The sequence below is a fragment of the Thalassotalea piscium genome (assembly GCF_030295935.1).
Classification (GTDB): Bacteria; Pseudomonadota; Gammaproteobacteria; order Enterobacterales; family Alteromonadaceae; genus Thalassotalea_B; species Thalassotalea_B piscium.
In genome coordinates this window covers 3,344,941-3,402,611 of sequence record NZ_AP027362.1, presented here as the reverse complement: position 1 = coordinate 3,402,611, position 57,671 = coordinate 3,344,941, and the positions used below count along the sequence as shown (strand labels likewise).

At 39.0% G+C, this 57,671-nt stretch carries 50 protein-coding genes, 2 tRNA genes and 3 rRNA genes (2 of these 55 only partly in view); 39 read left to right on the top strand and 16 right to left on the bottom strand.

Going from position 1 to position 57,671, the window contains the following annotated elements; genetic code table 11:
* Positions 1-525, top strand: partial view of a phosphoribosylamine--glycine ligase gene (purD, locus tag QUD79_RS15115; protein WP_184424537.1) — the 3' end only. The gene continues 765 nt to the left of window position 1, outside the view; only the last 525 of its 1,290 coding nucleotides appear in the window; the start codon falls outside the window, past its left edge; it ends in the stop codon at positions 523-525.
* 122 nt (positions 526-647) lie between these two features.
* On the opposite strand, the gene QUD79_RS15110 is transcribed toward purD, so the two are convergent.
* Positions 648-1,322, bottom strand: coding sequence for a hypothetical protein (locus QUD79_RS15110; RefSeq protein WP_184424536.1), 675 nt, complete (start codon positions 1,320-1,322; stop codon positions 648-650).
* An 832-nt stretch (positions 1,323-2,154) separates the two neighbouring features.
* Between QUD79_RS15110 and QUD79_RS15105 the strand changes: the two genes are divergently transcribed.
* From QUD79_RS15105 to rrf, 5 genes are all read left to right on the top strand, one after another.
* Positions 2,155-3,697 (top strand): 16S ribosomal RNA (locus tag QUD79_RS15105).
* Between the two features lie 115 nt (positions 3,698-3,812).
* A tRNA-Ile gene (locus QUD79_RS15100) sits at positions 3,813-3,889 on the top strand.
* Positions 3,890-4,017: 128 nt separating this feature from the next.
* Positions 4,018-4,093, top strand: a tRNA-Ala gene (locus QUD79_RS15095).
* Positions 4,094-4,489: 396 nt separating this feature from the next.
* Positions 4,490-7,485, top strand: a 23S ribosomal RNA gene (locus QUD79_RS15090).
* Between the two features lie 224 nt (positions 7,486-7,709).
* Positions 7,710-7,824: ribosomal RNA gene (rrf, locus tag QUD79_RS15085) — 5S ribosomal RNA — on the top strand.
* Together the 16S, 23S and 5S rRNA genes with 2 tRNA genes alongside form the textbook arrangement of a ribosomal RNA operon.
* A gap of 317 nt (positions 7,825-8,141) precedes the next feature.
* On the opposite strand, the gene panC is transcribed toward rrf, so the two are convergent.
* From panC to sfsA, 7 genes are all read right to left on the bottom strand, one after another.
* The gene (gene panC, locus QUD79_RS15080; protein ID WP_184425955.1) at positions 8,142-8,993 is read right to left on the bottom strand and encodes a pantoate--beta-alanine ligase; all 852 of its coding nucleotides are present in this window, start codon (positions 8,991-8,993) and stop codon (positions 8,142-8,144) included.
* A gap of 9 nt (positions 8,994-9,002) precedes the next feature.
* Positions 9,003-9,797: a 3-methyl-2-oxobutanoate hydroxymethyltransferase gene (gene panB / locus QUD79_RS15075; protein WP_184425953.1), complete on the bottom strand. Its 795-nt coding sequence runs from the start codon at positions 9,795-9,797 to the stop codon at positions 9,003-9,005.
* An 87-nt stretch (positions 9,798-9,884) separates the two neighbouring features.
* Complete coding sequence (gene folK, locus QUD79_RS15070) at positions 9,885-10,379, bottom strand: 2-amino-4-hydroxy-6-hydroxymethyldihydropteridine diphosphokinase (RefSeq protein WP_184425952.1); 495 nt, start codon at positions 10,377-10,379, stop codon at positions 9,885-9,887.
* A 4-nt stretch (positions 10,380-10,383) separates the two neighbouring features.
* Entirely contained in the window at positions 10,384-11,766 is a 1,383-nt protein-coding gene (gene pcnB, locus QUD79_RS15065) for a polynucleotide adenylyltransferase PcnB (protein ID WP_184425950.1), read from the bottom strand.
* 111 nt (positions 11,767-11,877) lie between these two features.
* Entirely contained in the window at positions 11,878-12,783 is a 906-nt protein-coding gene (gluQRS, locus tag QUD79_RS15060; protein WP_184425948.1) for a tRNA glutamyl-Q(34) synthetase GluQRS, read from the bottom strand.
* Positions 12,784-12,801: 18 nt separating this feature from the next.
* Positions 12,802-13,242, bottom strand: a complete 441-nt coding sequence (gene dksA, locus QUD79_RS15055) for an RNA polymerase-binding protein DksA (protein ID WP_184425946.1) — start codon at positions 13,240-13,242, stop codon at positions 12,802-12,804.
* A gap of 266 nt (positions 13,243-13,508) precedes the next feature.
* Positions 13,509-14,240: a DNA/RNA nuclease SfsA gene (gene sfsA / locus QUD79_RS15050; RefSeq protein WP_184425944.1), complete on the bottom strand. Its 732-nt coding sequence runs from the start codon at positions 14,238-14,240 to the stop codon at positions 13,509-13,511.
* Positions 14,241-14,404: 164 nt separating this feature from the next.
* Between sfsA and pepB the strand changes: the two genes are divergently transcribed.
* Positions 14,405-15,694, top strand: coding sequence for an aminopeptidase PepB (gene pepB, locus QUD79_RS15045; protein WP_184425942.1), 1,290 nt, complete (start codon positions 14,405-14,407; stop codon positions 15,692-15,694).
* Positions 15,695-15,728: 34 nt separating this feature from the next.
* Here pepB and QUD79_RS15040 read toward each other — a convergent pair whose 3' ends face one another.
* Complete coding sequence (locus tag QUD79_RS15040; protein WP_184425940.1) at positions 15,729-16,139, bottom strand: hypothetical protein; 411 nt, start codon at positions 16,137-16,139, stop codon at positions 15,729-15,731.
* Positions 16,140-16,355: 216 nt separating this feature from the next.
* Here QUD79_RS15040 and hrpB point away from each other — a divergent pair, with 216 nt between their 5' ends.
* The 3 genes from hrpB (at position 16,356) to QUD79_RS15025 (ending at position 21,805) form a co-directional block, all read left to right on the top strand.
* A complete protein-coding gene (hrpB, locus tag QUD79_RS15035) occupies positions 16,356-18,884 on the top strand; it encodes an ATP-dependent helicase HrpB (protein WP_184425938.1) in 2,529 nt (842 codons plus the stop codon).
* Positions 18,885-18,887: 3 nt separating this feature from the next.
* A complete protein-coding gene (gene mrcB / locus QUD79_RS15030; RefSeq protein WP_184425936.1) occupies positions 18,888-21,242 on the top strand; it encodes a penicillin-binding protein 1B in 2,355 nt (784 codons plus the stop codon).
* A gap of 167 nt (positions 21,243-21,409) precedes the next feature.
* Positions 21,410-21,805: a hypothetical protein gene (locus tag QUD79_RS15025; RefSeq protein WP_184425934.1), complete on the top strand. Its 396-nt coding sequence runs from the start codon at positions 21,410-21,412 to the stop codon at positions 21,803-21,805.
* Between the two features lie 60 nt (positions 21,806-21,865).
* Here QUD79_RS15025 and hemL read toward each other — a convergent pair whose 3' ends face one another.
* The 4 genes from hemL to QUD79_RS15005 all read right to left on the bottom strand — a co-directional run bounded on the left by hemL (position 21,866) and on the right by QUD79_RS15005 (position 26,416).
* On the bottom strand, positions 21,866-23,146 hold the full coding sequence (hemL, locus tag QUD79_RS15020; protein ID WP_184425932.1) for a glutamate-1-semialdehyde 2,1-aminomutase: 1,281 nt from the start codon (positions 23,144-23,146) through the stop codon (positions 21,866-21,868).
* Positions 23,147-23,160: 14 nt separating this feature from the next.
* Positions 23,161-24,171, bottom strand: a complete 1,011-nt coding sequence (locus tag QUD79_RS15015; RefSeq protein WP_184425930.1) for an aspartate carbamoyltransferase — start codon at positions 24,169-24,171, stop codon at positions 23,161-23,163.
* 131 nt (positions 24,172-24,302) lie between these two features.
* Complete coding sequence (locus tag QUD79_RS15010) at positions 24,303-24,731, bottom strand: CopD family protein (protein WP_184425928.1); 429 nt, start codon at positions 24,729-24,731, stop codon at positions 24,303-24,305.
* Positions 24,731-26,416 (bottom strand): chloride channel protein, encoded by a 1,686-nt coding sequence (locus QUD79_RS15005; protein ID WP_184425926.1) that lies wholly within the window; start codon positions 26,414-26,416, stop codon positions 24,731-24,733. The genes QUD79_RS15010 and QUD79_RS15005 overlap by 1 nt, the downstream gene beginning before the upstream one ends.
* 174 nt (positions 26,417-26,590) lie before the next feature.
* Between QUD79_RS15005 and QUD79_RS15000 the strand changes: the two genes are divergently transcribed.
* From QUD79_RS15000 to QUD79_RS14985, 4 genes are all read left to right on the top strand, one after another.
* Complete coding sequence (locus QUD79_RS15000) at positions 26,591-27,202, top strand: DUF6776 family protein (protein ID WP_246455019.1); 612 nt, start codon at positions 26,591-26,593, stop codon at positions 27,200-27,202.
* Between the two features lie 85 nt (positions 27,203-27,287).
* Positions 27,288-27,629 (top strand): iron-sulfur cluster insertion protein ErpA, encoded by a 342-nt coding sequence (gene erpA / locus QUD79_RS14995; protein WP_184425922.1) that lies wholly within the window; start codon positions 27,288-27,290, stop codon positions 27,627-27,629.
* A 148-nt stretch (positions 27,630-27,777) separates the two neighbouring features.
* Positions 27,778-28,869, top strand: coding sequence for an efflux RND transporter periplasmic adaptor subunit (locus QUD79_RS14990; protein WP_184425920.1), 1,092 nt, complete (start codon positions 27,778-27,780; stop codon positions 28,867-28,869).
* A gap of 10 nt (positions 28,870-28,879) precedes the next feature.
* Positions 28,880-31,963, top strand: a complete 3,084-nt coding sequence (locus QUD79_RS14985; RefSeq protein WP_184425918.1) for an efflux RND transporter permease subunit — start codon at positions 28,880-28,882, stop codon at positions 31,961-31,963.
* A 4-nt stretch (positions 31,964-31,967) separates the two neighbouring features.
* Here QUD79_RS14985 and QUD79_RS14980 read toward each other — a convergent pair whose 3' ends face one another.
* Positions 31,968-33,167: a cyclic di-GMP phosphodiesterase gene (locus QUD79_RS14980; protein WP_184425916.1), complete on the bottom strand. Its 1,200-nt coding sequence runs from the start codon at positions 33,165-33,167 to the stop codon at positions 31,968-31,970.
* 54 nt (positions 33,168-33,221) lie between these two features.
* Entirely contained in the window at positions 33,222-34,232 is a 1,011-nt protein-coding gene (locus QUD79_RS14975) for a sensor domain-containing diguanylate cyclase (RefSeq protein WP_184425914.1), read from the bottom strand.
* A gap of 290 nt (positions 34,233-34,522) precedes the next feature.
* Here QUD79_RS14975 and QUD79_RS14970 point away from each other — a divergent pair, with 290 nt between their 5' ends.
* The 9 genes from QUD79_RS14970 (at position 34,523) to QUD79_RS14930 (ending at position 43,264) form a co-directional block, all read left to right on the top strand.
* On the top strand, positions 34,523-35,101 hold the full coding sequence (locus QUD79_RS14970) for a tetratricopeptide repeat protein (protein WP_350226570.1): 579 nt from the start codon (positions 34,523-34,525) through the stop codon (positions 35,099-35,101).
* Positions 35,102-35,266: 165 nt separating this feature from the next.
* A complete protein-coding gene (gene rnr / locus QUD79_RS14965; protein WP_184425961.1) occupies positions 35,267-37,729 on the top strand; it encodes a ribonuclease R in 2,463 nt (820 codons plus the stop codon).
* Positions 37,730-37,770: 41 nt separating this feature from the next.
* A complete protein-coding gene (rlmB, locus tag QUD79_RS14960) occupies positions 37,771-38,529 on the top strand; it encodes a 23S rRNA (guanosine(2251)-2'-O)-methyltransferase RlmB (protein ID WP_184425910.1) in 759 nt (252 codons plus the stop codon).
* Positions 38,530-38,594: 65 nt separating this feature from the next.
* Positions 38,595-39,872: a DUF945 family protein gene (locus QUD79_RS14955; protein WP_184425908.1), complete on the top strand. Its 1,278-nt coding sequence runs from the start codon at positions 38,595-38,597 to the stop codon at positions 39,870-39,872.
* A 176-nt stretch (positions 39,873-40,048) separates the two neighbouring features.
* Positions 40,049-40,468: a 30S ribosomal protein S6 gene (gene rpsF, locus QUD79_RS14950; protein WP_184425906.1), complete on the top strand. Its 420-nt coding sequence runs from the start codon at positions 40,049-40,051 to the stop codon at positions 40,466-40,468.
* A 3-nt stretch (positions 40,469-40,471) separates the two neighbouring features.
* Positions 40,472-40,777 (top strand): primosomal replication protein N, encoded by a 306-nt coding sequence (priB, locus tag QUD79_RS14945; protein WP_184425904.1) that lies wholly within the window; start codon positions 40,472-40,474, stop codon positions 40,775-40,777.
* A gap of 9 nt (positions 40,778-40,786) precedes the next feature.
* On the top strand, positions 40,787-41,014 hold the full coding sequence (gene rpsR / locus QUD79_RS14940; protein WP_184425902.1) for a 30S ribosomal protein S18: 228 nt from the start codon (positions 40,787-40,789) through the stop codon (positions 41,012-41,014).
* A 20-nt stretch (positions 41,015-41,034) separates the two neighbouring features.
* Positions 41,035-41,487 (top strand): 50S ribosomal protein L9, encoded by a 453-nt coding sequence (gene rplI, locus QUD79_RS14935; RefSeq protein WP_184425900.1) that lies wholly within the window; start codon positions 41,035-41,037, stop codon positions 41,485-41,487.
* 142 nt (positions 41,488-41,629) lie between these two features.
* Positions 41,630-43,264: an EAL domain-containing protein gene (locus tag QUD79_RS14930; protein ID WP_184425898.1), complete on the top strand. Its 1,635-nt coding sequence runs from the start codon at positions 41,630-41,632 to the stop codon at positions 43,262-43,264.
* Here the strand turns inward: QUD79_RS14930 and QUD79_RS14925 are convergent.
* Positions 43,224-44,165, bottom strand: coding sequence for a 1-aminocyclopropane-1-carboxylate deaminase/D-cysteine desulfhydrase (locus QUD79_RS14925; RefSeq protein ID WP_184425896.1), 942 nt, complete (start codon positions 44,163-44,165; stop codon positions 43,224-43,226). The two genes, QUD79_RS14930 and QUD79_RS14925, sit on opposite strands and share 41 nt — an antisense overlap.
* A gap of 142 nt (positions 44,166-44,307) precedes the next feature.
* Here QUD79_RS14925 and QUD79_RS14920 point away from each other — a divergent pair, with 142 nt between their 5' ends.
* The 16 genes from QUD79_RS14920 to QUD79_RS14845 all read left to right on the top strand — a co-directional run.
* Positions 44,308-45,198 carry an MSHA biogenesis protein MshI gene (locus QUD79_RS14920; protein ID WP_184425894.1) on the top strand — a complete coding sequence of 297 codons (891 nt, stop codon included), beginning with the start codon at positions 44,308-44,310 and terminating at the stop codon, positions 45,196-45,198.
* Between the two features lie 4 nt (positions 45,199-45,202).
* Positions 45,203-45,811 carry a PilN domain-containing protein gene (locus QUD79_RS14915; protein ID WP_184425892.1) on the top strand — a complete coding sequence of 203 codons (609 nt, stop codon included), beginning with the start codon at positions 45,203-45,205 and terminating at the stop codon, positions 45,809-45,811.
* Positions 45,811-46,530 carry a hypothetical protein gene (locus tag QUD79_RS14910; protein WP_184425890.1) on the top strand — a complete coding sequence of 240 codons (720 nt, stop codon included), beginning with the start codon at positions 45,811-45,813 and terminating at the stop codon, positions 46,528-46,530. Before QUD79_RS14915 ends, QUD79_RS14910 begins: the two co-directional genes overlap by 1 nt.
* Positions 46,523-46,846 carry a hypothetical protein gene (locus QUD79_RS14905; RefSeq protein ID WP_184425888.1) on the top strand — a complete coding sequence of 108 codons (324 nt, stop codon included), beginning with the start codon at positions 46,523-46,525 and terminating at the stop codon, positions 46,844-46,846. The genes QUD79_RS14910 and QUD79_RS14905 overlap by 8 nt, the downstream gene beginning before the upstream one ends.
* Positions 46,843-48,531, top strand: coding sequence for a pilus (MSHA type) biogenesis protein MshL (gene mshL, locus QUD79_RS14900; protein WP_246455018.1), 1,689 nt, complete (start codon positions 46,843-46,845; stop codon positions 48,529-48,531). The genes QUD79_RS14905 and mshL overlap by 4 nt, the downstream gene beginning before the upstream one ends.
* A gap of 32 nt (positions 48,532-48,563) precedes the next feature.
* Positions 48,564-49,469, top strand: a complete 906-nt coding sequence (locus tag QUD79_RS14895; protein ID WP_184425886.1) for an ExeA family protein — start codon at positions 48,564-48,566, stop codon at positions 49,467-49,469.
* A complete protein-coding gene (locus QUD79_RS14890; protein ID WP_184425884.1) occupies positions 49,466-50,578 on the top strand; it encodes a tetratricopeptide repeat protein in 1,113 nt (370 codons plus the stop codon). The genes QUD79_RS14895 and QUD79_RS14890 overlap by 4 nt, the downstream gene beginning before the upstream one ends.
* A 2-nt stretch (positions 50,579-50,580) precedes the next feature.
* Entirely contained in the window at positions 50,581-52,299 is a 1,719-nt protein-coding gene (locus QUD79_RS14885; RefSeq protein ID WP_184425882.1) for a GspE/PulE family protein, read from the top strand.
* A 7-nt stretch (positions 52,300-52,306) separates the two neighbouring features.
* A complete protein-coding gene (locus QUD79_RS14880; protein WP_184425880.1) occupies positions 52,307-53,548 on the top strand; it encodes a type II secretion system F family protein in 1,242 nt (413 codons plus the stop codon).
* An 81-nt stretch (positions 53,549-53,629) separates the two neighbouring features.
* On the top strand, positions 53,630-54,136 hold the full coding sequence (locus QUD79_RS14875) for a hypothetical protein (RefSeq protein WP_184425878.1): 507 nt from the start codon (positions 53,630-53,632) through the stop codon (positions 54,134-54,136).
* A 107-nt stretch (positions 54,137-54,243) separates the two neighbouring features.
* Positions 54,244-54,861 carry a type II secretion system protein gene (locus tag QUD79_RS14870; RefSeq protein WP_184425876.1) on the top strand — a complete coding sequence of 206 codons (618 nt, stop codon included), beginning with the start codon at positions 54,244-54,246 and terminating at the stop codon, positions 54,859-54,861.
* 63 nt (positions 54,862-54,924) lie between these two features.
* Positions 54,925-55,431, top strand: coding sequence for a prepilin-type N-terminal cleavage/methylation domain-containing protein (locus QUD79_RS14865; RefSeq protein ID WP_184425874.1), 507 nt, complete (start codon positions 54,925-54,927; stop codon positions 55,429-55,431).
* A gap of 75 nt (positions 55,432-55,506) precedes the next feature.
* Entirely contained in the window at positions 55,507-56,013 is a 507-nt protein-coding gene (locus QUD79_RS14860) for a type II secretion system protein (protein WP_221435257.1), read from the top strand.
* A gap of 22 nt (positions 56,014-56,035) precedes the next feature.
* On the top strand, positions 56,036-56,581 hold the full coding sequence (locus QUD79_RS14855) for a prepilin-type N-terminal cleavage/methylation domain-containing protein (protein WP_184425873.1): 546 nt from the start codon (positions 56,036-56,038) through the stop codon (positions 56,579-56,581).
* Positions 56,571-57,176, top strand: a complete 606-nt coding sequence (locus tag QUD79_RS14850; RefSeq protein ID WP_184425871.1) for a type IV pilus modification PilV family protein — start codon at positions 56,571-56,573, stop codon at positions 57,174-57,176. Before QUD79_RS14855 ends, QUD79_RS14850 begins: the two co-directional genes overlap by 11 nt.
* Positions 57,176-57,671, top strand: the 5' portion of a protein-coding gene (locus tag QUD79_RS14845; protein WP_184425869.1) for a PilW family protein. It continues 293 nt past the right edge of the window; the window shows 496 of its 789 coding nt (coding positions 1-496); it begins with the start codon at positions 57,176-57,178; its stop codon lies beyond the right edge, outside the window. The genes QUD79_RS14850 and QUD79_RS14845 overlap by 1 nt, the downstream gene beginning before the upstream one ends.

The following is a 57,671-nucleotide window of genomic DNA, read 5'->3' as shown; positions in this document are numbered from 1 at the left end:
GTTAATGGCATGGCGAAAGAAAATGCGCCATATACAGGTTTCTTGTATGCCGGCCTAATGATAGACGCAGATGGAACACCTAAAGTTATTGAGTATAACTGTCGTTTTGGTGATCCAGAAACACAACCTATTATGATGCGCTTACAATCAGATATTGTTGAGCTGTGTCAGCTTGCATGTAATGGCAACTTGGACCAAGCAACAATTGAATTTGACGAACGTGCTGCAGTAGGTGTTGTTTTAGCTGCGGGTGGTTACCCTGCTGAGTATAGTAAAGGAGATATCATCAGTGGTTTATCAACAAATGACCTTGCTGATCGAAAAATTTTCCATGCAGGCACAGCGATAAAAGATGAGCAAGTGGTTACTGCCGGTGGGCGTGTTTTATGCGCTACAGCTTTAGGAACTAGTGTGACCGAAGCACAAAAAGCTGCTTATCAATTATTAAACCAAATCAGTTGGAAAGGGCTAGAATTTCGTACAGATATAGCTTATCGAGCGATTGAGCGTGAACAGCAAAGGTAAAAGATAAACACACCGAACTTATTGAAGATAAGTATTTGTTTAAAAAAGAGCCTTAATAATAATATTGTTAAGGCTCTTTTTAGTAATCGCTCTAAAGTAGCTGTAGTATGTCTGAAAGTTTATTAATGCTCTTTAGCCAACAGTTCTTTAGTGGTACCGCCTGCTATCGCGGCTTCAATAGCTGAACCTTCGTGTAAACCGGCTTCAATTGCAGAAGCAACAATTTTTCTGGCCTCTGTATCAGTACTATTATTTACAGCCATTTCTACAACTTCTTCACCTCTAGTCGGGAATAAATTAATTGCATCGTTAACAAATAACGAGACTTGCTCCGGCAGAGCTTTTATAGCACCAGAAAGAATTTCCAATACTTTATTTGGAAAAGAGCTTAAAGAGTTTTGTACTACAGAATCAGATAATAGAGGTTCAGTATTAATAGCAACATGAACGATCGCTTCAGTATTATCAGGGCTGTAGAGCATAGCAATATTAACAATCTCTTGGGCATAAGCGGGCTCAGCTTCAACAGCTAAAGCAACTAATTCAAGTGGATCTGCGATATTTTCTTTAAGTAATATTTCAAGAACTTCACAAGCTAATACAGGCTCAGCTCTCATAGCACCAGCGAGTATCTCCTTATAACGTTCAGGATACAGAGCTAATGAAGCATGTATAACAGAATCTACCTGTTCGGGATATCGGGCAAGAATAGCACTGACACTTTTCTCTAAAGAAATTTGTTGATTTACCTGTTGGCTTAATAACTGTGTAATTAACTTATCCTGTCTTTTATCCACGCTACCTTGCGCATAACAACATATATTTACTCCAACAAGTAGCAACAAAACAATTAATTTATTCATTATTATTGTTCTCACATCTTATATTGATGTTGCTTATTGTTGTGAATAGGAAACCTATCTGAGAATTAATATAAAGTATATTCACTCGTAAATCTCCTGTCTTTATATACAGAGGATCAATAAAGGATCCTAACTGTTAGGCTAATAAACTCGCGTTTAGTTCAATAACTGTCCAAACAAACAAAAAAGTGAAAAAAGATCTTGATCCTTTTGATGAAGTCGCTAGAATGCGCTCCACTTCTTCAGGGGAACTTGAGAAGGACGAAGTAATGGAAAATACGACGTTCACTTAAATAGGATGACCAAGTGAGAGTTTTAACAGGTTTACTAAGCGCTTTAGCTTCTTAAACGGTTAACTAAGGTTTAAAAATGTTTTGATAAATTTAAAAACTTTTTAAAAAACCTGTTGACATTAAAATTCAAATGCGTAGAATGCGCATCTCGCTTAAGGCAAGGCCTACAGCGATAAAGTTAAACGAATGAGCTTTAACTTTCCTTCCACTTCTTGTAAGTCGAAGAATTTCTTTAACAATTAGTTATCATGCAATTTGTGTGGGCACTCACATTGATGTTGATTTTACCAGCTACTTAGGTAGCAAAAACAGCGCAATGAAGAAGTCACACAAATAAGTATTAATTTTCTCTCCTTTTATTAGGAAAGAATAATTAGTACGTTTTATGTAGTTATTCACTTCGGTGAATAACACGACAGAATTCATTGAGCAGCGAGCCTTTACTTAGGTAGAGGAGCGCACAAACGATTTTTTAATTGAAGAGTTTGATCATGGCTCAGATTGAACGCTGGCGGCAGGCTTAACACATGCAAGTCGAGCGGTAACAGAGATAGCTTGCTATCTGCTGACGAGCGGCGGACGGGTGAGTAATGCTTGGGAATATGCCTTTAGGTGGGGGACAACAGTTGGAAACGACTGCTAATACCGCATAATGTCTACGGACCAAAGGAGGGGATGCTTCGGCACCTTTCGCCTTTAGATTAGCCCAAGTGAGATTAGCTAGATGGTAAGGTAAAGGCTTACCATGGCGACGATCTCTAGCTGGTTTGAGAGGATGATCAGCCACACTGGGACTGAGACACGGCCCAGACTCCTACGGGAGGCAGCAGTGGGGAATATTGCACAATGGGGGAAACCCTGATGCAGCCATGCCGCGTGTGTGAAGAAGGCCTTCGGGTTGTAAAGCACTTTCAGTTGTGAGGAAAGGTGTAAGGTTAATACCCTTGCACTGTGACGTTAGCAACAGAAGAAGCACCGGCTAACTCCGTGCCAGCAGCCGCGGTAATACGGAGGGTGCGAGCGTTAATCGGAATTACTGGGCGTAAAGCGTGCGTAGGCGGTTAATTAAGTCAGATGTGAAATCCCGGGGCTCAACCTCGGAACTGCATTTGAAACTGGTTAGCTAGAGTACTGTAGAGGGTGGTGGAATTTCCAGTGTAGCGGTGAAATGCGTAGAGATTGGAAGGAACATCAGTGGCGAAGGCGGCCACCTGGACAGATACTGACGCTGAGGCACGAAAGCGTGGGGAGCAAACAGGATTAGATACCCTGGTAGTCCACGCCGTAAACGATGTCAACTAGCTGTCTGTGGACTTGATCTGTGGGTAGCGTAGCTAACGCGCTAAGTTGACCGCCTGGGGAGTACGGCCGCAAGGTTAAAACTCAAATGAATTGACGGGGGCCCGCACAAGCGGTGGAGCATGTGGTTTAATTCGATGCAACGCGAAGAACCTTACCATCCCTTGACATCCACAGAAATTTCTAGAGATAGATTTGTGCCTTCGGGAACTGTGAGACAGGTGCTGCATGGCTGTCGTCAGCTCGTGTTGTGAAATGTTGGGTTAAGTCCCGCAACGAGCGCAACCCCTATCCTTATTTGCCAGCGAGTTAAGTCGGGAACTTTAAGGAGACTGCCGGTGATAAACCGGAGGAAGGTGGGGACGACGTCAAGTCATCATGGCCCTTACGGGATGGGCTACACACGTGCTACAATGGCGTATACAGAGTGCTGCAATACCGCGAGGTGGAGCGAATCACACAAAGTACGTCGTAGTCCGGATCGGAGTCTGCAACTCGACTCCGTGAAGTCGGAATCGCTAGTAATCGTAGATCAGAATGCTACGGTGAATACGTTCCCGGGCCTTGTACACACCGCCCGTCACACCATGGGAGTGGGTTGCAAAAGAAGTGGCTAGTTTAACCTTCGGGAGGACGGTCACCACTTTGTGATTCATGACTGGGGTGAAGTCGTAACAAGGTAACCCTAGGGGAACCTGGGGTTGGATCACCTCCTTATCTTGAAGTAAAACGGCTCAATGGAAATGCTTGCATTTCAGAGTGTCTACACAAATTGCAATGATAACTAAAGTAAAGAAGAAGTCCTAACATGTAAGCTTCGGGCAATTTATATAGGTCTGTAGCTCAGCTGGTTAGAGCGCACCCCTGATAAGGGTGAGGTCGGCAGTTCAAGTCTGCCCAGACCTACCAAATTACGCGAGATACTGCGTTGAATAAACACTCATGTGCGCGTTGCACACGTCGTATTTATTCGCCTTGTCTATCACGTAATTGAAGTTGCTTTAATAACATGTTACCCACTCTCTTTGAGTAAAAGAGGGGCTATAGCTCAGCTGGGAGAGCGCCTGCCTTGCACGCAGGAGGTCAGCAGTTCGATCCTGCTTAGCTCCACCACTTCTTCTAAAGGAAATAGAAACCAAACTTAAGGTATTCAGATGAATAGATTACGTTTGGTTTTTTAAACCACGGGTTAGGCGAATGCGTCCTAAAACGAACTCTTTAACAATTTGGAAAGCTGATATAAATACCGGTATTTATCAGGCAAATGGCGTGTCGCGCGCTCAAATGCATAATGATAACTACCCACAGCGAGTCAGATGATTTTATCGGTCATCGAACGAGCTGGTTAAGAGATAACTTGTTATCTGTTAACGAAAAATCTAATTCAAGTAACTCCATTATGACTACTTAGCAATAAGTACCATAACGAGTACGTGAAAATGTCAGACATACATTCAGTCTTGGTCTTGTCATCAAGACACCACAATAGGAAACTATTTGGGGTTGTATGGTTAAGTGACTAAGCGTATATGGTGGATGCCTTGGCAGTTAGAGGCGATGAAGGACGTGTTAATCTGCGAAAAGCTCAGTTAAGGTGATAAAAACCGTTACAGACTGAGATATCCGAATGGGGAAACCCACTTGCATAAGCAAGTATCTTTGCGTGAATACATAGCGTAAAGAGGCGAACCGGGAGAACTGAAACATCTAAGTACCCCGAGGAAAAGAAATCAACCGAGATTTCCTTAGTAGCGGCGAGCGAACGGGAATTAGCCCTTAAGTGGTTTGTAAATTAGTGGAATGCTCTGGAAAGGGCAGCGATACAGGGTGATAGCCCCGTACACGAAAATAAACTTATCATGAAATCGAGTAGGTCGGCACACGTGAAACGTTGACTGAACATGGGGGGACCATCCTCCAAGGCTAAATACTCCTAACTGACCGATAGTGAACCAGTACCGTGAGGGAAAGGCGAAAAGAACCCCTGTGAGGGGAGTGAAATAGAACCTGAAACCGTATACGTACAAGCAGTGGAAGCCCTTCGGGGTGACTGCGTACCTTTTGTATAATGGGTCAGCGACTTATATTTTGTAGCAAGGTTAACCGAATAGGGGAGCCGTAGCGAAAGCGAGTGTTAACTGCGCGTTTAGTTGCAAGGTATAGACCCGAAACCCGGCGATCTACCCATGGGCAGGTTGAAGGTTGAGTAACATCAACTGGAGGACCGAACACACGTATGTTGAAAAATGCGGTGATGACTTGTGGGTCGGAGTGAAAGGCTAATCAAGCCGGGAGATAGCTGGTTCTCCCCGAAATCTATTTAGGTAGAGCCTCGCACGAACACCATTGGGGGTAGAGCACTGTTAAGGCTAGGGGGTCATCCCGACTTACCAACCCTTTGCAAACTCCGAATACCAATGAGTGATATGCGGGAGACACACTGCGGGTGCTAACGTCCGTTGTGAAGAGGGAAACAACCCAGACCGCCAGCTAAGGTCCCAAAGTCATAGTTAAGTGGGAAACGATGTGGAAAGGCATAGACAGCTAGGAGGTTGGCTTAGAAGCAGCCATCCTTTAAAGAAAGCGTAATAGCTCACTAGTCGAGTCGGTCTGCGCGGAAGATGTAACGGGGCTAAACTATGCACCGAAGCTGCGGATTAGGACGTATCACTTAAGCTATTTAAGACTAACGTTTTTCTCATTGTTTTAGAGAAGAAAAACGGTCAAGCTCACCCGAACGTTGAGTTGGGAAGCGAAGTCAACAGATACCTTAAGGATACGTCCTAGTGGTAGGGGAGCGTTCTGTAAGCCGTTGAAGGTGAGTTGTAAAGCTTGCTGGAGGTATCAGAAGTGCGAATGCTGACATGAGTAACGATAAGGGGAGTGAAAAACTCCCCCGCCGAAAGACCAAGGTTTCCTGTCCCATGTTAATCAGGGCAGGGTAAGTCGGCCCCTAAGGCGAGACCGAAAGGTGTAGTCGATGGGAAACAGATTAATATTTCTGTACTTCTATATATTGCGAAGGAGGGACGGAGTAGGCTAGGTGAGCACGGCGTTGGTAGTCCGTGTGAAAGTATGTAGGCTGGAAACTTAGGTAAATCCGGGTATCCTTAAGGCTGAGATACGAGACGAGTGTCCAAGGACACGAAGTCATTGATGCCATGCTTCCAGGAAAAGCTTCTAAGCGTCAGATATATAGGAACCGTACCCCAAACCGACACAGGTGGTTAGGTAGAGAATACTAAGGCGCTTGAGAGAACTCGGGTGAAGGAACTAGGCAAAATAGTACCGTAACTTCGGGAGAAGGTACGCTCTCTAATGTGAAGCACTTGCTGCGTAAGCATCGGAGAGTCGAAGTAACCAGGTGGCTGGAACTGTTTATTAAAAACACAGCACTGTGCAAAATCGAAAGATGACGTATACGGTGTGACGCCTGCCCGGTGCCGGAAGGTTAATTGATTGGGTTAGCTTCGGCGAAGCTCATGATCGAAGCCCCGGTAAACGGCGGCCGTAACTATAACGGTCCTAAGGTAGCGAAATTCCTTGTCGGGTAAGTTCCGACCTGCACGAATGGCGTAATCATGGCCACACTGTCTCCACCCGAGACTCAGTGAAATTGAATTTGCGGTTAAGATGCCGTATACCCGCGGCTAGACGGAAAGACCCCGTGAACCTTTACTATAGCTTGACAGTGAACATTGCTCCTACATGTGTAGGATAGGTGGGAGGCTTTGAAACCGCGTCGCTAGATGCGGTGGAGCCAACCTTGAAATACCACCCTTGTATGCGTGATGTTCTAACCTAGGGCCCTTATCGGGCTTGGGGACACTGTCTGGTGGGTAGTTTGACTGGGGCGGTCTCCTCCTAAAGAGTAACGGAGGAGCACGAAGGTTGGCTAAGTATGGTCGGACATCATACGGTTAGTGCAATGGCATAAGCCAGCTTAACTGCGAGACAGACACGTCGAGCAGGTACGAAAGTAGGTCATAGTGATCCGGTGGTTCTGTATGGAAGGGCCATCGCTCAACGGATAAAAGGTACTCCGGGGATAACAGGCTGATACCGCCCAAGAGTTCATATCGACGGCGGTGTTTGGCACCTCGATGTCGGCTCATCACATCCTGGGGCTGAAGTCGGTCCCAAGGGTATGGCTGTTCGCCATTTAAAGTGGTACGCGAGCTGGGTTTAGAACGTCGTGAGACAGTTCGGTCCCTATCTGCCGTGGGCGTTTGAGAATTGAAGAGGGCTGCTCCTAGTACGAGAGGACCGGAGTGGACGAACCACTGGTGTTCGGGTTGTCATGCCAATGGCATTGCCCGGTAGCTACGTTCGGAACTGATAACCGCTGAAAGCATCTAAGCGGGAAGCAGGCTTTGAGATGAGTTCTCACTGGAGCTTTAAGCTCCCTAAAGGGTCGTTGGAGACTACAACGTTGATAGGTTGGGTGTGGAAGTGCTGCGAGGCATTGAGCTAACCAATACTAATTACCCGTGAGGCTTAACCATACAACACCCAAATAGTTTTGCGTGCTCGATAGAGACGTAAACGGGTTGTTTGTTTGACGAGTGCGATAAGCACAAATCACGTACTCAGTAGTGAGTTAGAGTGAATTAGATTGAATAACACGTATTTATAAAGCTTTCCGAATTAATTTGTAGATGGAGATACGTCGCTCCTAGCCATCCATGGCTTCGCGACATAAGTACATCCATGTACAAAACGTTTTTTGTCTAGCGACAATAGCACTGTGGTACCACCTGATCCCTTTCCGAACTCAGAAGTGAAACGCAGTAGCGCCGATGGTAGTGTGGGAGTTCCCATGTGAGAGTAGGACATTGCTAGACTTCTCTTTAAAAAAGCCCGATTCGAAAGAGTCGGGCTTTTTGCTTTGTGTGAAACGCAGTAGCGGCGGATGGTATAGCGTGTGGGTGTTCTTCTTTTTATGTGAGAGTAGGACTTGCTAGATTTCTCTTTAGGTCGCTCCTTGCCATCCATGCACGTCAAAAGCCCGATCCGAAAGAATCGGGCTTTTTGCTTTGTGGGAGGTGGACACTACCAAACTGCCATTTATACTAATTTGGATTAACCTTCTTTAAAGTTAGTAGTTATGTAATGACATTGCAAAGTGAGCCAGTTAAAAGACCTGTAAGACATTTTATGGCTACTTTTCTAGGCTAATTAGCAAGTTGTCAATTAAGCGAGCTTTACCGCAGTGTGCGGCTGCTAGTATCACCAATTCGGTGTCTTTCTTTTGTGCTGGCTGTAGAGTTTTTGCTTGGCAGATATGGATATAATCAGTTTTTAATCCTGCTTTATTCATTTGCTCTTCAGCTTGCTTAGCTAAATTAATATAATCAGAGCTTGTTTTTATTTGTTCAGCTAACCAGCGTATGTTTATGCTTAAAGCTGGTGCTATTTCTTTATCAATGTCACTTAAGTAACTGTTACGAGAACTTAGCGCAAGACCATTTTGTTCTCTTACTGTTTCAACAGGAATTATCGATATCGGCATGGAGAGGTCTTCAACCATAGTTTTAATAACTTGCAATTGTTGATAATCTTTTAAACCAAAGCATGCAACGTCTGGTTGAACGATGTTGAAAAGTTTACAAACTACTGTAGCTACCCCTCGAAAGTGTCCTGGTCTACTCTGACTACAATACCCTTGTGAAACGCTAGGTACTTCAATATAACTTTGTTGACTAAGCCCTTTTGGGTAAATGGTTGATGGCGATGGAGTAAAAAGTAAATTTGTACCAGCTTGTTTGAGTTTTTCTTGGTCGTTTGCCATGGTTCTTGGATAGTTATCAATATCTTCGCTTTCACCAAACTGCATTGGGTTTACGAAAATACTGGCAACTATTCTATCTGCATTTTTTTGAGCCGCGTTGATCAATGCTATATGGCCTGCGTGTAAGTTACCCATAGTAGGAACAAAAGCAACGGTTAAGCCTTGCTTGCGCCAATTACTAATTTGCTGACGTACTTCAGCTATTTCGCTCGTTGTTTTCATTTTTTATCACTAATTAAAAATGTGTTCATTACCAGGAAAGTTACCATTACTTACCTCACTTATATAAAGCTCTACGGCTTTTTTAATATCACCCGTATCGATTAGAAAGTTACGTGAAAACTTAGGCATGTAGCTACAAGATATTCCTAATGCGTCGTGCATTACTAAAATTTGCCCATCTGTTTCTTTACCAGCTCCAATACCAATAGTTGGTATTGATACCGCTTCAGAGATAGCCTTACCTAATTTAGAGGGAATACATTCTAATACTAACAGCTGGGCACCAGCTTCTTCTAGTAGTCTAGCATGAGCGATCATTTCATCCGCCTGGCTTTTTTCACGCCCCTGCACTTTAAAGCCACCGAATACATTAACAGACTGAGGTGTTAAACCGAGGTGAGCGCAGACAGGTATTCCACGCTCCACTAGTCCTTTTATAGTATCTACTAACCATTCACCGCCTTCTAGCTTTACCATGCTAGCACCAGCTTGCATTAGCTTAGCTGCATTGCTGTATGCCTGCTCTTTAGTTGCGTAACTCATAAAGGGCATGTCGCTGATAATTAATGTTTTAGTAACACCTCGATTGACACACTGCGTGTGATAAACCATGTGCTCAATATTTACTGGCAAAGTGTCTTCTTGGCCTTGCAAGACCATGCCAAGTGAGTCACCGATAAGTATTGCATGTATGCCTGCTTGATCAAATATTTTTGCGAAACTTGCATCATATGCGGTAATGGTTGAAATTTTATCACCATCTTGTTTCATTTTTCGTAATGTTGCAGTTGTTATCTTTTTCATCACACTTCCACTAGTTTCAGATCAAGTATTGAGTTCATAGGGGCTAAATTATAGGGCATGTTAACCTGTTATTGTAACTGAGTGAAATCAATCGCGCAGCTTGCTATGTACGTTAAGACCATTAATATCGATTATGCTCGCAAGTAATGAGATTGATGTGCCATCAGGTAATTTAAGATCAGGAGCTATCTCAACTAAAGGAATTAAAACAAATTCTCTTAAATGTAAACCATAATGCGGAACAGTAAGCCTCTCATTATTAATGGTTTGTTCGCCAAATAAAAGGATATCGAGATCAATAATTCGTGCACCCCAGTGTTCACCTTTACGTTCTCGACCTGCATTTTTTTCTATAGTTTGAAGATGTTCAAGTAATTGCAATGGCGTTAATTGAGTTTCAAGAGCTACCACTGCATTCATATAATCAGGTTGGTCTTGCGGCCCCATGGGGCGACTAAAATAAAGTGAAGAAACTGCATTAAGTTTACTTTGTTTGATGTTTTCAAGCGCAGTTATCGCATTACTAATTTGTAGCTTCGGGTTCGATAAGTTACTACCTAGACCAATATAAACCAGTGCCATAATGTTACTCTGATGTACCTGTTGCGGGATTACTTTGTTTAGGCTTACGCTTTTTGCGAAGTGAGCGCTTAGCACCAGTAGGTTTAGGTAAAGACTTAACCATGAGTTGCTGTGTGTCATAGTTGCTATCTTGAAAGTCAGTCCACCATTGTGCAAGCTTTGTTAGTTCTGGTTTGTCTTGTTCAATAACAGAACGGAGTAACAAGAAGTCGTAACCTGCTCTAAACTTTATGTGTTCGAGTGTTTTAAACGCTTTTTTACCTTCACGGCGTTCTAGCTTCTCTTGAAGTATCCAAATGTCTTTCATCACAGCTTGAAAACGTTTAGGGATTGCTATGCTTCGTTGTTGTTCAGACATCACTTCATGGTAAGCGGCAAAGAATGCATCTTGTGCTGAAAGGGGCGCTGTTGACTTTAATTGTAGTATTTGTTTTTGTAATGGGTACCAAAGCAACGCAGCAAATATAAATGCAGGAGTTACGCGTTTGTCGCTATTTATTCGCGTGTCTGTATTTGCTAACGAAGTAGTAATAAATGTAGACAAGTAGGGAAACTCATTAACCTCAAGAGCTTGGTCTACAGTTGGGAAAAAATAAGCAAAAAGCTGATACTCACGTAACTGTTTAAAATTGACTAAGGCTTTACCTGATAAAAATAGTTTATTGAACTCTTCAAACATTCGCGCAGGAGGGATATTTGCAAGAAGTGGCGCTAAAGTTTTAATTGGCTTTTCGGTTTCAGCGCTAATTTTCATATCAAGTTTGGTTGCAAACCGTATTGCTCTTAGCATTCTTACAGGGTCTTCTCGGTAACGAGTTTCAGGATCACCAATTAAACGAATCTTACGATCGTTGATATCTGAAATACCGTTGGCAAAGTCATGAACAGTGAAATCTTTAGCACTGTAATAGAGGGCGTTTATGGTGAAGTCTCTACGTTCTGCGTCATCTTCGATTGAACCATAAATATTATCACGTAATAGCATGCCATCTTCATTTTGTTTTGATGTTTTTTGACATTGCTGCTGCTTTTCTGTCGCGCTGTCATGATGGCCTCTGAATGTGGCAACTTCAATAACATCTCGACCAAACACAATATGTGCTAAACGAAAGCGGCGGCCGATGAGTCGGCAGTTTCGAAATAAATGTTTAATCTGTTCGGGAGTAGCATTGGTTGCTATATCAAAATCTTTTGGTGTAATGCCAAGTAAAATATCACGAACACCACCACCCACTAAATAAGCATCAAAGCCGGCACTATTTAGGCGATGCAATACTTTAAGGGCATTAGTACTGATAAATTTACGAGAAACTGGATGCTGATCGCGGGTTAACACATTAAGAGTATTACTACCCTTGGAGCTTTTTGTATTGCTATTTGCGAACATTTTTTTACACAGATTGATGACTTTTTTAATAATGTTACCCTTGACAGACACTGTTTTATTGCCGCGCAATAATATACTAGTCGGATAAAAAAGAGAATGGAAAAACGGCAATTAATATGCTGACAGTACTATTTTATCTGATTTAGGCACTCTGTTTATTTCCCAATGATAAATGGCCCATTCAATGATTTGTAATACACTTGCATTTATCAAGTTACTTTCTGGTTTTTGACCAAGAAAGTTAAGTGCAGCAATTAACGAAGCTTGTGGTGACGAAGTATCTATAGCGGGTGCATTATTTTGTTTACTTAATTTGTATCCTGCATTAGTAACCGCCAAAGGAACATGTCCATAAAATGGAGGTTTTTTAGCTAATGTTTGAAACAATGTAAGTTGTCTCATCGTCGGCTCAAGTAAATCACAACCCCTTATTACATGAGTGATTTTTTGGTATATGTCATCACTAACTACAGCTAATTGGTAGGCAAATAGTCCATCTTTACGATGAATAACAAAGTCTTCTTCAGCTAGTGCTTTATTACCTTTAACTTTACCTTGAATAATATCAGTAAAGTAATAATTAGGGTGGGAATTTAGTAATCTTATTGCTGAATTTTTTTCAGCACAATTTAGTTGCCGACAATGTCCTTGATATATTCCCCCTTGGGCTTTTATTTTTGCACGAGTGCACTGGCAATAATAGCAACAATGGCTTTTGTGGAGGTTGTTGAGTAAGGCGAGGTAGCGTTCACTTTGCTTACTTTGATAAAGCACAGACTCATCCCAATATAAGCCATAGGCTTCAAGTGTTTTGAGAATTTTTCCACTTGCACCTGCTAATTCCCTTGGTGGATCAATATCCTCAATACGAACTAACCAAGTACCGTTATTTTTGCGTGCGTCTAAAAAGCTTGCTAGCGCAGTTACCAAAGAGCCGAAATGAAGTAATCCTGATGGGGAAGGAGCAAAGCGACCTCGATATAAATTACCGGGTCGCTCAGTTAGAGGGGTATACATTTAAGTTGATGACTTAACTTAACCAGCCATTTGGCGTTCTTTTATTTCAGCTAATGTTTTACATTCTATACAAAGATCAGCTGTTGGACGCGCTTCTAAACGGCGAATACCAATTTCAATTCCACAAGAGTTACAGAAACCAAAATCATCATCTTCAATAAGTTGTAATGTTTTTTCGATCTTTTTAATGAGTTTACGTTCACGATCTCTGGTACGTAATTCTAAACTGAATTCTTCTTCTTGCGCTGCACGATCTACAGGATCAGGAAAGTTTGCTGCCTCATCTTGCATATGCGATACAGTGCGATCGACTTCTTCACGTAATTGTATACGCCAAGCGTCAAGAATCTTTTTAAAATGCTCTAACTGTGCAGAGCCCATGTATTCTTCGTCAGGTTTTTCAACGTAAGGTTCAACGCCGGCTAATGCCAAAATACCCAAAGCTTTTTTGTTTGGCATGCTAATTCTCCTAATACTCACTAAATCAAAGGGCTGGTTATATAAATACCCATTGACTGCATGTGCCAATTATCCAATAGACCAAATTTATCAAGTCTATATTGTGCTACAGTAAATAGAAATCAAGTAAACATTGAAAATATAATTTCTTTTTAAATCAAATCAATACCTTAGCGAGAAAGATGGAGAGAAGACTTAAATGCGTTTATCTGTAAGCCTGCTCTTTTACAAGCTTTTACAGGTAAGGTCAATCTTTATCTTTAAAATCAGTAATTAGTTTCAGTGATAATTACAGGTAGTATTTGCTTCAACACTACTTCAAAATCTCCACCTAAATGTGTGAAGCTTGCCTTAATCGCTAGTAATTCAACACCCTTATACTTTGCTTGTGCTAATAGTTTAGCATATTCAGGATCAATATAGTCTGCAGCTTTAACTGAGTCAATTCCAGAGTGCAGTACAGCAAATATCAATACTGCTCTATGGCCTTGCTCAACTACCTCTATTAATTCTCTTAGGTGCTTTTGTCCTCTGCCAGTAACAGCGTCTGGAAAATAGCCCATATCTCCTTCTAATAAGGTTACAGACTTAACTTCTATGTAAGTGTCAGGTTGATTGTTAAACTTTAATAGTATGTCGATACGACTATTTTCAGTACCGTATTTAACTTCACGTTGTAATGAATTAAAACCTGTTAGTTCTGTAATAGTATTATTATGTAGTGCTTCTTCAACTAATTGATTCGCACGTATTGTGTTCACGCAAATGTAATGATTATTTTTAGTATGAGTAAGTTCCCAACTGAAAGGGTATTTACGTTTAGGATTATCTGAGGTGCTATACCAAACTGTATCATCAGGTTCAGCACACCCTGTCATAGCGCCAGTATTAGCACAGTGAATTGTGGTAGCAGTGCCGTCTTCGAGTATTACATCTGCTAGAAAACGTTTGTAACGCTTAATTAATGTTGCTTTTTTTAATTTAGGTGTATATTTCAAGGGGATTATTCTATTAATAAATATGGCTTCATAATAAATTAACTCTAGAACAAAAGTCATGCTAGTTGAGAATATATATTGTCTATTGTTAATATGGTAAAATTTTTGCAAAAATAGTGCTTAATTAACGCTATTACACATTTAATATGAAGGAATCTTTATCTATGTCTTCAGTGACTAATATCTTTTTAACGGCCAACAAGTCAGTATCGCAGTGGCAAAGTGATAATCTTTTACAAATTATTGATGACGACATCTATATTTACCTTGATGACAACGACTTATTTCCATTGCAAAGCATTCAAAAAGCGGGTCGCAGCATTGAGAAGATGGGAGTTAAAAATGCACATTTGCAAGGTGATTCATGGAAAGCAGACTCTCAATGGGCATTTGCTCTAGGTTTTACTTGTGTTGATAAGCTAACTAATATTGAGTTTAACGGCGATGAAGACGTTGTAAGCAAGTTAAATGATAAGTTGGCTGTATATGCTTGGTCGCGCGATCTAACGAATCAAACGCCTAGCCAGCTAACACCATTGCTACTTGCTGAAAAAGCACAAAAATATATTACTACTCAAGCGCCAGAATATGTGAAAACACATGTTATTAGTGGTGAGGCTCTGTCTGAACAAGGTTGGACAGGCGTATATAATGTTGGTAAAGGTAGTGTTAATCCTCCGTGTATTATTGAAATTGACTATAACCCAACAGGTGACGACCAAGCAGCAGTTACAGCGTGCTTAGTCGGTAAAGGTATTACCTTCGATAGTGGCGGATACAGCTTAAAGTCTAATGAGGGCATGTTTCATATGAAATGTGATATGGGCGGGGCTGCAGTTGTTGCGGGTGCATTAGCGCTTGCAATACGTCAAGGGCTAAAGAGCCGCGTGAAACTTATTCTATGTTGTGCAGAAAACATGGTAAGTAATAATGCCTATAAATTAGGAGATATCTTAACTTATAAGAATGGTGTTACCTGTGAAGTAGCAAATACAGATGCCGAAGGACGAATTGTACTTGCTGATGGTTTGCTAATGGCAAGTGAAAACTCTCCTACACTCATTATTGACGCGGCTACATTAACAGGGGCTGCTGTAGCAGCAACTGGTGGTGACTATACTGCACTATTTTCACTTGATCAGCAGGCTGCTGATCAAGCTAAAAAGGCTGCTACTAGTGAAAATGAACCTTTATGGCAACTGCCTTTAGCTAAATGGCATCAAGATAAGTGTCCATCAGCATTTGCAAATACTGCGAATAGCCGCCCTATTCCTGGCGGTGGACCTGGTGGCGCAAGTAATGCTGCGGGCTTTCTGTCTCGGTTTGTGGATGGTAAGGGCTGGTTGCATTTCGACTTAGCTGCAGCTTATAACGGCAGTGCTAATGCACAGTGGGGAGCGGGGGCAACTGGCCTTAGTATTGCCACTATTGCCAATCTTTTACTTTCACAGTAAAACAACTTTATAAAGTTTAGAAGCGGTAACGTGATTACCGCTTTTTTTTATCGCTAATAAAGCTATCTAGCCATTTACGGGCATTTTCAATATCACTGAACATGTGAAACGTTAATTTGTGGCTTTGATAAATTCGGCGTAATTGCAGTTGCTGAATATCACCAGTATTGCTGTCTAAGATAACGCTGGCATTTGCTATCATTCCTCGTTTGATGCGATATTTTGTTAATTCCATCAAAGCGATTTCAGCATCAGGTGTAAATACACGATTACCATAAAAAGTGGCTAAAAGCCCCCAAGGGTTATTATTAAATAACTCACATGCATTATACATATCTTGAACATATTGCTGTGTAACTTTAATATCAAAGTTACCTTTAGCATCCACAATCAACATGTTTTCACTGTGCTCTATTGTATATTGGTCGTACTCCGCTAATTTCATTTTTCAATCCGTTGCTAGGCAAGAGATTAGTGGTATCAGCTTTTTTGCACTTTGCCAAGTAAGCAGGTTTTTATTAATTTGCAAGTCAAAAAAGCCAGATGACGTATTTATTCGTATAAAGTTACACTTTATTTGCAGTTATCTCCTTGTAGAAAGTCATTTTTGCTATGATAGCTACTACATTAATTGGCGTTATAAATTAGTACATCTTTATTTATGATCACAAAATTACCTATTGATTCGATAAAAGTAGAGTTTATCTCCTCACTTGCTAAAACTAATACTTTGCTTTTATCTGCACAGCCGGGGGCAGGCAAGTCTACCCGTGTTCCCTTGTGGTTATTAACACAAAATTTCAAAGGTAAAATATATTTAGTGCAGCCACGTCGCCTAGCGGCTAAAAGTATTGCTTATTATTTGGCAAAAGAGTGTGGTGAAGAGGTTGGTCAAAGGGTCGGTTATCGCTTAAAAGATGAAGTATGTGTGAGTAAAAACACTTTACTCGAAGTGATAACAGAGGGCATTTTAATTCAGATTATTCAACATGATCCAGAGCTGCTCACTACAGCGATGGTTGTTATGGATGAATTTCATGAACGCTCATTACAAATGGATATTGCTTTTGCGTTGTTACGTGATGTTCAATCAGGATTGAATGACGAGCTAAAGTTGCTGTTAATGTCGGCAACTTTAGCAAGTAATCAACTAATGACTCACTTACCTGATGCTGCCTACTTAAGTTGTGAAGGACGAAGTTACCCTATAACCGTTGATTATCAGCCAGTTAAAAACATTAAGTTGTGGCGTCAGCACGCATTAGGTTGCATTGAAAATGCAGTAAAAAACTTTCAAGGCTCTATTTTAGTGTTTCTTCCTGGTAGCAGTGATATTCGCTATATTTATAACCAACTTCAAACTCGCTTATCGGCAGATGTTGAGCTATGCCCTTTATATGGTTCATTATCGTTAGCAGCTCAGAAAAAAGCGATTAGGCCCTCCGCGCAAGGTTTGCGAAAAATAGTGCTAGCCACAAACATTGCAGAAACTAGCTTAACCATTGAAGGAATTACACTGGTTATAGACACTGGTTTAGAAAAAGTAGCATGTTTTGATGATAATACCTTAACTAATCATTTACAGCTGAGAACTATTGCCAAAGCTTCGGCAATACAACGAGCAGGTAGAGCAGGTCGTTTATCTAAAGGGCACTGTATTCGCTTATATAGTGAGGAAGATTTTTCTCGTCGACCACAAGAGGCCCCTCTTGCTATTAAACAAGCAGATATTCTTGTGCTATTAATTGAAGCTGCACGTTGGGGAGTGAAGTCACTTAATCAGCTACCTTTACTTGACTTTCCAAGTGAGCATGCAGCAGATAAAGGTTGGCAGCATCTAGTTAATTTAAAAATTGTAGATCGAGAACATCGTTTAACTGAGCATGGAGATAAAGTTAGTCAGCTCAGTTGTCACCCACGTTATGGGCATATGATTTTAATAGCCTCACAGCTAGAACAACAACATAATTGCTTTGGTTTAGCCCAGTTAGCGTGCTTATTAGCAGCTCTATTAGAGCAGCATGACACTTTGTCTTCATCACAGCCTCTACAAAGTGGTAATATTGTTAATCGAGTGGAATACTTTATTCAAGAGCAGGCACGTAAGGATGTTAATACACCTCAACTTAAGCGTTTACAGGCGCAAGTTAACCGTTTGATTAAAGCTGCAAAAGTGAATAAGGCAAACGAGTTGCCGTTAAAGTTTTGTGGAGAATTATTAGCAATAGCATATCCAGAACGTATAGCAAAGAAGCGAGAGCAAGACGGTGAGTTTCTTGCGGCATACGGGAAAGGCTTAATAGTTGAACCGCATGACTCATTAGCACAAGCACCATTTATTGTCGCGGCTGAAATTGTAAAAAACAACCGAGGCTTGTCAGTTAAAACAGCTGCACAAGCTGATATAAATACATTGCTTACATGGAAGGTTGTTACTCATAATAAGCAGATATATGTTCATTATAGTAATAAAAAACAAGCGATTGAAGCATTAGCGCAAAAACGAATAGGCGCAATAGTACTTGAAGAAAAAAAATTAAATGAACGGTTAAGCTCAGCTGAAATAATAGCCGTATGGCAACAGCAGTTAATAAAAAATGGCATTGAATGGCTAAATTGGCAAGTGAAAGATTTACAACTTTTAATGCGTTGGCGTTGGCTTAATCGTTGTAATAAACAACTTAACTTGCCTGATGTCTCAGTGAAAGGGCTTTTAGATCAACTCTCATTGTGGTTTTTGCCATTTCTTGACGGAGTCCTTTCTAAAACCCAGCTTGATAAGTTGAATTTATCAGAGCAATTGTTAACGTTATTAGACTACCAGCAGCAGCAAATCTTGAATAAATTGGCCCCTACACATTTTATCAGTGCTACAGGTCGTCGTTGTGTTATTCGTTATTCAATTGATAAAAACCCAACAGTATCATTGCCGATGCAAGATCTTTATGGGATGAACGAAGGTCCTAGAATTGGCGGGACCAATGCAAACACCTCGGTAGCGCTTGTTTTAGAAATGTTGTCTCCAGCACAGCGGCCCATACAAGTAACACAAGATTTAAGTGGTTTTTGGCAGTCAAGCTACAAAGAGGTGCAAAAAGACATGAAAGCTAATTATCCCAAGCATTATTGGCCAGATGATCCTGCAAATGCAGTTGCTACAACTAAAACTAAAAAACATATATTGAAGTAATAAATGAGCAAGAAATCAGAAGCAAAAACAGTGAAGAAAACTGAAGATAAATCGAGTGTTGAAGGCAAGCAAAAAGCAGGTGTTTCATGGCGTAAAGTCATTATTTTTTTAGTTAAGCTAGCCATTGTATTTTTGACGCTGTTAGCGGCTTATACTTTATACCTCGATAGTAAAGTAGTTGCCAAGTTTGAGGGGCAACGCTGGCAAGTGCCAGTACAAGTATTTGGTAAAGTTGAGCGCTTTAAACAAGGGGACTCAATTGATTTATCTCATATTAGTGAGTCGCTATTGATCAATGGTTATCAGCGGGTCAACTCGCCTAAAAAGTCAGGTGAATTTTCACTTAGCCAAAGTCGTATCATTATATTTCGGCGCCCGTTTGATTTTGGTAGCGGTGTTACTACAGCCGATTTAATTACTATTGATGTTATAAATCAAGAGGTTAAGTCGGTTTATGTTGACAACAAAGAAGTGAGTGATATCGCGTTAGAGCCCATTTTACTCGATAGAATTATTCCTGAGAATAAAGAAGATCGGGTATTGGTGCCGCTTCAGTCTGTGCCAGAGTTATTACTTGATACCTTATTGTTAGTAGAGGATCGTGACTTTTATTTTCACTCTGGGATTTCGCCAATGGGTATATTACGTGCAGCAGTTAGTAACTTTAAAGCAGGTCGCACGGTTCAGGGCGGAAGTACCTTAACGCAGCAGTTAGTAAAAAACATGTACTTAACCCGAGATAAAACGATAACACGCAAAATTAATGAAGCTATTATGGCGTTGTTACTAGAGTACAGATACAGTAAAGATCAATTATTAGAAGCTTATATCAACGAAGTATACTTAGGGCAGCATTATGCAAATGGAATTTATGGTTTTGGTTTAGCGGCAGAATTTTATTTTGGTAAAAATATTGCTCAGCTCAGTTATGGTCAAATGGCAACGCTAATTGGTGTTATCAAAGGGCCAAGCTATTACGACCCATGGCGACATGAAAAACGCACACGGCAACGCCGAGACCTTGTGCTTAGATTAATGTTTGAACATCAACTGCTAACTAAAGCGGAGTTTCTTGAAGCTGTTAACGGACCTTTAGCGATAAGAAAACAACGACGCTTAACTAAAAATACGCTTAAATATCCTGCTTATTTACAACTAGTTAAACGAGAATTGTCTGAGATTTTATTTGCAAATGAACAGCAATCTGGTATCCGTGTTTTTACCAGTTTTTCCCACTACACTCAACAGTTATTAGAAAATACAGTTAAAGAAGAATTAGATAAGTTCGATACAAAAAACAACCAAGCACTGCAAGCTGCAATGATAGTAACCGATATCGAAAATGGTGAAATTAAAGCATTACTAGGCGCTAAAGAACCTGGTTTTGCTGGCTTCAACCGAGCGTTGAATGCAACTCGACCTATAGGCTCGCTCATCAAACCTGCTATTTATTTATCGGCATTAGAGCGTTATCAACAATATAATTTAGCCACAATATTAGAAGATAAACCGTTAACAGTTGCGATTGATGGCGAAGAAACATGGCAACCTAAAAACTATGACGGTAAATATAACGATAAAGTGTCTTTACTCAGTAGTTTGGTGCGCTCATTAAATGTACCTTCGGTTAATTTAGGTATGGAATTAGGCTTAAATAATGTTGCTAAAGCTATTCATTTACTTGGCTACCCTGATGACATTGTTATGCGTCCATCAATGCTTTTAGGCTCACTGAATATGTCCCCGTATCAAGTGAATCAATTCTATTTGCCTATTGCTCGTAATGGATTTTTTATTAAAGGACACGCTATTGAAAAAATCGTGTCTGCTCAAGGTGAAACAATCTGGCAATTTGAAGCTCAAGAAGCCCAATATATTTCATCACAAGCAAGTTATTTGTTGAACTACGCGCTACAGCAAGTAACTAAAGAGGGGACAGCAAAATCATTATCTTGGCGGTTAAATGGCCAAGTAACGGCAGGTAAAACAGGCACGACTAATGATCAACGAGACTCTTGGTATGTCGGCTTTGATCAAAAAACGTTGGTGACCACATGGATAGGAAACGATGACAATAAAGCGACTAAACTCACAGGAAGCAGCGGCGCTTTAGTTCTGTATGCTAACTTTATTAAAAAGTATGGTGTTAATTCAATAGAGCATCAACTGCCAGCTGGTGTTAGCTTAACTGAATTTGAAGATGCAACTGGCTATGCTGTAGCACAGTCGTGCCCTAATACTTCAAAGTTGCCAGCCATTACTGCGGGTATTGCACTTCAATATAACTGCACTGAGATAAAATTAGACAATACACCAATTAAAAAGAAATCATGGTTTGAAAAACTATTCGGAAATTAAGTAATATAATCTTATATTTAGCGGTAATAAGGTAAATAAACTGTTTTTTCTTCAGGCATTTGTTTGTATTACAATCATTTGTTAGCTATATTAACCTTACATTTGCAAGGGACTTTGCTCGTGTTACTTTCAACTAAAGGACAAAATAAGTTCGGGTTGGTGAACAAATGAAACAAAGATTAAGCTTTGCGTACTTTACGTTACTCAGTGACAACATTGTTGAAGTCGTTGTAGATGAGGGTGTTGAAATGTCACTTGAAATGGTGGAAGAGTGCCATCAGTTTATTGAAAAATACTGCCCTGACGATTTTGCTTTACTGGTAAATCGCGTTAATCAATACGATTATAGTTATGAAGCAAAGTTAACCTTAGCTTCATATGCTAATTTAAAGGCCATCGCTTTTGTTTATTATACGCCTGATGGTAAAGAAACTATCAATAAGCTTTCAAAAGCACGTTCACACGATGATTGGAATATGAAGACTTTTGCGGGATTGAATATGGGATGGCCAGATGCGTTTGATTGGTTGCAACAAGAGTTATTAGTGGTTTGTGAAAAATAAAAAGCACCTATAAAGCACCTATAAAGTACAGGTGCTTTAACTGAGGTTGTTTATTTTAAATTATAACTTTGCAAAGCAACGGTCTGCAGCAGCAAGGGTCGTGTCAATAATATCATCAGTATGGGCTGTTGATAAAAAGCCTGCTTCAAATGCCGAAGGCGCTAAATTTACACCCTCTTCTAACATGTAATGGAAAAACTTTTTGAACATTTCGCTATCGCATTGTGTAGCTTGTTCGTAAGTTGTAACACTCTCTTCATCAGTAAAAAAGAAACCAAACATAGCACCAACATAGTTAATCGATAGTGCAATGCCATTGCGATCTGCTGCGGCTTTAAGCCCCATAGCTAATTTTTCTGTGGCATCAGCTAATTGTTGATGTTTATCACCTATGCTTAATTCTGATAACGCGGCTAACCCAGCAGCCATCGCTATTGGATTACCTGAAAGGGTACCTGCCTGATATACAGGACCAACAGGAGCAATAAAATCCATAATTTCTTTTTTACCACCAAAAGCGCCTACTGGCATGCCGCCACCAATTACTTTACCTAAAGTCGTTAAGTCAGGTTTTACATTATAATGAGCTTGAGCACCACCTAAGGCTACTCGAAAGCCTGTCATAACTTCATCAAAAATAAGGACACTATTATACTGATCACAGATCTTACGTAACCCTTGTAAAAAGCCGTCAACCGGCGGTATACAATTCATGTTGCCCGCAACTGGTTCTACAATAATACAGGCTATTTCATCACCGAGCTGCGCAAAAATTTCTTCTACTTCTGCTAGGTTGTTAAAACTTACTGTGAGAGTATGTTTAGCAAAATCTGCAGGAATGCCGGGAGAGTTAGGCACGCCCAGAGTTAATGCGCCAGAACCGGCTTTTACCAGTAACGAGTCTGCATGACCATGATAACAACCCTCAAACTTTAAAATTTTGTCACGACCAGTAAAGCCTCTTGCTAATCGAATAGCGCTCATCGTTGCTTCAGTACCTGAGCTAACCATTCGTAGCTTTTCCATAGAAGGAACTAACTGCTTTACCTTTTCAGCCATCGTTATTTCAAGTTCTGTAGGGGCGCCAAAACTAAGACCATTTTGAGCTGTTTTAATGACAGCCTCTAAAATAGCAGGGTGATTATGACCTAAGATCATAGGACCCCATGAACCAACATAATCAATATAAGCTTTATCATCAGCATCATAAATATACGCACCTTCAGCGCGTTTAATAAAGCATGGCGTTCCACCTACACCATTGAATGCGCGAACAGGAGAGTTTACGCCTCCAGGAATAATATCTTGAGCGTGATTAAATAACTGTTGTGAATTTTGCATTATTAACACCTGTTTTAACTTTTATTGGTAAACCATGTTACTGGCTTTTCGTATTGAGTTAGCTTGTCTTCAACGCCTAGGGTTAGTGCAAATAAGGCCATTCGCACGAGTACACCATTTTGGGCTTGTCTAAAGATAGCTAAATTATCTAATTCGTTTAAGTCTACGTCTAATTCGTTTGCTTCGGGACGAGAGTCGCGAGGAAGAGGGTGCATTATTACTGTATGTTGCTGGCAATATTGCTGGTAAAGCTCTCTGTTAAGGCTAAAGTGACCACGGTAAAGGTCTGCCTCATCTTGGCTTGGGAAGCGCTCTTGTTGAATGCGGGTTTGATAAATAACATCGCACGTTAGGTTGCCTTCAAGCTTATCGGTAATAGTCACTTTATGGCCAGCATTGGTTAATGTTGAAATAACATTATCTGGCATTTGTAATGCATTTGGCGAGATCATAGTGACTTCAAGATTGTTATATAAACTTAGTAGTTTTGATAGTGAATGTACGGTTCTACCGTGCTTTAAATCACCCATTAATACAATATGAAGTCCGTCTAATGACTTGCCAAAGGGCAGCATTTCAGACTGAATAGTAAAGAGGTCAAGTAACGCTTGTGTTGGATGTTCGTTAGCACCGTCCCCTCCGTTAATCACAGGAACACTGCTGCCTTGAGCGAATTCTGACACTGAATGCATTTTTGGATGTCTCATCGCAATAACATCTGAGTAACCACTTATTACACGCGCTGTATCAAATAATGATTCACCTTTGCTTAATGATGAGTTTTCTTCACCAACGATTTCTCTTACAAAACCACCCAGTAAATTAAAGGCAGCACCAAAGCTAACACGTGTACGTGTGCTAGGTTCAAAAAAGAGATTGTTTAAAATGGCGCCATTAAGTACATGACAAGTTTTTTGGCGCATGGCGTAAGGTGCCATGTGTGAAGAAACGGTCAAAATCTTTGAAATTGATTCACGATCAAACTGTGAAACAGAAAGAATATGGCTTCCCTCGAAGGTCATCATAAAATTGCCCGCCTAAATTTGCTATGGTAATTATTTCGGCGTGAATATAGCATAAATTTAGTTGCTTTAGCATTAATTATCTAGGACTAAGTATCTCGAAGCCATTATTTAGGTTCAGCGAATAACACCCCTCAAAAAGGCTTGAGATAAACTAGAATAACAACAGCAAATAGTAGTATTACCGGTATTTCATTGAATAGTCTGTAGAAGCGTCCTGAGCGAGTGTTTTTATCGTCTTGAAAGTCTTTTAGTAGCTTAAAGCAATAGCCGTGATATATCACTAATAATGTTACTAGGGTGATTTTCAAATGAAGCCAATGTGCTTGTGCAAACCAATCATAACCATATTGTGCAATTAACCAAATACCAAAAGTAATGGTTAATAAAGCAAAGGGCGTTACAAAGTACAACAAGCGCTTTTCCATGCCTTTAAAATGCTCTTTAATGACTTGGTTATCTGTTTCTGCATGATTAACAAATAAACGTGGTAAATAAAAAATACCTGCAAACCATGCCACCATAAAACATACATGTAATGCTTTTAGCCAAAGAATAGCCATTAATTTGTTTTTCCTTCTATTAAATAATAACGAATTTGCTCAAACATCAATACGCCAACGATATTGTCTTTATTTGTGTCATACAAATAAACCCCACCTTCACGTGTATCTTTTAATAAAGCGTAAGCTTGTGCAAGTGAAACTTGATAGGATAATGGTTTTAATTGATGTTGTTTAACTATTGGCGGACTGTCACTCAATGCTGCATGTTGTGGCAGCAATAAAGTGAAAGTTGCATCAGGCGGGTTACTTTTTACGATAACGAAATTATCAGCAGGTGCATTGTTGATAGTCTCAATATAACTTGAATCATTACTTGGCGAAATAATAGTAAGTGACTCATGCATTACCCCCATGGCACCAATACGTTGTAAAGACTTTTCAATAGGAGGATGACGATATATTAACCCTTGTACTTCAAGTTGCATAACGAGAACAGAGCGGTTGCCAAAGAGTTGACCAGAAGTAAGCGAAGCTGTAGTTATTACTACCATAGCTGGGACAATAATCTCCAGTTGGTTAGACAATTCAACTACCGCAATTAATGCAGCCAATGGAGCGTTGAGTGTAGCGGCCATAAATCCTGCCATCCCCATTAGTGCATAATCCGTTAATAGCGCATCCTGCATAAATAGTTGGTTTGACATAGCGGCCACACAAACTCCTGAAATTGCACCAATACTAACGATTGGGCCAATAATGCCACCTGGAATGCCTAAACCAAGTGCAACAATCGACATCACAAACTTAGCAACTACCAAGCCAAGTAATAATTGATACTGAACATTACTATCTATGGCAAAAGCAATTGCTGTGATATCTGTACCCATGGCATGAGGAATTATTGCGCCTAAAGCACCCGTAATAATTGCAGCAGTAAGAAAACGCGACACTATATGGTATTGAGATGAGTGCTTTATAATCAAAGTTAAATAACGGTTAAAAGTAAATGCAATAACACCTAATAATAAACCAAGCACTATCACCAATGGGTAGTCAGCAACATTAATCGCAATTTTACTAAAGTACTCAAATTTGTGTGAAGGACCAAAAACATGGCTGGTGATCACCGAGCCTATTATTGAAGCAATCATTACAGGAATAAACACATGCACTTTATATTCGCGCATAATAACTTCCATAACAAAAATTACTGCGGCTAACGGGGTATTGAAGGTCGCAGAAATACCCGCAGCAATTCCGCAGGCGCATAACGTACGAATTGCGTTATGAGGTAACTTTAAGTAACTACCAATAAAGCTACTGCAAGCAGCACCTAAATGCACAGCAGGTCCTTCGCGACCAACTGAAAAGCCTGAAGCTAAGGACAGTACAGAGCCAACAAATTGATTCAACGTATTACGCACTGGAATGACACCATGAGCGACTTTTAGGCGGTGTAATACAAACGGGATCCCTGTTCTTAGATATTCAAAACCAGTGACTTTCGCGAACAGTAAAATAAGTAATGCACCAATTATTGGTAAATGAAAACGACTTAGCACATCTAAACTGGTATAATCTTCTTTTTGCGGTAAATACCATTGCTGTATGAAATCAATACTGGCGGTGAAAAGTATAATTAAACCGGCGGACGCGATACCACCAATTGCCGCTAGCAAACATAATTGCCAAGACGTTTTTGGCAATGCTAAATGTTTTTTAAGCGAGTAAAGTGGCATCATTGTGGATAGGTTAGCTAGTTAGCCTGTTATTATTTATTAATTTATCATAATACTTTTCAAATGAGTTGGTTAGCAAAAATAAATTTTAATGTTGTTATTAATAAGTTAGGCACTTTTCGCTCAGCGATTTTGCTATTGTTGTTGATCATAACTTGCCTTTTCTGTGGTTACCGTATGGGTAATTTTTTTCATGGCTATCAAATTCAAACCATTAACCAACAAAATATTCGCCTTGATAATTTATACGAACAGCAAGTACAGCAAGTAAAACAAATACATACCCTAGAAGTTGAATTAGAAGTTGAACGCATGGCGAGTATGCGTTCACAACAATTGCTCAAAGAAATTGAAAAGGAACATTTCAAGGTAAAAAAAGAATTAGCCTTTTATGAAAAGGTAATGGCACCTGAAAAACAAGTAGATGGTGTAGTGGTTGATAGCATTACTGTTATGGCAACTGAAAGTTCAAATCACTTTCGTTTTCAGGTGGTTTTAGTGCAGCAACAAGTACGCAGACGTTACGCTAAAGGCTATATTGATCTCGTATTTGAGGGAAGTTTAGATAATAATCCAGATAAAATTTCATTAGATACAGTGTCTAACATAACGAAAAAAATGTTGTCGTTTAGTTTTCAATATTTTCAGATAATAGAAGGTGAGTTTACTTTACCTGAGGGTTTTACACCTGAAAAAGTAAACTTAGTGACCAGTTTAAACAAAACATCATGGCAAGATTTCCGTCGAGTTGAGCAAAGTTATGTTTGGCTAGACATTATTAAAAAATAACTTTCGCTCTTAATGACTAATACTTGATTAAATTGGTCAAGTTTAAGATAATCAACATCTCGATTTGTCTAGTAAGTAGAGTTTTATGTCAACCCCTGAATTACCAATTAAATTTTCTGATGCCGCCGCAAGTAAAGTACATGCATTAATCACGGAAGAAGAGAATCCAAACCTTAAGTTACGCGTTTACGTAACAGGTGGCGGCTGCTCGGGATTTCAATACGGATTCACCTTTGATGAAAAAGTTAACGAAGGTGATATGACTATCGAAAAGAAAGGCGTTACTATGGTGGTCGATCCTATGAGCATACAATACCTTGTTGATGGCGAGGTTGATTATGTCGAAGGGCTCGAAGGCAGCCGTTTTCTTGTTAGCAACCCTAATGCATCAAGTACCTGTGGATGTGGTTCTTCTTTTACCATCTAATTAATTTTTAAAAACCGGCATCAGCCGGTTTTTTTTACATAATATTTTAATAACTTTAAAGGATGGATTGTGCTAATAACCTGCAATAATTGCACTTGTTAGCTTGAATAGATCCAGCGCGATAACAATTTTTATTTTAGGAAAGTTGATGACAAAATTCGGAAAAGGGCAAAAGTGGTTAGCTCAGCGCCCCTATATTATAGCGATTGCGATTACAGTACTATTAATTCTCTGGATGCTATCGGGAACAATGCAACCACAAGAAAACCCAACCGATGATAAAACGAATGAAGTGATTGTCCCTAAAGTACAAGTTGAAACGTTATATGCTGAACCGATAAGCGATAGCGTTGAGCTTTATGGAAGAACTGAGCCTAATAGAATTACCACAATCAAAGCTGAAATTTCAGGAAAAGTTGATCAAGTATTAGCACCGCGAGGTGCCTTTGTTAAACAAGGCGATATTCTTGTTAAACTCGACCTTTCTGATTTAATAGCTCAGCGAGACAAGAATATTGCGCTGCTCAAACAACGAGAAATTGAATATCAAGGAGCAGAAAAATTGGCCGCCAATGGCTTTCAAGGTCAAGCTCAGTTGAGCAGTGCGCAAGCCAATTTAATGTCGGTGAAAGCAGAAATTAAGAATATTGAATTAAACATTGATCGCACCGTGATCAGAGCGCCATATTCAGGTGTGCTTAATCAGCGTTATGTTGAACAAGGTGATTATGTAAAAAGTGGTGATCAAATTGCCATGATTGCCGATTTAAACCCATTAATCATTCGTGCTTATGTTACTGAAAATCAGGTGGCCAAAATTGCTGTTGGTCAAAAAGCTGATGTGCGAATTTTAAATCAAACTAAGGTGTCGGGTGTAGTGCGTTATATCGCTAGTGTTGCTGAAGCTCAAACGAATACCTTTAAAATAGAAATTAGTATTAACAATACTGAAGATAATTTACTAGCAGGCTTAAGTAGCGAGGTTAATATCTCGTTAGCACAGGTACCCGCAATTAAACTATCACCAGCGCTACTTGCTTTAGATGAGAAAGGTAATATTGGTGTGAAAACGGTAGAAAATAATTCGGTAATATTTACTGAAATTAATATAGTTAAAAGCGAAAATGATGGTATTTGGTTAAGCGGATTAGGTGAACAAGCCACTATAATTACACTGGGTCAAGGCTTTGTTAGAGCAGGTGATAAAGTAGAATCTGTAATCGCAACAAGTAGTAAGTAACGGAGTAGTTATGTTAGCCATGATCGATGCCGCTATAGCGAGAACGCGTTCTGTATTAATGATTTTTGCTCTCTTACTTATTGCAGGCGCAGTAACCTACGCTAATATTGCGAAGGAGTCTAATCCAGATATCACCATTCCTATTATTTATGTCTCTATGGTTCATGATGGCATATCCCCAGAAGATGCTGAACGAATGCTTGTTCGGCCGATGGAAAAAGAGCTCAAATCTTTAGCTGGTATAAAAGAAATGAAGTCTAGTGCCAGTGAAGGTCATGCATCAGTGACCATTGAGTTCTTGGCGGGCTTAGATCCTAAAGAAGCACTAGCCGATGTGCGCGACAAGGTGACTTTGGCAAAAGCAAAGCTACCATCAGAATCAGAAGAGCCGGTAGTTAACGAAGTGACTATGGCCAATCAGGTGCCAGCAGTAACCGTAATTTTATCAGGCCCAGTAACAGAGCGAGGCTTACTTACTTTAGCACGAGATCTAAAAGATAAAATTGAAAGCATGCAAGAAGTGCTTGAAGTAGATATTGGCGGTGACCGCGAAGATATGGTTGAAATTCTTGTTGATCCACTTTTAATGGAAAGCTACGGATTAGATCAAGGGGATATTTTTAACTTAGTCTCGCGTAATAATCGTTTAGTACCGGCTGGTACTATGGACACAGGTAAAGGGCGCTTTGCAGTAAAAGTTCCATCCGTCTTTGAAACAGTACAAGACTTATTGGAGTTACCGATAAAAGTAGAAGGTGATCGAGTTATTACCTTCCAAGATGTCTCTAAAGTTCGTCGCGCATACAAAGATCCAACAAGCTTTGCGCGTTTAAATGGTGAACGTTCTATTTCATTAGAAGTAAAAAAACGTTCGGGTGAAAATATCATTCATACCGTTGACAACGTTAAAGCGCTAATCGCTCAAGAGCAGAATCGCTGGCCCAACCAGGTTATGGTTGATTACGTTGGTGATCAGTCAGTTGATGTTAAAGATACCCTATCAGATCTTCAAAACAATGTTTTTTCAGCCGTTTTATTGGTCGTTATTGTCGTGATTGCTGCCTTAGGCACACGAACGGCTATGTTAGTTGGCTTTGCTATTCCTGGTGCTTTTCTAACTGGAATTTTAGTATTAGCCATTGCCGGTTTAACCGTTAATATTGTTGTATTATTTGGTTTGATAATGGCTGTAGGAATGTTAGTTGATGGCGCAATCGTAGTTACTGAGTTTGCTGATCGCGAAATGAGTGAAGGTAAAACAAAAAAGGTAGCATATAGTCATGCAGCTAAACGAATGGCATGGCCGATTATTGCCTCAACAGCAACTACACTTGCTGCATTTGCTCCCTTAATGTTTTGGCCAGGAATGATGGGGGAGTTTATGAAGTACTTACCCATCACGTTAATTGCAGTGTTAACTGCTTCCTTAGCTATGGCTTTAATTTTTGTTCCAGCATTAGGAACTGTGTTTGGCAAGTCACGCGAAATTAGCAAGGCTGAAAAAGCGCAAGTATTACAGGCAGAAGAAGGCGATGTTACTCATTTATCCGGTATTACTGGAAAATATGTCGCATTATTACAAAAAGCGATCACACATCCTTGGAAAATAATTGGTAACACAGTCGTTATTGCAATTACCGTCATGTGGCTTTATGGGGCCTCAGGTCTTGGCGTTGTATTTTTCCCAGAAATAGAGCCCAATAGTGCAACTATGGTAGTGCGTTCACATGGTGATTTATCAGTTAAAGAGAAAGACGCGATAATGCATGATATTGAACGGCGTATACTCGATATGGACGAAATTGAAACCCTCTATACGAGAACTGGTGGCAATGACATTATTGGGACATTTCAAGTTAACTTTATTAACTGGAAATATAGACGCACTGCGAATGATATAATCGCTGATATTCATCACAAAACAGATGACTTAGCGGGCGTAGAAATCGAGGTACGTAAAAACGAAGATGGACCACAAAGTGGTAAAGATTTAGTCATAGAACTAAGCTCACGCTTTCCCGATAAACTTGATCATGCGGTAAAGACGATTCGAGAAACTTTGATATTAAGTGGAAAATTTACTGACTTAGAAGATACTTCGCCGAAACCAGGTATAGAGTGGCAGCTTAAAGTAGACAGAACCTTAGCTGCAACGTATGGTGCTGATGCAGCTCTTGTTGGCTCAAGCGTACAAATGGTTACTAATGGCCTGAAACTTGGCGAATATCGTCCTGATGATGTTGACGATGAGCTTGATATCAGGGTGCGCTTTCCTGAAGAAAAACGCAACATTGGTCGTTTAGACAGCTTACGATTAAAAACACCAGAAGGGTTAGTTCCGTTAAGTAGCTTTGTTGAACGTAAAGCTGCGCATAAAGTTGACACTATACGCCGAGTTGATGGTAAGCGTGTCGTTACGATTCAAGCGAACTTAATTAGTGGTGCTCAACTGGTTAAAGAGCTACCACTCTTACAAGCTAAATTCCCAGAACTTGGTATTGATCCGACTGTTGAAATATCACTAAAAGGGCAAAATGAAGATCAGCAAGAATCACAGGCGTTTCTTGTGAATGCATTTGGTGTTGCACTATTTGTAATGGCCATTATTTTGGTGACACAATTTAATAGCTTTTACCAAGCGTTTTTAATTTTAAGCGCGGTAGTCTTCTCAACTGTCGGTGTATTCTTGGCATTATTATTATTACAAAAACCGTTTGGTATAGTAATGGGGGGAATTGGTGTCATTTCGCTTGCAGGTATTGTTGTAAACAATAATATTGTGTTAATTGATACGTATAATATGCTCAAAAAAGAGGGATGTAATACGGTTGATGCCATATTAAGAACAGGCGCACAACGTTTAAGGCCTGTAATGCTAACGACTATTACTACCATTTTAGGCTTGTTGCCTATGGTGCTACAAGTCAACTTAGACTTTTTTAACCGCTCGATTGTTTGGGGAGCACCCTCAACACAGTGGTGGACACAACTTGCAACAGCTGTTGCGGGTGGATTAGCCTTCGCAACTGTATTAACCTTAGTGCTAACGCCTTGCTTACTAATGGTTAGAGATAGGGCAAGTAAGGCTGGGTAACAGCCTAACCTTCAGTAAGTAAAAATTCGATGATTTTGTTCATGTCTAGATCAAAGTCATCGGCTCTAACACCTTTAATAATAAAGTCTTTTTCTTTTGATAAATCTATATTTTTAGCAGCAACATAATGATTATGCTTAGCGCTGTAAAAAGCTTTAACCTTTGGTTTAGTTGGATCGTCTAAATTTCTTTTTTCAACAATGGCGAGTTTGTTAGAGCCAAGTTCAACCAAAGAACCAACGGGAAATACACCCATACAGTTAATAAACAAATTTACGAGTCGTTTATCTAAATGTCCACTTTCCCCCAAGCTTCTTAAAATACTAAAAGCTTTCATGTGGCTATAACCTTCTTTGTAACAACGGTGAGCTGTTAAAGCGTCGAAAATATCACAAATTGAAATCATACGGCCATAAGTTGATATGTCACTCCCTTTAACATTAAAGGGATAGCCATTACCATCTAACTTCTCATGATGTAGTGCGGCAACTTCCAAACTAATAGGAGAAATACCAGGAGTATTTTTTATGATGTCTATTGAATGATTAACGTGAGTTTTCATTATGGTAAACTCTTGTTCAGAGAGTTTTCCTGGCTTATCGAGCACCTCTTCAGGGATCATTATTTTACCAACATCATGTAAAAACGCTCCTACTGCTAGCTGCTGAATTATTTCTTTTTTTATTCTTAAAAATCGAGCGAAAATAGTGATTAATACCGAAACTGATACCGAGTGCTCAAGTAAATACTCATCTTTTTTACGAATATTAATTACACAAGCAAGCGCATCTGGGTTTTTGAATATTGCATCGATAGTATTATCGGTAACATTATGAATAGGTTCGATATCGAGAGGCTTTCCTGCAAAAGCATCATCGAATACTTGGCGTTGAATTCGTTTTGATTCATTGAATAGCTTTTTGGCTTTATCTATTTCAAATACATCGGGTGATTCTGGCAATACGGGTGTAAAATCTTCATCAAGACTAAACACCTCAGAGTTACTTTGTGCTGTTGGGGATTTTTTAAGGGTTTTATCAGTATCTATAATGATACTCTCAACGCCTTTTGCGATAAGGTTTTTAATAACCAAGTCATTTTTTATGTGCCCAGCTTGATTGAGCTTATAGTTGCCTTGCTGCTTAACTATAGCTACAACATAATGCCCTGCGCGTAATTCTGAGATGTTAATTTCTGACTGCATTCGTTGTGAAGGCCTTTTTACATGTTAGTTATACGTAATATTGACTGCTAACTACTAACTTCGAGAAGTTACCTTTTTGTGTAAGTATAGCTGTTCATCAGCTTTTTTGAGTAATTGATCCATGGTTAAGACTCCATCACTTGCTGCAGCTCCACAACTTATTGTTATTTCTAGTTTTTCATTCTTATATGGCATCGGGTTATTGATAAAAAACTCGCATAATCTTTTACTTGCTAACTTGGCTTCTTGATATGTTTGGCTGGCTAATACCACAACAAATTCATCACCGGCATAGCGAAAACATTTATCATTTTCACGGATAAGCTCTTGCAGCTGTGTTGCTACATAGGAAAGCACTTTATCTCCGCAGTCATGTCCATAAGTATCATTAATTATTTTAAATTTATTACAATCAATAAAGAGCACTGAAAACGGTACTTGATAGCGGCGTTGTCTTATTAATTCTTCTTCGATGCACTTTTCCATTAAACGGCGGTTAGCAATACCTGTCAATCTGTCATAATGAGCCATGTATTCAAGTTGTTCTCGAATTAATACATTCGATAAACATAAACTTATTTTTACGCCTAGTTGTTCTAAATGAAATGTACCTAGATCATCAGTAAAACGATCTGCTCTAGTGTCGGTAAATAATAAACTGGCGAAGAACTGTCCTTCAAGGGTTACTGGTACTAAAGCAATAGAGCCTGCTTTATCACGTAAGTGTTGAGGTACAATACCACTAACTAAATAGGTGTCATTGGTTAAAAAGGGTAAGTTATTATGATGAAAGCTTTGTAATTTTTTTACACTAATATGTTTAGTATTTTGCTGGTGCCACTTGGATTGTGTTTTACTATTCAACAAGTAACTAATAGGCGTAGGGTCTGCTAATAAAAGAAAAATATCGGTTAATTGGAAAGATGTTTTTACTAAATCAAGTAACTTTTTTAATAACTCTTGACTAGACTGGCAGCTGAGTATTTCAGTTTCAATCGTAAACAACTTACGCGATATATCTTCATTTGCTTTAGAGTTAGCAATTAGTTGCTCTAGTTGAGACATTTTTTCTCGCTGTATTTGAGTTACTAAATTTCATTTTGAGTGTTTGGCTAATTAAGTCAAGTGGTATTTTATATCTGAAAATGGTCACTTATTTCAAGCCACACAATGAAGAGATGTAATGTGATACTGTTGGTATTAAATTTGCTTCTCAAAATAAAGTATCAAAGAAAAGCTTTATGTTGCCGATATCATATCTAGGCAGACTTATTAATTTAAATTAATCACTAATAATTGAAGGTATTATGTTGAGTTTACGAACAATAGCATGTGTGCTGTTTATAGCAGGCGGATTGAGCACCAATGTTAGTGCTCAACAACTAGAGGCGGTACAAATTTATTCAGATAACCAATTGCTTGATTTAATTAAAGAAAATAAGCATTTAAGCCAAGTGGTTATTGATGAGTGTCAGCTAGTTGATGATATTAAAGCACGAGCGATTAAATCAGAAATGCCCTCTTATCAATTTCTGTGGGGTGATATGCTTGCCTATGGCGTTTGTGTAAAAAAAGATGTTGAATTAGGTCTTTATTATATGCAGTTATCGGCAGATCAAGGTTTGCCCGAAGGGCTTGAGCAAATGGGGCGCTATTATCATATTGGTAAATTTATGCAGCCAGATTTACGTAAGGCAATTATTTACCTGAAAGAAGCGGCAATTCTAAACAACCTTAAGGCACAAATTCGCCTAGCTGAAATTTATAATCGCGGTGAAGGTAGCCCTTTAGATTATCCAGAATTATATTCGCTTCTTCATCATTCACTCACCGATGATAAAAAAACGCATCAAAAGATTACTATGCTACTTAGTCAACTAGCTGAAAAGTTACCAGAACGGGTAGTAGACGCAGCTAAAAAAGGGAAATATTAAATACTTCTACAGAACAATAAAATTAAGATGGTTTTAACGGTCTGGTCATGTGCAAGAGCGATTGTATGCATGGCCTAAAGCCGCTGGAACAACTGCATGTAAACTCGCATTTTAAGGTGGTTTGGGTATATACTTAGCCCATTCATTAACTAATGTAAGTAAATCATCATTAAAGACCCACATTTAAAACGCGAAGCGGCGAAATATGACCAACCTGTAGCAAGTAGAGAGTTATTACTTTCTATTATTGAGCAGGCGCATACCCCTATAACCTTCAAAGCAATTGCACAGATACTAAAGTATAGCGAAGACTACCAGCTTGTTGGTATAAAGCGTCGATTGCGTGCAATGGAAAATGCGGGGCAGATCATTTTCAATAAATTCAAGCAATATGCTATTGCGCCAAAAAACCATTTGCTTACTGGTAAGGTTATTGGTCATCGAGATGGCTTTGGTTTCTTTGAACCAGATGTAGCGTCAGGTGAGAAAAAAGGCAAAGACTTTTATATTTCATCGCATGAAATGCAACGGGTGATACATGGCGATATAGTTGAAGCCATATTGGTTGATCGTAGTGATCGAAAGGGTCGCCAAGAGATAAAGATTATTGATGTAATACAGCCTCGTAAGGCTGGTATTGTGGGCCGTTTTTATGTGGAGCATAATATTGCTTATGTCGTACCTGATGATGTGCGTATTAAGCAAGATATTTTAATTAACCCAGATGAAAAACTTGGTGCCCGCCATGGACAAATGGTAGTAGTAGAAATTATTCAACGCCCCGCTAAAAGAGCTAACGCTGTTGGTAAAGTAATTGAAGTACTTGGTGAGCACATGGCGCCAGGAATGGAGATTCAAATTGCACTACGTGAACATGACTTGCCCTACCAATGGTCAACAGAAGTTGAAGCCGAAGTTGCTAAAATACCCGATGAAGTAGAAGAGCAAGTTAAAGCACATCGAACAGACTTAAGAGACTTGCCATTAGTTACTATTGATGGCGAAGATGCTAGAGATTTTGACGATGCGGTATATTGCAAACCCACTGATGCCGGTGGTTGGCGATTATGGGTTGCCATTGCTGATGTCAGTTATTATGTAAGAGTAGGAACCGCGCTTGATGACGAAGCAATAGCGCGTGGAAACTCTGTATATTTTCCAAGCCAAGTTATTCCAATGCTGCCAGAAAAATTGTCAAACGGTTTATGTTCGTTAAACCCTGATGTTGACCGTTTGTGTATGGTGTGTGAAATGGAGATTAATGCGAGCGGAAAACTTATTAGCAGTGAGTTCTACTCTGCAGTTATGCGTTCAAAAGCTCGATTTACTTACACGAAGGTTGCTGCAATACTTGAAGGTGACGAGGCACTATCTGCACAGTATCAACCTTTGGTTGGCGATCTAAAGAACCTTTATCAAATGTACTTAGTATTAATGACAGCGCGAATTGAGCGAGGTGCCATAGCATTTGAAACCGAAGAGTCTAAATTTATATTTAATGCAGATCGTAAAATAGCGTCTATTGAGCCACTTATTCGAAACGATGCTCACAAGATTATTGAAGAATGTATGATCTTAGCAAATGTAGCAACGGCAGAATTTGTAGAACAAAATAAAGTACCTGGTCTATATAGGGTTCATGATAAACCAAGCGAAGAAAAGTTTAATACCTTTGCTACCTATCTTGCCGAGCTTGGTTTACAAATGCCGCGAAGTAACAGTGAGGATGGATCACCTGAACCACAAGATTACTGTAATATTTTAGCAAAAATTCAAGGTCGTCCGGATCAAGAGCTTATCCAAACAATGTTATTACGCTCTATGAGACAAGCCGTTTATCAAAGTGATAATATTGGCCACTTTGGACTTGCTTTAACCTCGTATAGCCACTTTACGTCACCTATACGACGTTATCCAGACTTAGTTATTCATCGAGTTATTAAAGCCATTTTAGAGCAAAAGCAAGCGAGTAAGGCTAACCAAGGTTTTCATCAATACTCTCAAGAGACTGTTGATGAACTGGGTGATCACTGTTCAATGACTGAACGACGTGCTGATGATGCGTCTCGAGATGTTTCAGATTGGTTAAAGTGCGAATTCATGCTTGATCATGTTGGAGATACATTTAGCGGTGTTATTTCAACAGTTACAAATTTTGGTTTATTTGTGCGTTTAGCAAACTTGCATATCGAGGGGTTAATTCATATTACTTCGCTAGGACATGACTATTATCATTTTGATGATGTAAGAATGTGTTTAAGTGGTGAAAAAACCGGGGTTAAATATCATGTAGGTGATGTTATTGAAGTTAATGTGGCTGCGGTAAATCTTGACGAGAAAAAAATAGATTTGATCTTATCAGGGGGTAAGACGGTTAGTAGTCGTGCCAAGTCATCTTCGCGTAACGAAAATGGTGACAGTAAAAAAGGTTTAAGGAAAAATTCAGACCGGCAAGGCCGTCATGATAAATCAGGGAAAAAGGTATCGAAAGCTAAAAAGGCAAAGACAGTTAAATCGTCAGGTACGAAATCGACGCCTAAAAAGGTTAGCGCTAAGAAGAGTAAAGTGAAAAGCTCAAGTGTGAGTAAAAAGCGTCCTGGCAAAAATGCACGAAAAAATAAAGCGTAATCGTGTTACTTTTAATCATCTAAATTAGTAAATAAAACATTATGGCAAAGCAAGACGAAGTAGTATTTGGTATTCATGCAATTAATGAGCTAATTAAACGTTCCCCAGAGCGCTTTATCGAGCTTTTCTTATTAAAAGGGCGTGAAGATGAGCGGTTAATGCCAATTATTAATCTTTCGAAAAAATACGGTATTCCGGCTCAAATGGTAAATCGAAAGGTGTTAGACGATAAAACTAAAGGTGAACAGCATCAAGGTGTTGTTGCTCGTATTACCCAAGGAAAAAACTATACGGAAGCTGACTTAGATGTAATTTTAAGTGCGGCAGAAAAAAAAGGCCAAGCGCCATTTCTGCTTATTTTAGATGGTGTAACTGATCCTCATAACTTAGGCGCGTGTTTGCGTAACGCTGATGCTGCTGGCGTACAAGCGATTATTGTACCTAAAGACAATGCCGCTCGCTTAACTGCAACGGTGAGAAAAGTTGCCGTAGGTGCCGCTGAAACTGTACCATTAGTGCAGGTAACTAATTTAGCCCGTACAATGAAACAACTACAACAAATGGGCGTATGGATTATTGGTACGGCGGGCGAAACAGATACTTGCTTATATGATATTACCCTTAATGGCCCTATGGCATTAGTAATGGGAGCCGAAGGTAAAGGAATGCGCAGACTAACCCGTGAACATTGTGACCAACTTGTTAAGTTACCAATGGCTGGAAGCATTTCAAGCTTAAACGTTTCAGTAGCAACAGGTATTTGTTTGTTTGAAATTGTAAGACAACGATTAACCCTATAGAATACTCGCCTTCAAAAAACTGTTAATAAAAAAACGCTAACGGCGTTATTCCAAGGACGATATCTATGAAAAATCTATTTATCGCAATGATATTACTTATTATTGCGAGCCTAATTGCACCTAAATTTATCGGTGATACTGTACAAGCAGAATATAAATTACGTATTGATAAACTGAACGAAAGCCATGCTATTTCGGTTAATTCATCTACTTTTAGCCGAAATTGGTTTAATGGCATGTCAACTGTCGAACTTACCGTTGTATTAGATAATGATGAAATAGACAATATCACGGTGATTATTGAAGAAAGCTTGTCATTTGGCCCTGTTATTTTCACTGATGAAGGTGTGAAGTTCGGATTAAGCCACTCTCAAGCGAATGTTAATATCAAAGGCCTTGATAGTGAAGTAAGTAACTTTATCCATAATAAAATTCATTTGAGCACTTTACTCACTTATACCAAGGGTCTTGTTTCTACTATAATCGTAGATGAATTTACCACCGAAGTAGACGGCAATACCCTCACCTCAGCAAAGGCGGTTGGACTCTTTACTTTTGAAAATGAAAATAGACTATATGGTGACTTTACTTGGCCTGGTTTAAAGACAACCACGAGAGATGCAAAGGTTGTTGTTTCAAATGTTACACTTTCATTAGACCAAACATTAATCGCTGGTGATTATTACCAAGGAAACGCTATAACTACAGGCGGCTTTGATTTTACTATCGCTGCCATTAACGTTAATGACTTGGCAGGAAATAAAGCATTAGCGTTAGAAGGGCTTCTCTTTAGTGCACTGTCTACTGTGGCTAACGATTTAATGGAAATTAAAATGAATTACCGTGCAGACAAAATAATTGCTGCGGGCCAGTCACTAGAAAAAGCCAACCTAAGTATTGTGTTTAACGACTTGAATATTAAGGTTATGCAAGAGTTAAATGAGTTAATGACAGAGTTGTCAGCAGATGCCTTAGATATGTTCAACGCCGAAAATATGGATAAAATATCAGTACTTAGCGCAAAGCTGTTGGCCGATCAGCCCACTATCAAGGTTACCGATTTAAGTGTGCAAACTCCCGAAGGAAAAATAGAATCTTCCATGGAGGTGACTGTTGACAAAAATACTTATGATCCAAGTAATATAACGTCGATAATGCAAGCTTTAAAGGTAAAGGCTAATGGAAAAGCACCGACTCCTTTTGTTGTTAAGCTGGGCTTGATGCCGATGGTACAAATGTACATCGACCAAGGGTTGGTCATACAACAAGATCAAGAAGTAAGTTTTATACTTGATTTTTCTCAGGGACAGCTCTCTGTAAATAATAAGGTTATTCCGTTGTAAGCACTTTTTTCGCCGTGCTGATGCAATCAACCTAAATGCTTTCTTTTTGTTGCTTGCTTTCTCTGCTTACTTTCCCTACAATACGCGACCTTAATTCAGCCATAATTTTTGTTCCTTGTCTCAATACTGGTGATTGGCTGAGCCGGATAAGAGACTACAACCGTAAGGAGCTCGTAATGCGTCATTACGAAATCGTATTTATGGTTCACCCTGATCAGAGTGAACAAGTACCAGGCATGATCCAACGCTATAGCGACTTGGTGAGTGCTGCTGAAGGCAAGATCCACCGTCTAGAAGACTGGGGTCGTCGTCAATTAGCATACCCAATCAATAAACTACACAAAGCACACTATGTTCTTATGAACATTGAAGCGCCTCAATCAGTTATTGATGAACTAGAAACTTCTTTCCGTTATAACGATGTTGTTATTCGTAACATGATCATGCGCACGAAAAACGCGGTAACTGAAGCATCACCTATGGCTGTTGCTAGAGAAGACCGTCGTGAAGTTAAGAAAGAGGTTACTGAACAAGCGCCTGCTAAACCTGTTGAAGCTACTGAAACTGTAGAAGAAGCGGCAAGCGAAGAAAAGTAATCTGTGATAACTAATTCCTTAGTATTAGTTGGAGAAGTGCTGAAAGCACCAAAATTTTCAACAAGTCCTGCAGGTATAGAACATTGCCAATTTACAATTGACCATAAGTCAGTTCAACAAGAGGCAGGTATGAGCAGACAAGCGTTCGTACGTATACAAGTAGTGGCTACTAGTGAATTATCACTTTTAACACGTGAGTTAATGTCGGGCAGTAATATAAAAGTGACGGGGTTTATCAATCGTCATGAATCTAGAAACGGTAATCCGCTTTTAGTATTACATGCTCAGCAAATTGAAATGATTAATTAGGAGAAATCCATGTCTCGTTTTTTTAGACGTCGTAAGTTCTGCCGCTTCACTGCGGAAGGCGCTAGCGAAATCGATTATAAAGATACCGCTACGCTAAAAAACTATATCACTGAAAGTGGTAAAATTGTTCCTAGCCGTATTACTGGTACAAGTGCTAAATATCAACGTCAACTTGGTCGTGCGATCAAGCGTGCTCGTTACTTAGCGTTGTTACCATATACTGATTTACATAAGTAATCTAATAAGGGGTTTTGAAAATGGAAGTTGTTCTTCTTGATAAAATCGCCAAGTTAGGCGGCCTTGGTGACAAGGTAACTGTTAAGTCTGGTTATGCACGTAACTTTTTATTACCTAAAGGTAAAGCTGTTTTTGCTTCTAAAGAAAACGTTGAGCACTTTGAGTCTCGTCGTGCAGAATTAGAAAAAGAATTAGCGGCTGCATTAACTGCTGCTGAAGCTAAAGCGGCTAAAATCGTTGAGTTAGCTGAAGTAACTATTGCTTCTACAGCTGGTGAAGAAGGTAAATTATTTGGCTCTATCGGTACTAAAGATATCGCTGATGCAATTACTGAAGCTGGTGTTGAAGTTGTAAAAGCTCAAGTACGTATGCCTCTTGGTACTATTCGTGAAACAGGTGAATTTGATATTGCTATTCACTTACATAACGATGTAGATACAAGCATTAAAGTAATTGTTATCGCTCAAGCATAATTAATACTTTATTGTTTCTGAAAAACGCTGCCTTGTGCAGCGTTTTTTTATGGTAATACCAATCCTTGCAAAATTGCTCTACAAATACTGAATAAGGGTTTACACTTTAATTTTACCGGCATTTTCTGGAAAAGTTAGGGTTATGGTAAGTAATAGCAAAGCACTGATAAAAATAATTAATACTGGCTTTACTACTGTTCAGCTATTAATTGTTACGTTATTGCTATTCTTGTTAATGGCCAACCTACTGCATGCTATAAGTATCACTATCCTTCTGGTTATTTTGGTTCCGGCAATAATATTATTCGTTTATATCGCCAGATTAAAGGCAAAAATAATAACACTAATTAATAATAGTTTTGCGCCTATGCAGGCATTAGAGCAATGGGCAGATAATAACTATGATGAAAGCGCCATCTCTCCAATTAAAATTAACACACCTGTTGGAAATACAATAGCTAAGCTTCAACATCAACTGCTTACTCAATCAAATGGTAACAGCTCGTTTGATATGTTGCTCAGGGAAAAGGCACTATTAGATAATGATACTGGTATTGGAAATAGAGAGTTTTTCAATAGTCGTTTAGAGGCATTATTGAAAGAAGAAGACTCGCATGGTGCGGTACTTTTCTTTCACTTTACTGAGTGTGAAACGATACAAAGCTTATATGGTTCGTCTAGCGCGTTGACTCTGTTTAATACTTTAATAACTACGATAAAACATAGGCTAAATCATCTACCCGTCTATTTTATTGCTAGGCGTAATGAGTTTGAATTAGCGTTATTAATCCCTGATATCTATGTAAAAGAAACCGAGAAACTAGCTACTCGGTTAGTTAACAACTTAATGGCAGTACCTTTACCTGTAGGAATTAGTAAAGAAGAGTTTGTACATATTGGTATTAGCTTTTTTAAATATGCGACCAAACCATATCAAGTAATGGCTGAAGCGGATATGGCATTACGTTCAGCGCAATTACAAGGCCCATCGCAATGGTTTATGTATGATAAAGGTGAAGTTGAACACGCTAAGGGATCATTAAAGTGGCGAACTTTACTGTCAAAGGTAATCGCGAAAAATACTTTAGCTATTTTTTTTCAACCAGTAATAGAGCAAGGTACAGGACAGGTATTACATCAAGAGGTGTTAACTAAAATTCGCGATAATGAAAGGCAATTGATAAGTGCAAGAGTGTTTATGCCAATGGTACGCAAATGCGGACTCACTGAGCAAGTAGACTTACTTGTTTTTGAAAATGTTTGCCAGCTAGTAGTTGATGCTAATATGCCGTCACAATATAGCTTAAACTTATCAGTAGAGTCGTTGTTGTCACCTGATTTTTTGGAGAAATTTAAAGTTGTTTTAGCTCAGCACGCAGGTATTGCGGGTAAAGTTATTGTGGAGATCAGTGAGTACCATTTAGTTAATAATCTCACAGCATTAATTCCCGTTTTATCAGAATTAACCGCTAAAGGAATAACAGTAATTGCGGATAAAGTAGGGCAATTTGTTGTAAGCTCTCAGTACTTAAAGCTATGCCCTATTTCTGCCATTAAACTTCATCGTAGTATCGTTCTAAATATACAAGAAAAACCAGAAAACCAGACTGTAATTCAAAGCTTAAAAGCGATATGTGCACCATTACGTATTAGTATCTTAGCACTAGGTGTTGAATGTGAAGAGGAGTGGGAAATATTGTTAAAGCTAGGTGTAAATGGCGGGCAAGGCCATTTTTTCACCAAACCAATGGAGCAGGTGGTAGGGCCCACTCATTAGCACTTAACTTACCTTGTTCAATTAAGCCTGCAAGTCCTTGTAATCCGCCAGTGTGCAGTAACACTATGTGCTGATTCGTTGTAAAATAACCTTTAGTAAGTAAGTCTAAAAAGGCGAGTAACATTTTACCTGAATAAATAGGTTCAAATGGTATTCCCGTCTCTTTTGAAAATGCCAATATTTTATTAGCATCTTTAGCGGTAAATTTGGCATAACCTCCACCATGATAGCTATTTTCTATACGCCAACGTGGGTAAGCTTTTTCATTAGTTAGTAAAGTGTTAACTTCGTTAAGTAAGTAGTCACTTTGTTTTAATACCGCAATTCCAAGTATATCGTGACGGTTGTTATCTTGTTTAATTAAACCTGCAAGTGTACCACCACTACCTACTGGCACGAGTAAACTATTGTAAGTGCATTGTTGTTCAAGCTCTTCCACCACCCTGCCAACACCTTGTAATGCCAACTGATTACTACCTCCTTCAGGCACAATTAGATGGTCTGGATATTGACGTTGAAGCGCATCCAAATAATTAAGATTTTGGCGTAGTTTATAGGTTTTTCTATCGACAAAATTAAGCTTCATACCCCAATGTTTAGCCCAAGTAAGGGTATAGTTATTCTGGCTGGTATGTTCACCCCTTACTATTGCTATAGCTTCGAGCTGTTGCTGTTGACAAGCGTAGGCAAGTGCGTGAAGATGATTTGAGTAACAACCACCAAAACTAACAATACCTTTTAATTGCTTTGTTTTAGCATGTGCTAAATTGTAATAAAGCTTACGCCACTTATTACCGGAAATTATTGGGTGGATTTGGTCATCTCTTTTTATTGAAACCTTTACCTGATAATGCGCGAATAAAGGGTGAGTAATAGGCTGTAGTGGCGAAAGTTTCTGCATAAAAGTTAACGATATTATTTGCTTATTGGTTTTTTATTACTGATATAGTACTGAAAAAACTTGCGCAAGGCACTTAATCAGGGATAATGAAATTAAGGTAAATTTTTTTAAACTAACAATAATACTTAAAATGTAACTAAATATGCGAATACGTTCATTGTTTTCTAAACCAGGTCGCCAGAGTCAAGTTGGGCTTTGCTTTCGCCAAGAGTCTATTGCTTTTTGTAGCGTGGATCCTCAAGGCAGTGTAGACCTAAAAGAATTCGAGGTGGTAGACAAAAACTACTTAGCTTCACTCAAAAGTATGGCAAAAGAGTTACCACATAATGGTTTATGTCATTTAGTGCTTTCGCCTCAGCAAAGTCAAATTGTTCAAATTGATAAACCTAACATTCCTAATAATGAGCTTAAAGAAGCGCTTAAATGGCAAATTAAAGATTTAGTTTCAATCGACCCTAATGATATGGTACTCGATTATTTTGATGCACCCATTACTTCAGGCGGTATAGAGAAACTTCATGTGGTGTGTGCAGCAAAAAGTGAATTATCACCTTTTGTAGAGCAGTTAATGGATAGTGGCGTTACAGTGCAGACAATCACTATTGAAGAGTTTGCATTTACAAGTTTAGTGCCTGAAAGTGACGACGCTTGCTTATTAGTATGTCAGCAACCTAATGAAGAGATTATATTATTAATTGTAAAGCAGGGTAAACTATACTTTTATCGCAGATTAAGAGGGATGGCTGGCATTGCTACTAAATCTGAAGATGAGTTATCAATGAGCGTTATCGATGCGTTAAGTTTAGAGATACAACGCTCAACCGACTATTATGAGCGACAATTAAAGCAAGCACCAATACGCTCTATTGAAGTGTTGGTACCAATTGAAAATGAAGCCTTTTTAGCGCGTAAATTAGCAGAAAACACCCATGTGCCCGTTAATATCTTTACTTTGCCAGAGGCTATTGCCAACTCGCGCAGCGCAAGTACATGCTTTGGTGCTTGTGCTCTGACAAATATGGAGGAAGTATAACCTTATGGCAAAATTAGCGATAAATTTACTTCAACCTGAATTACTGCCTAAGCGTCAGCTAATTACATTATCTCGTGTTGTCGCTTTATGGTGTCTGTTACTTGTGTTAATGCTGCTTTTGATAGTTTATAGCCAAGTGACTGTAGATAATCTTTCAAGAGATTATCGTCAAGCAAGTGAAAAGCAGGTAGAGCAGCAACAGTTACTTGATAGCCTTCAACAGCAAGTGAGCCAAAACCGAGCAAATCCCGAGTTAATAGAGCGCTTAGATACGTTAAAGGTTGTATTGGCTAATAAAAAAGCATTACACCAACAGTTGACAGACCAATCACAGACACAAGCAGCAGGCTACTCTGCTGCAATGACTGAGCTTGCTTCGTTACATCATAAACACGTTAGTCTTGAGCAAGTAATAATGAATAAAGGGCAATTAACGTTTTCAGGTTTAGCTAAAAGACCCGATGCGGTACCGCAGTGGTTGGCTGGTTTTGAGTCTTCAACATTTTTATCAGGTAAACACTTTACTCACTTTAGCTTATCTGAGAATAAGCAGGGGTTAACCAACTTTGTAGTGAGTTCGGCAGCTAATAATGCAGAAAAGGGGCCAAATTAATGAATGAGTTTTGGCAGCGCTATAGTGAAAAATTTCAAGCAATAACAACACGTGAGCAAATGCTTGTTTTAATGAGTGGCGCTATTGCCATAACATTTATTTTATTCAGCCTTTTTGTTGATGCAAACCTCGTACGTAGTAATGTTTTTACTAAAGATATTGCACAACTAGAAGCAGATATGCGGGCAAAAGCGCAAACAATTGATATTTTTCAACAAGCTTTATCTGAAGACCCCAATAAAACAGTGACCGAACAGATTAGCCAATATGAAAGTAAGCTTGGGCAAGTTGATGTCGCTTTATTAAGTTTAACATCAGATTTAATTGATCCTATACAAATGCGATTTGCGTTAATAGATTTATTGAAACTACAAAAAGGGGTGTCATTGCTGACATTCGATGTGATAGCTGCTCAGCCCATTTCATTGGTACCTAACTCCAATACTACCGATTCCAATGGCCCAGAAGCGGCTCAAGCTGTCAATAATAATGAAGCAACAAGCAATGAAATACCTTCTCTCACTTTGTATAAACATGGAATTAAGCTAACCTTATCAGGAAGCTATTTCCAACTAAGGGACTATTTATCTATGCTAGAACAATTGAAGTGGACATTTTTTTGGCATAAGTTTGATTATAAGTTGAAAGAATACCCTCAAAGCGTACTAGAGGTTGAGCTATATAGTTTAAGCACTAAGCGGGAGTTTATTGGTGTATAAATTACTAAGTATCATTACGGTTTTAATTTTTTTGCCATTAAGCCATGCTGTAGCGCAAGAAATTGATCCAACACGTCCGCTTTTTGGCGAGAGTCAGGCGAGTAGTAATAAAGTTACTCAAGCAATAGAGTTACAGTCAATTATTAATAATGGACAGCAGTTAACCGTTGTTATTAATGGTAGGCTGTTAAAGGTAGGAGATAAAATTGAACAGTATCAACTTAAGAAAATTAACAAAAATAGTGTTGTATTATCTTCAACCGATAAACATCTTGAGTTGTCTTTATTTTCCCCAATCGTGGCTAAATCACAATGAAAAGTAAATTAGGTATGAATAAATTGAAAAAAAGTGTCACATTAACATCTCTTCTTTTATTGATTATAGGGTGTCAAACAACGCCAGATGCCCCTACTCAAGTGAACAAAGCTTTAGATCAAGCAATAGCACAATCAAGTAAGTCAAACTCACCTAAGCCACTTAGTCAGTTACCTAACTCAGTTAAACAAGAGTTAATGCAGCAGAATATGCAACAAGCTAAACAAGGCTTGTTAGCAGAAAAACGGTTAGAAATAGCAGCAAGTGGTGTAGGTGCCCAGCAGTTTTTTGCGGCGTTAGTTGAAGACTCCCCTTACAGCGTAGCTGTTCATCCAGAGGTAAGTGGCTCGATCACGCTAAGCTTAAAAGATGTCACGCTCAATGAAGCATTCGATGTGATTGAAGAGCTTTATGGCTATGAAATTCGCCGAAGTGGTCGTGTAATTCAGATATATCCCGCTGGAATTCGCACAGAAACTATTGCTTTAAATTATTTGTTTTTAAAGCGATTTGGTACCTCAAGTACACGCATAAACTCTGGTGGGGTTTCTGAAAATGACCCCAATTCAGGTGGTAGCGGTAATAACAATGGAAGTAATAACGGTAGCAACAGTAATCGAAATAGCGGAAGCAGCCAAGGTGGACAGCAGCAAAATGGTAATAGTGGTACTAATATTTATACCGAAAATGAGTCAGATTTTTGGCAAGAATTAGAAGAGACATTAACTGAACTCGTTGGTACTGAGGGTGGTCGTTCGGTAATTGTTTCGCCTCAAGCAGGCTTGGTAACTCTAAGAGCACTGCCGCAAGAAATCGCTGCGGTAAAGCGTTTTGTTACGCAAACGCAAGATCACTTACGCCGACAAGTTATCATCGAAGCGAAAATAATGGAGGTTACCCTAAGTGACGATTATCAACAAGGTGTTAAGTGGGACCAGGTATTAGGCCATGCAGGCAGTACTGACTTAACCTTTTCAACCAGTGGCTCAGTTGCAGGGAATGTTATTTCATCAACCATTGGTGGCGTTACAGGACTAAGTTTTTTAAATAAAGATTTTAGCGGTGTGATTAAGCTATTACAAACGCAAGGTAATGTGCAGGTATTATCAAGTCCAAGAATTACAGCTACAAATAATCAAAAAGCGGTAATTAAGGTTGGAGAAGATGAATATTTCGTTACTGAAGTTTCCAGTACAATTACAACGGGTACAGCCACAACAACAACACCTCAAATAGAGTTAACTCCTTTCTTTTCAGGTATTGCGTTAGATGTAACTCCGCAAATTGACGCTAATGGTGAAGTTATCTTACATGTTCACCCGTCAGTTACTTTAACCGCGGAGCAAACAAAGACCATCCGGTTGAGTAATGAAGATATTATTTTACCACTTGCACAAAGCAGTGTACGTGAATCTGATACTATTATTCGTGCTAAATCAGGAGAGATCGTTGTTATTGGAGGATTAATTGAAACCCGTAAGGTCGATTCTGAGTCTAAAACACCTTTACTTGGCGATATCCCGCTTTTAGGGGAATTATTCAAAAGTAAAAGTAAAAGAACTGAGAAAAAAGAATTGGTTATCATGCTAAAGCCTATTGTTATTGGGCAAGATACATGGAAAAACCAATTACAAGATGCACGAGCACTTTTAAAACAGTGGTTTCCCGAAGAGAGTGAAGATTAACCTGATAATGCTTTTATTTGTGATAGTTTAACATGTACCTTTATCATTTTGGTTTGCGTGAATTGCCGTTTACCTTAACACCAAACACTAATTTTTATTTAGGCTTGGTACCCCATGATGAAGCATTTGCAGTATTACTCACCGCATTAAAAAGCGGTGAGGGCTTTATAAAAGTAATAGGTGAAGTGGGAACTGGGAAAACATTACTTTGCCGAAAATTATTAAACGAAATTCCAGCACATTTTGTTACTGCCTATATCCCTAATCCTTATTTAAAGCCAGACGAGCTAAGGCGTGCAGTTGCAGTAGAGTTAGGGGTTAAACAAGCACAGAGAATGTCAGTGCAGTTATTGACACAACGAATACAATCAAGGCTACTAGAGCTTCATAATGAAGGGCGCTCGGTTGTATTAATATTAGATGAAGCGCAAGCTTTACCCGCTGAAAGCTTAGAAGCTTTGCGTTTATTTACCAACCTTGAAACCGAAACGCGAAAGTTATTACAAGTTGTTTTATTTGCACAGCCAGAGCTGGATCAACGTTTAGCTGAAAATGCATTTAGGCAATTAAAGCAGCGTATAACGTTTTCATATCAACTTCGTCCGATGAGCGATAATGAGGTTGAAAATTATATTCATCATCGGCTCCATGTTGCAGGTTATAAAGGCGCGGCATTATTTGATCACTCATTATGTAAAAAAATCGCGTATTTTAGTAATGGAATACCAAGATTGGTCAATATCTTATGTCATAAAATGTTGATGCTAAGCTTTGGGCAAGGGCAATTTAAAATAACCCGACAACATTTAATTGCTGCAGTGAAAGATACCGAAGGAACAGAGCATAAATTGAAAAATCAACATTTAGCAATGACATTAGGCGTTATCTCATTGATTGTACTTTGTGCATTTGTATGGATTATTGGAGTTCAAACATGAGTGTGATTAATCAAATGCTAAAAGACTTAGATAAAAGACAGCATGACAGTGCTGAGTCTTCAGGTGTTAATTCACAAATAATTGTCAAACAAGGGCATAGTCAACGTTGGATCATTGTTATTCTACTATTATTATTGACCGTTTCTCTTGGCATTATTGCTTGGCAAAAAATTAACCCTAAAGCTGAAGAGCAATCTGTTGCAGCTAACCCATACAATACTATTTCGATGGAAAGTAATAACGCTATAAACACCAGTGCAGCAACTAGTAATATTGAGAGCGAAAAGCAAATTTCTACGCCAAACGCATCTCCTTCAAGTCTGATGACAATAAAAAATGGGGATAACCAAACCACTGATTCGCTATCTCAAATTACAGCTGAAAAAAATGAAATAGTACAATCTAAGAGTGAATCGGTACAGGTACAAGAAAACGATTCAGCTATTAGTGAGTTGGAAGTCGCTTCAACAGAATTTAAAGGCACTATTGAAGTAGATCCAGTAAGTGAACCTACACTGACCATTTCACGTAAGCAATTAACACCCGACCAGCTGGCGAGCAAAAAAATAGCACAAGCTGAACAAGCTATTGCCAATAAAGATATTAGCAAAGCGGAGCAATTATTCGAAGAGGTGCTTTTAGTGGTGCCCTATCATAAATCTGCACGCAAGCAATTAGCAGCGCTTTGGTTTGGAAAGCAGTTTTATCAAGCAGCATTAAATTTATTGTCTCAAGGTTTAGCACTCGATAATCAAGATGCTGAGTTTCGTTTAATGAAAGCGCGTATATACTTAAGCCAAGGGCAAGCTCAATTAGCATTAAATGATTTAAAAGTGCTAGATAATATTAGGTCAGTTGAGTATCAGTCGTTACTTGCTTCTACAGCGCAGCAGTTAAGCTTATTCGCTACAGCAGAAAAAGCGTATAACATTTTAACTGAATTATCACCAAACGTTGGTCGTTGGTGGTTAGGCTTGGCAATTGCACAAGATAGTCAAAGTTATTTTGAACAGGCGATAACAAGTTATAAAACCGCATTAAAACAAGCTGATTTATCAAGCGAAACTGCGCAATTTGCAGCGAATAGAATTATAGAGTTAGGAGAATAGGCATGGCTGCACCGAAGCTAAAAATGCGATTAGGTGATTTATTAGTACATGAGCATATTATTACTAATGAACAATTGATGCAGGCTTTAAACAGCCAGAAAACATCAGGCCGAAAGCTAGGTGATACCTTAATTGAATTAGGGTTTATTGGTGAAAAACAACTACTGGAATTTCTAGCACAGCAACTTGACGTTCCTTTTCTTGATATTAGCCAACGTCGCATATTACCGGAAGTTGCTAAGTTACTACCAGAAGTGCATGCACGAAGACTACGCGCATTAATTATTGAAGACCAAGGTGACGAAGTGCTCATTGGCATGAGCGACCCTGCTGACTTAGGTGGCTTGGATCAACTCGAACAAATGCTTGCACCTAAGCGTATTAAGCTTGCTGTAGTAATGGAATCTCAGCTTTATGAAGCATTCGATGGATTATATCGCCGAACTGCTGATATTGAGTCTTTCGCCAGTCAGCTCGGTGAAGAATATGACCAAAGTTCAGACTTTGATTTATCAAGTACATTTGCTGATGAAGGCGGAGATGCAACTGTTGGTAAGTTATTGCAATCAGTATTTGAAGATGCTGTACAAATGCGCGCATCAGATGTACATATTGAACCAGATGAAAAGCAACTACGGATAAGGCAACGTATTGACGGTGTCTTGCAGGAAAACGTATTAAAAGAAACTAAAATTGCATCAGCAATGGTACTCCGCCTTAAGTTAATGGCGGGTTTAGATATTTCGGAAAAACGTTTACCCCAAGATGGTCGCTTTAACTTAAAAATAAAAGGGCATAGTATTGATGTGCGTATGTCTACAATGCCAGTGCAATACGGCGAGTCTGTGGTTATGCGTTTACTTGATCAATCGGCAGGTTTATTGTCGCTTGATGAAACAGGCATGCCGGCTGATTTAGTTGCAAGATTACGTCATCAAATAACTCGACCTCATGGTATGGTATTAGTAACTGGGCCAACGGGGAGTGGTAAAACTACAACGTTATATGCTGCATTAAGTGAGTTAAACCAATCTACTAAGAAAATAATTACCGTAGAAGATCCAGTAGAATATCGTTTACCTCGGATCAACCAGGTACAAGTAAATAGTAAGATAGACTTAACATTCTCAAGTGTACTACGAACAGCACTTCGTCAAGACCCTGATATTCTGATGGTTGGCGAAATGCGTGACCAAGAAACAGTTGAAATTGGTTTGCGAGGCGCATTAACCGGTCATTTAGTGTTATCTACACTTCATACTAATGATGCAATTACCAGTGCGTTACGATTGATTGATATGGGGGCTGCTGGCTTTTTAGTAGGTAGTTCATTACGAGCGATTGTTGCGCAGCGTTTAGTGCGTCGTATTTGTGAGCATTGTGGTATCGTGCATCAACCGACTAGCCAAGAGCTATTATGGCTTACTAACTTAACCGGTGATGATAGTGCCAATTCCGCACAATTTAAACAGGGTAAAGGCTGTCAATCATGTCAGTATACGGGGTATAGAGGTCGAATAGGGGTGTTTGAGTTATTAGAAATGAATGAACCTATGATGGCCGCTTTAAAACGAAATGACACAGATAGTTTTACTGAAATGTCTAAAGCTAATCCAACGTTTAAGCCACTTGCACTATCTGCATTTGATTATGCTTGTCAGGGTATTACTACCGTAGAGGAAGTATTAAGGCTAGTGGAAACTGTTGAAGTGGCAGGGTAAAAAGGTTATGGCAGCTTATAACTATGTTGGCCGAGACGCCAGTGGCGCTCAAGTAAAGGGAGTTGTTGAAGCGGCTAATGTCAATACTGTGGCGGAGCAGCTTTCACGCCAACGAATAATTCCAATAGCGATCACTGAAGCGAAATCTGCCAAAGGTAGTGCTGGTGACTTAGCTAATATTGATATTGGGCAATTATTAGGTTTGGAAGTTATTGCGTTAGATGATTTGATTGTCTTCTGTCGACAGATGTATGCTCTCGTGCGATCGGGTGTACCTATTTTACGAGCAATTAATGGTATGGCTGAATCGACTAGCTCTCCAAAGTTAAAACAAGCTTTAATTGAAGTATCTGCTCATCTGGAGGGGGGGTATGAGCTTTCGTCAGCGCTGCACAGACACCCCAAAATATTTTCACCTTTGTTTGTATCGTTAATACATGTTGGCGAGAATACTGGTAACCTTGATCAGGCTTTTTCAAAACTTGCCAGCTACTTTGAGCGAGAGCAAGAGACTAAAAAACGTATTAAAACAGCACTGCGCTATCCATCATTTGTGTTAATCGCACTTGCAGCAGCAATTGTAATTTTAAATATTTGGGTTATTCCAACATTTGCTGAAATGTTTTCAAAATTAGGCGCAGATTTGCCTTGGGCAACAAAAGCTTTGATTAATAGCTCTAACTTCTTTTTGGATTATTGGCCTTACATGCTTGTAGGAGTGTTGGTGATCTACTTTGGTATTCGTCATTACGTAAATACACCAAAAGGTCGCCATACTTGGGACCGATTTAAAACCAAGCTACCAGTAGTGGGCTCAGTAATTGAACGTTCCATATTGTCACGATTTTCACACAGCTTTGCTATTGTTTTAAAAGCAGGTGTTCCAATGACAACCGGGCTTTCGTTGGTGTCTGATGCTGTAGACAATACTTATATGCAAAAGAAAATATTGAAGATGCGCAGTGCAATTGAAAGCGGTGAAAGTTTATTAAGAGCAGCAGTTGCCAGTACAATGTTTACCCCTTTAGTATTACAGATGATCGCGGTTGGGGAAGAAACTGGACGGGTTGATGAACTATTAGAGGAAGTTGGCGACTATTATGAACGAGAGGTTGAGTATGAACTAAGTACATTAACTGCACGTATAGAACCGATATTAATTGCTATCGTTGCTGCTATGGTATTAATCTTAGCATTAGGTATATTTACCCCTATGTGGGATATGATGTCTGCATTTAAAGGCAAATAGACTTTAGCCATTTAATGTTAACACGCGCTTAATTTGATGATTTATTAATGTTCATTTAATGGATGAGGGTTAGATTACAATATGTCACGAAATGCAGTGATCGTTAAACGCGAAAAAACATTAGCAGAACAAATTATTATCGTTTTGCTTGTTGCATCATTAATGGCCGGTTTTTTGTATTACTTTTTAAAACAAGAAAAGCAATATACGCAGGTCGCTTTTGAAGGGGCTGTTGGTCGCTTTGCAACGAAAGTTACCACAATACGTGCGCAATGGTTTATGGATAAGCAACCTTCTGTAGTAAGATTGAAAGAACAAGGTAATCAAAAAACTACTCGTTTAATAACGGTAAACAAGAACGGTTGGGTCGACAGTTTATCGAATAATAAAGATTGCACGTTAATTTGGGAGCAAGTCATGGATAGCCCCTTAGTATTTATGAATAAACCTGTTACCGCACTGCAAATAAATATAGATAAAGGTGCATATCAGCGAATATGTCGGTATATCCTAGTGAGCGGAGAATATTTTGAATATAGCCCAGAAACGGGAAAGGTTTCTAATGTATTGATTATTAATACATTATAGCTATACTTTTACAAAAGATGTTAAAAGAGACTTTTATCTACCAAAAAAAGTGACTTATTGTCTAAAACGTTGTTAGAATTAACTTAATTAGAAAATTAGAGGTTGTTATGAATAAACAGTCAGGTTTTACCTTAATCGAATTAGTTATTGTTGTTGTTATCTTGGGATTTCTAGCAGTAACGGCTATTCCTAAATTTATTGATTTAACGGATCAAGCTAAGCAGGCTAATATTGAAGGAATGGCAGGCGGTTATGCAACAGCAATCTCTTTAGCTAGAGCGCAATGGGAGGCCGAAGGGCGACCAACCAATACTACAGGTCAAAATGTTGTATCTTATGACGGTACCGACTTGCTATTAACTACTGAAAATAAAGCAGCAGGTATTCGTGCTGGTTATGTAGTATCGCAAGTCTTGGGACGAAATACAGGCGCAGGCCTAGGTGGTGGCTTTACTGCTGAAAACTGTATTGACATTTGGAATGGTATTTTGCAACAACCACCAAAATTAACAGACAATATTACCACATTAAATAATGACAAAAGTATGCAGTATTTTGTTACCTTAAACGGTACTGCTGCTACAACGAGCTGCTCATATCATTTGAAAGAAACGCTTTCAAAAGATGGTAACGGTTTATTTGTTACGACTAACATTAATACAGTAAGTAACTTCTTTACTTACTTTCCAGCGACAAGTAATGTAGAAATTACTATTAAGCAATAATTGGTAAATATAAATTAATAATATTAACCATTAAAATGAATAACTAATTTAAGTAGGTGTTTTATGAAGAGTTTACAACAAAATAAAGGTTTTACCTTAATAGAGCTTGTTATTGTTATCGTAATTTTAGGAATTTTAGCAGCAACAGCTGCACCAAAGTTTATTGATTTAACAGGAGATGCTAAAGGGGCAACTATCCAAGCGGTAGAGGCTTCGGTTGAAACGGCAACCTCATTAGTGCACGCCAAAGCATTAGTACAAAATGAACTAGGTGCTACAGGCGCATTAAGAATTAATGGAAGCACTACAGACAATGTTACTTTGGTTAATGGATGGCCAGCGAATGTGACTGATTGGGGGGTTTTATTAGATATTGATGGCGCTGATTTTCTATCAACTACAAATGGTACTTCAGGATCGAATGCAACAATTACTTGGTATATCACTCCTTCAGATGGCAACGCATTAACTCATGCTAATGCAATCGCCACTAATTGTTATGTGCTATATACTGAAAGTTCAGATAAACATACAAAACCAGCTATTAGCTCAGTTACTTCAGGCTGTTAAGTAGTAGATGGAATTTCTAAATAAAAGGAGAGCTAGCGCTCTCCTTATTTTTATAATATTTTATTGCAATAAATTATGATAAGAAATAATGGTTTTACTTTAATAGAGTTGGTAATAGTTATTGTTATTCTAGGTATTCTAGCGGTAACCGCTGGACCTAAATTTATTAACTTAAAACCGGAAGCTGAAACCGCAACATTAGAAGCAATTAAGGCGTCGTTGGAAGGGGCAAGTGCATTAGTTTATGGTAAGTCGGTAATAAAAGGTAATCATAAAGTTGCAAAACGATTTAGTCCTCCTTATACCAGCGTTAATATTGGTGATAATAAAGGATTAAATAATGATGGGGAGATATTAATAGGTTTTGGTTACCCCGTTGGTTTATGGGCTGAGTTTGAACGTTTAGTTAGCATAGATCAAAAATATAAAACAAAAGCGGTGGGTACAAATTTTTCTACTTTTATAATCTACTTTAAGGATAAGGTAGAACCAACGGCAATTACAGATGACTGTATCGTTTATTATAGATCGCCAAGTTCAGTTGGCCAACGGCCTACCATAGTAGTAAATCCATGCGTATAGGTATTTGATAGGAGTGAGGTAGATGAAATCAATATCTCAACCTCTGCTTAAGTTTCACAAAGGCTTTACCTTAATAGAGCTAATTATAGTGATCATTATTTTAGGTATTATGATGGTTACTGTTGCGCCCAAATTTTTCTCTTCAAATGGCTTTGAGCAATTTACCTACCGCAATGAAGCAATCACTACATTGCGTGCAATTCAACTACGCGCAATGCAGCAAACGAGTGGTGATTTCTGCCATCAGGTTTCCGTTACTTCATCTCAGTTAGGCTTACTAAAAACAGATACAAGTCAAGTGTCTAACTGCCATTTAACTGAACTTTCAGACCAATCTAATAGTGAATATAACCAGCATACCAGTGTTTCTATAGATAATAACCATGACGTAACCTTTAGTGTAAATGGCTTGGCAAGCACTTTTGGCTTTAATCAAATGGGACGTGTAACCGATATTAACGGTACTCAACTTAATTGTCTTTCCCCTAACGCTTGTCAAATTATAGTTACAGGTGATCAAACTTTAATAATTCAAATTGAAAACGAGGGCTTCATTCATGCTCTTTAAGTATCCGAAATTATCAAAAGGATTTACGCTAATTGAGACCATCGTTGGTATTGTGGTTTTATCCATCTCGTTTTCAATTATTACTAACTTAATTTACCCCACAGTTGAGCAAAGTGCAGACCAACTTCATCAGATCAGAGCGGCTGAACTGGGACAATCACTATTGAATGAAATTACAGGTCACGCCTTTGATGAAAATTCAGGTCGTAGCGGTGGTCGTTTCCGTTGTAACGAAGATGTTAATGGTAATGGGACACTAGAAACCATTGAGCAATGTACAACCATTATGGGTAATGAGGAGGGCGGCGACCGAACATTATTTGATGATGTCGATGACTATAATGGTATGAATATCGAAAATACTCGCTTTGGGTTTTCAGGTCCAGCTTCTGATGTATTTATAAAAAACTCACAAGGCGATAGCTTAACATTATATTTAGGTTACTCATTAAAAGTAATGGTATGTAACGACAGCAATTATGACGGCGTTTGTGGCCCCAGCAATAATAATTATACTGCAAAACTAATTACAGTAACTGTAACAACACCCACAGGCTTTGCGATAGACTTTTCAAGTTATAAGGCCAATTTTTAATGGCTAAATATCGTGTAGGTAATGGTTTCACATTAATTGAAATGGTCATTGTAATGGTCATTCTTGGCGTACTTGCAGTCGGTATCAGTAGCTTTCTACAGTTTGGTAGCCGTATTTATTTAGAAACTAATGACAGGGGGCAATTAATTGCCAGTGCTCGTTTTGCCATTGAACGGTTAAATAGAGAAGTGCGTAATGCACTACCCAATAGTCCTCGCTTAATTGGAAATACTAATCAATGCCTTGAATTTAGGCCAATTAGATCTACGGCGATATACACTGAAATACCATTAGCACCTTTACCGGCATCATCAACCATTAAAGTAGTTCGTTTTGATGACAGTCAGTTTAATAACGCCCTAGAGTTAATTATTTATCCATTAACTTCCGATGAGGCTTATACACCAAGCAATAAAATAAGTGCGATATCAAGTAGTAATCCTGCGTTTGATCCTGCTCAAAATGAATGGTCTATTGTTTTAAACGGGCCAATAC

Bases quoted from the DNA above. Each gene is read 5' to 3' on its own strand.
- panC (WP_184425955.1), bottom strand. From the start codon at position 8,993: ATGAAAACAACGAGCGAAATAGCTGAAGTACGTCAGCAAATTAGTAAT.
- panB (WP_184425953.1), bottom strand. From the start codon at position 9,797: ATGAAAAAGATAACAACTGCAACATTACGAAAAATGAAACAAGATGGT.
- folK (WP_184425952.1), bottom strand. From the start codon at position 10,379: ATGGCACTGGTTTATATTGGTCTAGGTAGTAACTTATCGAACCCGAAG.
- pcnB (WP_184425950.1), bottom strand. From the start codon at position 11,766: ATGTTCGCAAATAGCAATACAAAAAGCTCCAAGGGTAGTAATACTCTT.
- gluQRS (WP_184425948.1), bottom strand. From the start codon at position 12,783: ATGTATACCCCTCTAACTGAGCGACCCGGTAATTTATATCGAGGTCGC.
- dksA (WP_184425946.1), bottom strand. From the start codon at position 13,242: ATGCCAAACAAAAAAGCTTTGGGTATTTTGGCATTAGCCGGCGTTGAA.
- pepB (WP_184425942.1), top strand. From the start codon at position 14,405: ATGTCTTCAGTGACTAATATCTTTTTAACGGCCAACAAGTCAGTATCG.
- QUD79_RS15040 (WP_184425940.1), bottom strand. From the start codon at position 16,139: ATGAAATTAGCGGAGTACGACCAATATACAATAGAGCACAGTGAAAAC.
- hrpB (WP_184425938.1), top strand. From the start codon at position 16,356: ATGATCACAAAATTACCTATTGATTCGATAAAAGTAGAGTTTATCTCC.
- mrcB (WP_184425936.1), top strand. From the start codon at position 18,888: ATGAGCAAGAAATCAGAAGCAAAAACAGTGAAGAAAACTGAAGATAAA.
- QUD79_RS15025 (WP_184425934.1), top strand. From the start codon at position 21,410: ATGAAACAAAGATTAAGCTTTGCGTACTTTACGTTACTCAGTGACAAC.
- hemL (WP_184425932.1), bottom strand. From the start codon at position 23,146: ATGCAAAATTCACAACAGTTATTTAATCACGCTCAAGATATTATTCCT.
- QUD79_RS15015 (WP_184425930.1), bottom strand. From the start codon at position 24,171: ATGATGACCTTCGAGGGAAGCCATATTCTTTCTGTTTCACAGTTTGAT.
- QUD79_RS15010 (WP_184425928.1), bottom strand. From the start codon at position 24,731: ATGGCTATTCTTTGGCTAAAAGCATTACATGTATGTTTTATGGTGGCA.
- QUD79_RS15005 (WP_184425926.1), bottom strand. From the start codon at position 26,416: ATGATGCCACTTTACTCGCTTAAAAAACATTTAGCATTGCCAAAAACG.
- QUD79_RS15000 (WP_246455019.1), top strand. From the start codon at position 26,591: ATGGGTAATTTTTTTCATGGCTATCAAATTCAAACCATTAACCAACAA.
- erpA (WP_184425922.1), top strand. From the start codon at position 27,288: ATGTCAACCCCTGAATTACCAATTAAATTTTCTGATGCCGCCGCAAGT.
- QUD79_RS14990 (WP_184425920.1), top strand. From the start codon at position 27,778: ATGACAAAATTCGGAAAAGGGCAAAAGTGGTTAGCTCAGCGCCCCTAT.
- QUD79_RS14985 (WP_184425918.1), top strand. From the start codon at position 28,880: ATGTTAGCCATGATCGATGCCGCTATAGCGAGAACGCGTTCTGTATTA.
- QUD79_RS14980 (WP_184425916.1), bottom strand. From the start codon at position 33,167: ATGCAGTCAGAAATTAACATCTCAGAATTACGCGCAGGGCATTATGTT.
- QUD79_RS14975 (WP_184425914.1), bottom strand. From the start codon at position 34,232: ATGTCTCAACTAGAGCAACTAATTGCTAACTCTAAAGCAAATGAAGAT.
- rlmB (WP_184425910.1), top strand. From the start codon at position 37,771: ATGGCAAAGCAAGACGAAGTAGTATTTGGTATTCATGCAATTAATGAG.
- QUD79_RS14955 (WP_184425908.1), top strand. From the start codon at position 38,595: ATGAAAAATCTATTTATCGCAATGATATTACTTATTATTGCGAGCCTA.
- rpsF (WP_184425906.1), top strand. From the start codon at position 40,049: ATGCGTCATTACGAAATCGTATTTATGGTTCACCCTGATCAGAGTGAA.
- rpsR (WP_184425902.1), top strand. From the start codon at position 40,787: ATGTCTCGTTTTTTTAGACGTCGTAAGTTCTGCCGCTTCACTGCGGAA.
- rplI (WP_184425900.1), top strand. From the start codon at position 41,035: ATGGAAGTTGTTCTTCTTGATAAAATCGCCAAGTTAGGCGGCCTTGGT.
- QUD79_RS14930 (WP_184425898.1), top strand. From the start codon at position 41,630: ATGGTAAGTAATAGCAAAGCACTGATAAAAATAATTAATACTGGCTTT.
- QUD79_RS14925 (WP_184425896.1), bottom strand. From the start codon at position 44,165: ATGCAGAAACTTTCGCCACTACAGCCTATTACTCACCCTTTATTCGCG.
- QUD79_RS14920 (WP_184425894.1), top strand. From the start codon at position 44,308: ATGCGAATACGTTCATTGTTTTCTAAACCAGGTCGCCAGAGTCAAGTT.
- QUD79_RS14915 (WP_184425892.1), top strand. From the start codon at position 45,203: ATGGCAAAATTAGCGATAAATTTACTTCAACCTGAATTACTGCCTAAG.
- QUD79_RS14910 (WP_184425890.1), top strand. From the start codon at position 45,811: ATGAATGAGTTTTGGCAGCGCTATAGTGAAAAATTTCAAGCAATAACA.
- mshL (WP_246455018.1), top strand. From the start codon at position 46,843: ATGAAAAGTAAATTAGGTATGAATAAATTGAAAAAAAGTGTCACATTA.
- QUD79_RS14895 (WP_184425886.1), top strand. From the start codon at position 48,564: ATGTACCTTTATCATTTTGGTTTGCGTGAATTGCCGTTTACCTTAACA.
- QUD79_RS14890 (WP_184425884.1), top strand. From the start codon at position 49,466: ATGAGTGTGATTAATCAAATGCTAAAAGACTTAGATAAAAGACAGCAT.
- QUD79_RS14885 (WP_184425882.1), top strand. From the start codon at position 50,581: ATGGCTGCACCGAAGCTAAAAATGCGATTAGGTGATTTATTAGTACAT.
- QUD79_RS14880 (WP_184425880.1), top strand. From the start codon at position 52,307: ATGGCAGCTTATAACTATGTTGGCCGAGACGCCAGTGGCGCTCAAGTA.
- QUD79_RS14875 (WP_184425878.1), top strand. From the start codon at position 53,630: ATGTCACGAAATGCAGTGATCGTTAAACGCGAAAAAACATTAGCAGAA.
- QUD79_RS14870 (WP_184425876.1), top strand. From the start codon at position 54,244: ATGAATAAACAGTCAGGTTTTACCTTAATCGAATTAGTTATTGTTGTT.
- QUD79_RS14865 (WP_184425874.1), top strand. From the start codon at position 54,925: ATGAAGAGTTTACAACAAAATAAAGGTTTTACCTTAATAGAGCTTGTT.
- QUD79_RS14860 (WP_221435257.1), top strand. From the start codon at position 55,507: ATGATAAGAAATAATGGTTTTACTTTAATAGAGTTGGTAATAGTTATT.
- QUD79_RS14855 (WP_184425873.1), top strand. From the start codon at position 56,036: ATGAAATCAATATCTCAACCTCTGCTTAAGTTTCACAAAGGCTTTACC.
- QUD79_RS14850 (WP_184425871.1), top strand. From the start codon at position 56,571: ATGCTCTTTAAGTATCCGAAATTATCAAAAGGATTTACGCTAATTGAG.